We start from the raw sequence: 57671 nt of genomic DNA on the forward strand, positions 1-57671 counted from the left end.
CCGATCCCGATCGATTGGGGCAATCCGACGCTGGTCGGCTCGTGGCACATGTTCGAGCAATCAGGGAAATTGTTTGTCCCATATTCGCGCGCGAACAACTGAAAGAGGTAGGCGGCCTCGTTCGACGCCCTGCCCGACGTATAGAACTCGGCCTGGTTGGGAGAAGGCAACCCTCGAAGGACCTCACCGATGCGAGCGAATGCGTCTTCCCATTTGACAGCCCGGAACTTGTCCGTGTCGCGGTCGTAGACGAGAGGATGTGTCAGCCGGCCGAGATCCTCCAGTTCGAAATCAGAGCGTTGCAGCAGCGATGACACCGTGTTGTTCTCGAAAAACGCCGGCGTCACCCGCTTGGTCGTCGCTTCCCATGTGACCGCTTTGGCACCGTTTTCGCAGAACTGGAACGTCGACCTGTGCTCCTTGTCCGGCCAGGCGCAACCCGGACAATCGAAGCCGTCAGGCTGATTGGTCCGCATCAACGTAATCGGCGCCTCGATGCTTTCCATTTGTGTCCGGACGGCTTGAGCTGTCGCCCGGAGCGCCCCCCAACCGCCAGCGGGTCCGTCATACGGCCGGATTCCCGGAACTTCGCGTCGCGTGGTCATATGAGACTCCATGAAGTGCCCCAGGAGAACTGGAGACTAATTTGCCTTGGGGGTTACGCCGCGTCACGGCGTAAGGCCTGGATACCGCTTCAGTCTAGTTGGGTTGATGCGCCGCGAAAGGTACAGATCGAACGGTGGCGGGAGTGCACAGTACAGTGACACCGTTCACGATCCGCTTGATGTGCTCGATGACCGGATAACCCTGATCGCATGCCTCGCCGAGCACTGTGCTTTGAGAGCGCCAATATTCAGCGCGTGCATAACCTGCGCCCCTGCAATCAGAACTTGAGCGTGGTTGGCATAACGAAACTCCAAATACGTCCTTGAATTCTATGGACGGATCATAAATAAGGGAACGTTGGTTTTTCCGATGATAGGCATTGGTGAAATGCCTCCAAAGGCGTGCCGCGAAGGCCGGCGAACGGGTTGGCTATGCGATGGGCGAGCGTATGACGAAACATCTGCTGACGAAGGCATTGTTCCGGGCGGTCATGTCGCAGTGTCACACAGTGAGCGAATACATCGAGATATGCTACGCCCCACAGAAAGTCCCCCGCCCCGAAGGAAGTCCCCTTGGGGGATTGGGGGGCAACCGGCAACGCACCCAGATCTGTCTCGACCAGGTGGAATTGACGCGGCGCTTATTATTGGCGGAAGCAGTTATCGAAGGAGCCCATCATGCGAATCCAGACATCATTTCTATTCGATCTCGACGGAACGCTCGTTGATAGCGTTTATCAGCACGTGCTGGCCTGGAAAGAAGCGCTCGACAGCGAAGGCATTTCCCTGTCGGTCTGGCGAATTCATCGCAAGATTGGCATGAGCGGCGGCCTCTTTACTGCCCAGCTTCTGCGGGAAACGCACCACGAGATCAGCACCGAGCTGGGCGAGCGGCTTCGCCATGCTCATGCCGCCGCCTATCAACGATTGCGCGCCCAAGTGTGCCCACTGCCCGGCGCTCGAGAACTGCTCGACGCGCTGACGCAGGCCGGAACCCCGTGGGCGGTGGCGACCAGCGGCCGCATGGAGACCGCGGCGCTCAATCTCGAGGCGCTGGGTGTCGATCCGGCGAAAGCCGTTGTCGTGACGCGCGATGACGTCAAATACGCGAAGCCGGACCCGGACCTGTTCATTGCTGCAGCGGAACGCCTCGGCGTACCGATCGAGCAAGCGGTCGTAGTTGGCGACAGTATCTGGGACATGCTCGCCGCCCAGCGATGTCGCGCGCTGGGCGTAGGACTGCTGTCAGGCGGATACGGCACGGATGAACTGGAGCGCGCAGGTGCACTACGCGTCTATGACGATCCCGCTGACCTGCTGGACCATCTGGACGAGGTTGCCGCGCGGCCTTAGCCGGACTCGCGGCTACGCTGCTCCTCAACGGTGAGGACGGCCTCGGGAGTTGCTTCGAGCCGGGCTTTCGGTATCGGCTGACCACTAGCATCGGAGAGACCATAGGTACCATCCGCGATTTTCTGCAGCGCCCGCTGGATGTCCCTGATGCGCCGGTCGTTCACGGCACGTAGCGCCCGGCTGACCTCACGCTGCGCTATTCCCTGCGCCTCGTCCTCGATCTCCTCGGCTTCGTCGCGATGCTGCTCCTGAGCCGTCCGCTCGTTGGCGAGCGAATCCTCCTTTCCGCCCAGTAGTTCCCGGCGCAGTGCCTCAAGGCGCTTGCGCTGCTGCGCGATAAACTCCTCACTCAAAGTGACCTGGTGCCCAGACATAGTTCTCTCCCGTGCCATGGTTGGCGTGCGATTCGACAAGTCAGCGAAACGCTGGTATCACGGACCAGACTCGCGGACTGTCTGTTCACGGTTTCGACGATCAAGCGGTATAGGTCATCATGCACCCAATTCCTGAAATGTTCTTGGGGTGCTATTTTCCATACCGTCAGTTTCACTATGAGTTCATTGCCATGAGCTCTGTCTTGACCTGTTCGAGCACCGGCAGCCAGTCGCCGTACTGTCGCTGCCGATAAATCCGCATCGACGGATACCATGGACTGTCGTCGCGCCCGAGCATCCATACCCAATGCGGGTTGACGTCGAGCAGTAGCCATGTAGGCACACCCAGTGCGCCCGACAGATGAGCAATGGATGCGCACACGTTGTAAGCGCGCCGGCATCGTGGGGCTGCAGACTCAGCCAGTGCTCGATGTCCTGCGACGCTGTAATCAGATCGCCGCAGGCGAGGCGCTGCCGAATACGCAAGAACGGAGTGTCGTGGACGACCATGGCGGTGGACATGTGAAGGAGGGCTTGGGACGTCACGCAGGCTGCGGCGCGACGTACACGCAAGCTTAGCGCATGGAGCACCTCAGCAGGGCCGCGCATGGATGCTCGGCGCCGACGTTCGCTCGTTCATCGCGAGTGTGGTCGGCACTGAGCCATTTCACTGTGCTCGAACTTCGATGGAGACCCGCCTGTCCGGTTGAAGGCAAGCGATAACTGCCTTGCTTTCGCCGACCGGACATTGGGTTGTCGAGTCGCGGGAGCCCACTCCCGTCGCGTGAATCGCCTCACCGTTCAGTCCGTGATTGACCATGTATTCCCGTACCGTCTCTGCACGGGCCAGTGACAACGGCTGGTTAACCGTTTCCGGCCCGATGCGGTCGGTATGACCTACGACCGAAATGGACCGAACACCGCTTCGCTGCTTGATACGCGTGATGACCTGCTCCAGGTTTGCCGCCCCGCCCGGCAAGATCGAAGCCAGGCTGGACTGCCCAAAGGCAAACAGGGTGTCGGTTTGCAACTCGAACTGGGCAACCGTTTGCGGCTCGGATGCGACCGGCTGCGAGGCCGCTGCAGCCGAGGCATCCGGCGCGCCACCACAAGCGAAGGTGAGTCGCCGCGTGACATCGGACTGGTCATCATCCGATTGGAGGCGTCCGATCTTCTGCACCGCTCGAACGGGTTCTCCGCGGCATATCTGCTGGGCCACCTTCATACATGTGGCGGGTCCCTCGAAGAGCCCATGACATTCGACCTGATGAAGCCTGGAGCCATCCGTGGTCGTGACCGTATAAGCGTTAAACGTCGGCCCGGAGGCACTCGAACATCCGGCAAGAAAAACAAGGCTCAGCGATAAGCCCCATCCAGAAAGCTGCTTCATTGTGTTCTCCATACTGTTTTTCGTACTTCCGGTTCGGAACAGGACGATATTGTCCGCAGTTGAGCGAAGGCGTCCGCGCGCTACCATTGCATGGCCGCGCCCATACCGAAGGTCGTGCCGCCAGGGCTCATGCCAACACCCGCTTTCATCTTGATGTTTTCGGTGATGCGAGCGGTCCCCCCCAGCGCGACGGCCTGATAGCCGCGGAAGCCTGCCGTGCCGATGCCGAATGACAACGTCTTGTCCTTATCAACCTCCGGAATCATCGTCAATGCAGTCGTTGCAGCGATGCCGGAATAGGCGTTGCGCGCGACGGAGTTGATTCCCGATTGCAGCTGATTCACCCGTTGATCGGTATAGGCGTTCGCTTGCGCGAGCCCGGCATTGAGCTGGTTCAGGTTGACTGCGTCCGTCCCCTGCGTTCCCGCAGCCACATTCGCCACTTGCCGCGTATCGGCCGTCGAGCCGACGGCGACCACGTTGGTGCGTCCGCCGTCGTTACTGCCTGCACCGATCGCAACGGAGTTGCCGCCGCTTGCCGTCGCTCCCTGACCCACCGCGGTTGATCCGTTACCGGACGCTGTGGAAGTGTTACCCACCGCCGTGCTATTCGAGCCGGAAGCGACCGAGCCCTGTCCGCCCGCCGAAGAATTCGATCCGGTGGACGCGGGTGAAGAACCAGGAGTGGACGCGAAGGGGGCACCGCCGCCCCCGTTTTGATTATTGATCAGCGTGCTCAACTGCGTGGTCAACTGCGTGGTGACTGCGGCAAGCTGGCTTACGTTGACCGCATCGGTGCCGGCCTTCCCGGCAGCAACGCCTGTAATCTGCCGATTACCCACGTTGATTTCTCCCGCTGAAGACTGGGGAGTGCTCAGCCCATACGCGATGTAATTGCTCAACGCCCCGACAGTCGTGACAGAACCCGCACCGAGGGCCACGCTGTTTGCAAGAGATGCATTCGCCCCTGCGCCAATGGCGACCGCATCGATAGCGCTACTTTGCGCGCCTGATCCCAAGGCAACGCCGCCTGCATTAGCCGCGCTTGCGTTCGCGCCTTGCGCGAGTGACTGCGCGCCGCTTGCGACCGCGCCGCTGCCGATCGCGATTGCGTCTGCTTGCGCCGAATGAGCCAACTCCCCCATGGCGACGCCGCCGGGCGCCGTCGCATCGACCACGGCTCCATTGCCGATACCTACGCCGTTGTCACCGTTGACAACGGTCGTCGGCCCGACCGCGATCGATTGCGCGCCCACCGCCAACGAGTCCGCCGCTGTCGAGTTCGCGTGAAAGTACAGCTGCGGCGTTACGGCGAACGACGAGAGAGCGCCGGCAAGCTGCCTGACGGTGACCGCATCCTGCGCCTTCGTTCCGTCGGCGACATTGATCAACTGGCGATACGTATTTCCGCTAGCGCTGCCGAAGGACACCGCCCCCAGGAGAGTTTGATCGGAGGTATTGAAGGGAATCGCGTGAGTACCATTCGCAATCGAACCGATGCCGGACAGGACCGCGCGATCGGACACCGATCCTGAGCCGATAGCGACCCCTCCGGCCACCGAGGCGCTCGCCTGTGACCCAAGCGCGAGTGCGTTGTTCGCGTGTGCCTGCGCGCCGTTACCGCCTGCAAAGCTGCCTGCTCCGCTCGCCGCGGCGTTCACGCCGAGCGCCAATGCGTTGGTGCCCGTGGCGCCGTCGTTGTTGTAGTTGCCGCCCTGCGTACCACCATCGTTGACGCTGTAGTAGTGCGTCTTGCTGGCTGCTACCGTCGTCGCAAGACTGTTGATCGCCTGGTCACTCGCATATAACTGCGAGCCGTTCACCGCGTCGGTACTGGTCGCGCTCACCCGGCCCGCCGCCACGTTGGTCACCGTGCGCTCGCTGCCTGCGCTGCCCACGCTCACCGTGCTGGTCGGGCTGGTGCCCGCGTACGTGTATGCCGTGCCGTTGATGGTGTCGCCGGTAGTCGCCACCGCCGCAGCCGTGGTCGAACCGCTGCCCAGCGCAACGGCATTGACGTTGTTTGCCACCGCGCCCTGACCCAGGGCCGTACTGCCGGCGCCGGTCGCGGTGGCGGCCACGCCTGCCGCAAGCGCGTTGGTGCCGGTCGCGCCGTCGTCGGCGTAGTTGGCACGCTGAGTACCACCGTCGTTGACGCTGTAGTAGTGCGTCTTGTTGGCGGTGACCGTCGTGGACAGACTGTTGACTGCCTGATCGGTCGCATACAGCTGCGAGCCGTTCACTGCGTCGGTGCCGGTCGCGCTCACCCGGCCCGCCGCCACGTTGGTCACCGTGCGCTCGTTGCCTGCGCTGCCCACGCTCACCGTGCTCGTCGGCGCAGTCCCGGCGTACGTGTATGCCGTGCCGTTGATCGTGGCACCTGGAGTCGCCACCGCCGCGGCAGTTGTCGATGCGCTGCCCAGCGCCACGCTATTGGCGAACGTCGAGCTCGCCCCCGCGCCAAGCGCGACGGCGTCCGTGGCGCTACTTTGCGCGCCTGAGCCCACAGCCACGCCGCCCTGGTTAGCGGCGTTCGCGTTTGCGCCTTGCGCGACTGACTGTGCACCGCTCGCGACCGCGCCGCTGCCGAGAGCAATGGCGTCTGCCGCGGCCGAATGCGTTTGCTGGCCGATTGCGACCCCGCCGGGCGCCGTCGCATCGACCACCGCCCCGTTGCCGACACCGACGCCGTTGTCGCCGTTGACGACGGTCGTCGGTCCGACGGCGATCGACTGCGCTCCCACGGCCAGCGAATCGGCCGCAGTCGAATTCGCGTGGAAATAGTTCGTGCCCGTCACCGCGAACGATGACAACGCCCCCGCGAGCTGCCTGACGGTGACTGCATCCTGCGCCTGCGTACCGTCGGCGACGTTGGTCAACTGGCGGTAGGCCGTGCCACTGCCGACGGACACCGCACCCAGCAAGGTCTGGTCGGAAGTATTGAACGGAATCGCGTGCGAGCCGTTTGCGATGGATCCAACCCCGGGCAGAACCGCGCGGCTTGAAACCGATCCCGCGCCGATCGCCACGCCGCCGGCTACCGAGGCGGTCGCTTGCAGTCCGAATGCAAGTGCGTTGTTCGCCAGCGCCTGGGCACCGTTGCCCACCGCCGTACTGCTCACCCCCGAAGCCAGGGCACCAACGCCCGCAGCCAGCGCGTTGGTGCCGGTAGCGCCGTCGTCGGCGTAGTTAGTACCCTGAGTACCGCCGTCGTTGACGCTGTAGTAGTGCGTCTTGTTGGCGGTGACCGTCGCGGACAGAGTGTTGACGGCCTGATCGGTCGCATACAGCTGCGAGCCGTTCACTGCGTCGGTGCTGGTGGCGCTCAGCCGGCCCGCGGCAACGTTCGTCACGGTGCGTTCCGCGCCCACCGTGCCGACACTCACCGTACTCGCCGGCGTGGTGCCGGCAAACGTGTAGGCGGTGCCGTTGATGGTCGCGCCCGTAGTCGCTACCGCTGCAGCAGTCGTACTTCCTTCGCCCAGCGCCACCGCGCCGGCATTGGTGACCGTGGCTCCGGAGCCGATCGCGACGCCTTGCGTCGCCGCGGCCGACACCGCTGCCGTCTGACCTATCGCTATGGCACCGGCCGTATTCGCGGTTGCCCCAGTACCTTGGGCGATCGAATTGCCGCCGGTGGCCTGAGCCCCATTACCCAGGGCAATGTCGTTGGCCGTCGCCGGCGTGCCGCTCACGCCGGCTACCGCATTCAGGCCCTGTGCTATTGAATCGTTGCCGAAAGCATTGGCGGCCGGCCCCACCGCAATCGCGTCGGTGCCGCCTGGAACGCTGTCCGCCAGAACCGAATTGGTGTGGAAATACTTGATCCCGGCGCCATTGTTGATGTTGGTGATCGCCATGGTGTTGGCCGTGACCTGCTGGTTGGTTGCAAACAGCTGCGAACCGTTCACCGCGTTCGTGCTCGTGGCGCTCAGCTGCCCTGCCGCCACATTCGTGATCTGCCGTTCGGCGCCTGTCTTGCCCACGCTCACGACACCTGCCGGCGCACCGCCGGCAAAGGTATAGGCCGTGCCGCCAATGGTCGCACCTGTGGTGGCGACAGCGCCCGTTGTCACGACGCTGCCCTGGCCCAGCGCAACATTGCTGCCGGTCGTGCCCGCCGAAATACTCGCGCCCTGGCCCAATACCGTCGCATTGGCATTGCCATTGTCAGTCGACTGGTTGCCCAGCACCGTGGAGGATGCACCCGTCGCGCTCGCTCCGAAACCGCCGGCACTGGCATTGGCTCCGCTCGATACCGGTTGTACCGCCGTCACGCTGTTGTTCGATACAAACGGACCAGACTGGCCATTGACGATAGACGTCACATTCTGGTTCGTGGCAAACAGCTGCGACCCATTCACCGCATCCGTGCTCGTTGCGTTCAACGCAGCCGGCGCCATGTTGGTGATCGTCACCGAAGACCCGGCTCCCGCTCCGCCGGTCGCACCGAGAGTGATCTTCGTACCACCAGCCGCATCGTACTTGACCGCGATATTCGCCGTGTTATCGATATTCGTATTCAGTGCAGTCAAAGCACCCGCAACGGTCGTCTGCGCCGTGGGTCCGGTTACGGCTCCAGTGTTGCTGACGCTGTTGATCGGCTGGCTAAATCCGGTGAGATTGCCGGTTGCTGCGCTGTAGCTGGCGCCGCCGCCCAATGTGCTCGCCGTCGACGTGCCCAGGTTATTGACGCCAGTGACGACAGTGTTCAGCTGCGAACCGTTGATGGCATCGGTGCTGGTCGCCGAAATCACGCCCGCCGCCACATTCTGGATCTGGCGTTCAGTACCCGCCGCACCCACCGACACCACACCGTTAGTCGAAGCAGCCGCCTCTACACCGGCTGCCGTGCCGCCGAACTGGGCGGTCGTCCCCGTATGCGGCGCTGCCGTAGCCGAATGCGAACCCAGCGCTACGTCGTTGGTGTTATTGGCCACCGCAGTATCGCCCAAGGCCACTGCACCGGCTGCCGCCGCATTGCTCGTGTTGCCCAGTGCGACAGAACCCTGACCGGTCGATGTGTTGGCATTGCCAAGCGCAACCGCTCCCTGGCCGTTGGACGTATCGTTGGCGCCCATCGCTATCGCACCGGTACCGGTCGCCGAGTTCGGATCGCCGATGGCTACCGCGCCATTGCCGCTGGCAGTATTGCCAACCCCAATTGACACGGCCTTGCCGCCTGTCGCCGTTGCCGTCTGACCTATCGCTATGGCACCGGCCGTATTCGCGGTTGCCCCAGTACCTTGGGCGATCGAATTGCCGCCGGTGGCCTGAGCTCCATTACCCAGGGCAATGTCGTTGGCCGTCGCCGGCGTGCCGCTCACGCCAGCTACCGCATTCAGGCCCTGTGCTATTGAATCGTAGCCGAAAGCATTGGCGGCCGGCCCCACCGCAATCGCGTTGGTGCCGCCTGGAACGCTGTCCGCCAGAACCGAATTGGTGTGGAAATACTTGATCCCGGCGCCATTGTTGATGTTGGTGATCGCCGTGGTGTTGGCCGTGACCTGCTGGTTGGTTGCAAACAACTGCGACCCATTCACCGCATCCGTGCTCGTTGCGTTCAACGCAGCCGGCGCCATGTTGGTGATCGTCACCGGAGACCCGGCTCCCGCTCCGCCGGTCGCACCGAGGGTGATCTTCGTACCACCAGCCGCGTCGTACTTGACCGCGATATTCGCCGTGTTATCGATATTCGTATTCAGTGCGGTCAAAGCACCCGCAACCGTCGTCTGCGCCGTGGGTCCGGTCACGGCCCCAGTGTTGCTGACGCTGTTGATCGGCTGGCTGAAGCCGGCGAGATTGCCGGTAGCTGCGCTGTAGCTGGCGCCGCCGCCCAATGTGCTCGCCGTCGACGCGCCCAGGTTATTGACGCCGGTGACAACAGTGTTCAGCTGCGAACCGTTGATGGCATCGGTGCTGGTCGCCGAAATCACGCCTGCCGCCACATTCTGGATCTGGCGTTCAGTACCCGCCGCACCCACCGACACCACGCCGTTGGCCGCGCTCGCGATGCCGGCCGCCGTGCCGCCGTAAAGCGCAGTGGTGCCCGTATGTGGCGCCGCGGTTGTACTTCCCGCACCCAGCGCAACCGAGTTCGCATTGCTGGCCGACGCGCCGGCACCCAGCGCTATCGCATGGGACTGATTGGCCACCGCTGTATCGCCGAATGCGAGCGCGCTCGCGCCACTCGCGTTGCTCGCGTTGCCCAGTGCGACCGCGCCCTGGCCGTTGGCGGTATTGCCGTTGCCCTGCGCCACCGCGCCATCGCCCGTGGCCGTATTGTTCGCGCCCACTGCAACCGCACCGTTGCCGGTCGCGGTATTGGGATCGCCAAGCGCGACCGCGCCGTTGCCGCTGGCGGTCTGCGCCTGACCGAGCGCCACCGCACCCGTCCCGCTGAGCACCTGAGAGTTCTGGCCGCCCGCTATCGAACCGGCGCCGGCCGTCGCCACCACCTTGTTGCTGTCACCGATGGCCACGGTCGACGCCGCGAGGGCTTGCGACGTAAAGCCAACCGCTGTCGCGTTGCCATTGCTCGCAACCGTCTGGTTACCCAACGCGACGGCGCTACTTGCTGACGCCGTTGCATTCGTACCCATGGCGATGGCATTGGTATTGGCTCCCGTCCGAGCCGAATCGCCTATCGCAATGGACGAGGAGCCAGCCGAGTTAGCGCCAGAGCCAATCGCTACAGCGCGAATGCCTGACGCAGCGGCGCCCGCCACTGCCGCGGGTACAGACGCACCGCCTTCCGCGACGGAATCCGCTCCGCCCAACGCTATCGCGTTTGCACCGCTGGCGTTGGAGCCATTCATCATGCCGAGCGCGTTGAGCCCCGAGGCGGCGGCTCCCGCCCCCAATGCCACTGCATTCTGTGCCGATGCGGTGGCCACAGTGCCGGCGGCCAGCGAAGAGAGACCGGACGCAGTCACGTCCGTGCCAATGCCAATCGCACCCGCCGCCGTTGCGCCCGTGCCTGCGACAGAACGTGGCCCAAGATAAACGGCGTTGAGGCCGCTGGCGATGGACTGAAAGCCGACAGCGACAGCATGCGTCCCGGAGGCTGTGGCGATATAACCCACCCCGACGGCGGCAGCCCCGCTCCCCACCGACTGGAAGCCAATCGCGGTGGCATAGTCGGCGTTAGAGACGACGTCAGTGCCAATGGCAATGGAAGACGTCCCTGTCGAACCGGTGCCCGCGGCAGTGCGCGCTCCCAGATAAACGGCGTTGGCACCGGTGGCATTGGCTCCCGAGCCAACGGCTACACCGTTGGTTTGCGAACCGGTGGCTCCGCTGCCCACTGCGACCGCGCCCGACGCGGCAGCGTTGGCACTCGCACCCAGTGCAACGCCGTTGTCTCCGGTTGCTTTCGCCGAGGGGCCGACGGCAGTCGACAGGTTGCCGCTCGAGACAGCGTCAACGCCAACACCGATGGCCGCCGAGCCGCTAGCGGCGACATCCGTACCGATGCCAATCGCCGACTGCGCGGTCGCGCCGGTACCCGGAGCAGTGCGCGCGCCCACGTAAATGGCGTTGGTAGCAGCCGCAATGGCTTGAAAGCCGAAGGACAAGGCATTAAGTCCCGTACTGTTGGCGCCATAACCTACCGCAGTGGCTCCGCCTCCAGACGCCGAGGACGTAAAGCCCACGCACGTGGTGCTGCCACTATAGAAGTTGTAGGGTGCCGCCGAGCAGCTCACCTGCGCCTGCGCCTGCGCGCCCCATCCGCCCACGCCAATCAACAACAGTATTGTCAGGACGCGCGAATCAGGACCGTGCAGCGTAGAAGCGCGGTGCCTGTCACGCTGATCGCTTCGCCCGTCACATACGGCGGCCCCGTCCCCCGCCCTGCCCTTGCCGCACGACTTGTCCAGCTCCGATGCGGCTACAAAGGCGCCTAGCGCCTTGTTCCAGATGGTGCGATATGCCTTGTTCATGATCGTTTCCTCAATAGGTAATGTGACAATGCGAATTTCGTAAGCACGAGCGTATGCACGCATCCTTATTTATTAAGGATGCCTATTTATTGTGGTCAAAAGGTCTGGCTGCGGCGTGCGTTGCTTTAGCGTTGGAACTGCGGCACCTTGCGGCCGCCCTCTCTGGACGATGAATCTTTAGCGCGCGCGAACCCCGTCCTCCTGACGAAGGAATTCGCACAGCTAAGTGATCGAAGAGAGTCGGCTAGATAGCCTGTTTTCCAGCAACCTGACCGCTCAGACGGTCTGCTGGCCGCTGGGTTATGAAGGTCCGAAGGGTTGCGGCATAGGGATGGCGATCGCGCAGCGGAGCGCCAATTGCTTACCTGACTGATGTTCTTCTTTCGCCGAGCCTTTGCCCTGCTCTGTTCCGCCTGGAATACTCATTGTTACTCGCCCCTCAGTAGCCCGTTGCAATCGTTTCCTCGGCACACGGCATGGCAAACAGTCTTATGCCATGCGGCAAGCGCCGTTTTTCTTTCTGGCAACATTTTTTGAGCACTATGTGAGACGACGGTCGTCGAACTATCCGCATTGCATGCGCTATCTCTCACCATCGCACCGCGTAATGGAAAGAAAGTTAAGTGCTCGCTGGAACTTTCTCATAGGCCTTTTCATTTGTCTACAAAAAGCCTAAGCGATATCGGTGTATTTCGAAATTTAACGATTGGGGACCAGGAAGTTGTTGCCGATTTTCCTTCGGACTGCGTCGTACTCGCCGCGGCATGGCGTTTGTGTTGCGCCATGGGTCCCTGCCAATGGGCCGCCGAGGCTTGCTGCGGAAGTCGTCGACGCGCGGAACGCAAGGATTGCAAAGCCTTACACATTCCAAACAGATTAAACGCCAATTAGAATTTCCTTACAGAACACAAAATAATTTTCGCGGTCTTTTTTACGGTATTCCCCCATTAAATCAGTCTCGCGAACCAATACTTTTTTGCCTGGAATTCATATAAGGTAGATAGTGAAGACTTTTTATTTACGCTATCGTCCGCGCCCCTTGCGTAGCACGCAGGAATACGTGACAGGAAGATCCATCCGGTAGTGCTGTGTTCGCGGACACTTGTAGTGTGTAAGCATCCCGGCGGCCCTACCTTTTTACGAGCGGAAAAATTCTTTTCCAGACCGGACAACTTCCACATTCTTACCGGGCGGAAGACCCGTTGATTTCAATCTCGATTCCGGCACGGCTGTCACCGCCCGCTCACGGAAATTCATCTGCAACGGAAAAACGGTATTCTGCGGCATCGCCACGTTCGGCCGACCATGCAAAATCCGCCATGCGTCCCTTTTGTCCGCTTATAATTTTTTGTAACATCGGCGCCCCCGCGGATCGCGGCGCTCCCTTCCTTATATTCACCCCCTCACATCTCCTTCATTCGTAGTCATGCCATCGCGCTCGCCATATTCGACGCCGCTTCGTGCTGCCCCGGATCTCTCTGGCGCACATATTCTTGTGGTGGATGACCGCCCGAACGAACTTCAGCTACTGATCGAGATTTTGCGTGTCGCGCGCTGCCGGATCAGCGTCGCGTTCGATGGTTTGCAGGCCTATCACCGTGCTCAGGCGGTGGCGCCAGACCTGATCCTGATGGACGTCCGCATGCCTCGCATGGACGGCTTTGCCGCCTGCCGACTGCTTGCCGCAACGCCCTCCACACAGGCCATCCCGGTTATCATCCTGACCGCTGCCGGCGATCTCGATGACCGCATCGAAGGGCTCGAGATCGGTGCAATGGACTACATCGTCAAGCCGTTCGAACCGGCAGAAGTGATCGCGCGTATCCGGAATCACTTGAAGAAGGCGCTCCGCAGACATTCCGTGGAACACTTGCCTGCGCTTCCCGACAGTCCGGATGTATCCCTGGTACGCGCCGCCAGCGAGATTCTGCTGCGCGACTTGCGCAATCCGCCAGCGCTCGAAGATCTCGCCAAACTTGTCGGCACCCACGAAAAGCGTCTGTCCCGGGTGTTCCGCGACAATCTCGGGCAGACGGTCTTCGAATATCTGCGCGACACGCGGTTGCGGACTGCTCAGCGCTTTCTCGCCGAAACCTCAATGGGCATTGGGGATATCGCCGAAGAGATCGGTTTTTCCACCGCGGGCAATTTCGCAACCGCGTTCCGCGAACGCTTCGGCATCACGCCATCCGATTGGAGAAGGCAGCACGGCCAGGTCGACGCCACTAATCCTGTCGAAGGGCTGCAACCCGATGCGTAAGCTATGCAAAGCATGGGGCTTGGGGCGTCACACCGCGCTGCTTTTCCTGCTAGTTGCGTGCATAACCTGCTCGACCGCCCGAGCCGCGACGGCCGAAAGTCCGGCACGGCTGGAAGACGTATCGATATTTGAGGATTCCACGGCCGCGCTGTCTGTCGACCAGATACTCGCGCGGCTCGCGAACGCACAAGGCGGCTTTTTGCCGGCAACAAAAGAGCGGCTTAGTCCGGGATCTTCGCGGTCTGCGTGGTGGATTCATCTCACCCTGGTCAATCACGACAGCGTCGAACGCCCGCTCGTGCTGGCGCTCCGTGACGCACGTGTCGATCGAGTGGATTTCTACACCATCCGGAACGGCCGTTGGACACCTGACACCCGATTCCCCCCAACCAGCGCCGACGCGAACCGGGAGCCGCCTCGGTACCCGGTGCTCGACATTACCCTGCGGCCAGGCGAGAAGGTCCCAGTACTCGTGCGGGTCACTTCCCGCAAAGTATTGCGACTGGAGCCCACGGCCTTTGCTCAGGAAGCATGGCATGCAAAGGAGATGCGCGCCGCCATGTGGAACTACGGGTTCCTTGGCGGACTGCTGGCATTAGCGTGGTCCGCCTTGCTGATCGGATTTTTTTCCCGCAGTGGCGCGTTCTATGTGCTGGCAGCACTGTGCCTGAGCACGACCTTATTTGAAGCGGCCGTCCGCGGCTATACCCGGGCATATCTGTGGCCGCATGCACCTGAATGGTCGGCGCGTAGCGAAACGCTGTTTGCATATCTTGCCCTTGCGCTCTTCATCGTGTTCGTTCTGAAGATCGCTCGAGGTGAAAAGGTCAGGATGCCGGTGCAGATCATTTACGTGGTGATACTGTGTCTTGAGTGCATTGGCATGATAGGTGCCGCGTTCGGTGATCTCTTTGTCTTTGTACGATTCGCCCAGCAGCTGAACATCGTATTCTCTATCCTGAATGTCTGCATTGCGCTGCTGCTTGCCAGACGCGGAACGCCAACTGGCCGTCTGTTGCTGGCAACGGTCAGCTTCGCTCTCTTCAATTTCCTGATACGGACTATCGAAGGACTTGATGCATTGCCTTCGGCGCTGTCCTGGTTGCGGTCCGATATCTACCCCAATCCCGTTATGGCGATCATCGGCCTTGCCACGCATCTCATGGTTCTGGCCGCCTGGATCAACCATGTGGGCCGTCAACGCCTGGAGGCGAGAAAGCGGCTGGAACACTGGCAGCTAACGGAACAGGATCGCTTGCGGGAAGAAGTCGCGAAACGGACGGTCGCGCTCAACGAAGCACTGCATCAGTCACAAACCAACATGCAGCAGAAGATCGAAACCCTCGGCTATGTGAGCCACGATTTGCGCGCACCGCTGTCTACGATCAACGGGTACTCGAAGCTCCTGCTGCAGAGCGCAACACTGAATCAGGCCAAGCTGATCCAGTCCATCGATCGAAGCATCCGCTATCAGCTCACCCTGATTGACGAATTGCTGGAATATACGAAGGCCGAACTGCAGCCGCTCAGCATTTCTCCCGAAGCCACGGACCTGCCCGAGCTCCTGGACGACATCGGCAACTATGCCATTGCACTGTGCGCGCAGCAGGACAACCAGTTCATCTATCGACCGCTTACGTCGCTACCGAAAACGCTGAAAATCGACGGAACCCGTCTCCAGCAGGTATTGCTCAACCTTCTTTCCAACGCATCGAAATTCACGCGCAACGGCGTCGTAACGCTGTCTGTCCACGCGCACCGGGAAGCCAATGGCTACCGCGTCGACCTCGAGGTTGCCGACACGGGCATTGGTCTCGACGTCACGGGAAAAACCGACATATTCCGAGCGTATCAGCAGGTTCAGGCCGTCAACGGCGGCACCGGACTCGGCCTGTTTATCGCGCAGCGCATCGTCAGAGCCATGAACGGTGAACTGGTCGTATCCAGCAAGCAGGGTGTCGGAACGTCGTTTTCATTCCAGATCGCCGCGTCCGCCGTCGGGCACACCCTTGTGCCTCTGCAGGATCTCCCGCGGCCGTCTCCGCCGAAGACCGATGCGGAGCACACCCCTGTTTCGCGTATCACCCGCCATCCGTCCGTCAAAGCCCTCGATGAACTGGCCCAACTCGCCAGGAACGGCCGTCTGACCGATATAGAGGAGTGGATCAGCCGATGTGCGAACGACCCCGGCTATGCCGGCTTTCTCCAGGAAGTGCAAAAGCACGTCGACGCTCTGGATTTTCAGGGAATCGAGGTGCTTGTCGATTCACTGAAAAGCCAGGGGGAGCCTGACTTGCCTTTTCGTACCGCAACGCATGCGGCACAGCATGCTCCATCGGTGTGGACCAGCATGCGAGATACGGCCGAAGACGATTGTTCCCAATGAATACACTTGCATCTCCAATGCGACGGCGCATCCTCAAGGCTTCGGTGGCTGCAGCCTGCCTGCCGCTGGTCAGCTGCACCGAGCCGCCCATGATGGGCGGCAGCTTCATACAGTTCTGGCGCAGCCACCTGGATTGGCCCCGCGAAAAGTGGCACAACCGATTGGCCGCTACGCAAGCGCTCGGATGCAAGGAGATATTCCTGCAGTGGGCGGGCATCGAAGGCGAACCGGCAGCAACGTGGAGCGCCCCCGATTCCCTGCTTCAACTGATCCTCGACGAATGTGGCGACCTCGGCATCGGCGTCCATATCGGACTGCCCTACGACGAGCGCTGGTGGAATGCGATCAGCGCCAGCGACGATGCGGTCCTCTCCGCCTTTCTGCGCAGGACGGGCGATCGCGGATGCAGCTTTATGCAAAATGCGCGATGGACGTCACACGCGGCATTTCGTGGTTGGTATATCCCGTACGAACTCGAGCAACATAGCTGGGATACCCCCGCGCGCCTGGATAAGCTTTCGGGCTGGTTGAACCGGTTTTCAATGGCGGCCATAGCGTCCAGCGGCCACGAGCCAACCGTTTCGACCTATCACAGCGCGCTGCCGTCTTCCAGTACGCTGAGCGGGATGTGGCGAACCTTGCTCGACCGGGTCAAGCTCCATCCGATGATCCAGGATGGCGTCGGCGTAGCCGGCATGGAAAACTATCGTGCGCTGCAACCGCTTCACGATATGCTCGTCGAGCGCCAGGCAGCGTTCGATTTGATTCTGGAATTATTCGAACAGTTGCCGACCGCCGAAACGAACGGGTCGGACTTCAAGGCGCGATCCGCTTCGTTCCGGCGCATCGAGGCACAGTGGAACATTGCGCGCAGCTATAGCGCGCAACGCGTCGTTGCATTTGCGGTCGATCCGTGGGTGCTCGACGACACGCTCGAAGCCCGGGCCCTGCGCCAGCAATGGCAATCCGCGCTGGGCGACGCGCGATCCGCCTGACGTGAGCGATCACAGGCTTTTTCCGATAATTTCGCGCAGAATCTCGCTGGTCCCGCCGAAGATACGCAACGCTCGGGCGTCGGCCCACGCGCGGCCGATACCATATTCGGCCATGTAGCCGTAACCGCCGTAGAGTTGCAAAAGATCGTCAAGCACCGTCCCCTGCAGCTCCGTCGCATTCAGCTTGGCCATCGCCGCGGTCACCGCATCGAGTTCACCCGCCAGGTGGCGAGCAAGACAATCATCCAGAAACACGCGCAACATCGTGCTTTTCGCGAGCGCATCGGCAAGTTTGAAGCGCGTGTTCTGATAATCGAGCACACGGCGCCCGAACGCTTTACGTTGAGCGACATAGCCGGTTCCCACATGAATCACACCCTCGAGCGACGCGGCAGCACGCAATGCGATGGCAAGGCGTTCCTGGGCCAATTCCCGCCTCACGTATTCGAACGCGGCATTTTCTTCCCCTAGCAGATGATCGGCGGGTACGCGCACGTCGTCGAAAAACAGTTCGCAGGTGTCCTGACAATGCTGCCCGATCTTCGCGAGCGGCGGCCCCTTGGCCAGGCCGGCCATGCCGTCCTCGAGCACGAACAGCGACAGACCGCGCGCACCCAGATCGGGCGCCGTGCTGGCGAGCACCACGATCACGTCCGCATTGACGCCGTTCGTAATGAACGTCTTCTGGCCGTTCAGCACATAGTCGTCACCGTCGCGCCGCGCGTGCGTCCGGATCGCCTTGAGATCGCTGCCCGCTCCCGGCTCGGTCATCGCAATCGCACCGATCAGCTCGCCGGTGGCCATCCTCGGCAACCATCGATCCTTCTGCGCGCCCGAGCCGAAATGCCAGACGTAAGGCGCGACCATATCGGAGTGAATCGAGAAGCCGATGCCGAGACAATTCGTTCGAGCCAGCGCTTCGATGACCACCGCGGCGTGACCGAAGTCGCCACCTTGTCCGTATGGCGCCGGCAGCGCGCAATTGAGCAGGCCGCTCTCGCCCGCCTTGCGCCACAACAATTTCGGGGTAATGCCCTCACGTTCCCACGTCGCGTAATTGGGCAGGATCTCGTTGTCGATGAACCGCTCCACCTGGTCGCGAAACGATACGTGATCGTCCCGAAATATCGTGCGCATGCATCCCTCTTGTTAATGTCGACGATGTGGCAGCCGGACCGGCCGGCCGTTCATTGCCGATACGGATCGGTCTCGCTCACCTGGCCGCGCAGCACGGGCTTCGCCGCCGAGCCGGTCAGGAACAGGCTGACGTGATCGCCCGGCTGAAGCGCCGGCAGCGTGTACGGCGCCGACCGCGACGCGCCGCACGCAGCAGCCAGCGCGGCACTGACGGGATTGATGCTGCGCGCCGCCGCGCCATGTGCGGCAACGTTCGAAAACAGGGCCGGGCCTGCCGGCGAAACATCGAGCCGGCCCTGCGCGCAGCCGCCGGCGAGATTGTAGAAGCGCAGGTCGGCCTTGAGCGCATCCTGCGCGCCGCCGGAATCGTCGATCGCGACGAGCGACGTGCGATCGCCTTCGTGCTTCGGCACCAGCGTGCTGAAGGTATCCGGCGCCACTTGCAGCGTTGACGACTTGCCATCGAGCATCACGTTGAACGACGTATTCCCTCTGACAATCGCATAGGTGCTGGCGATCCGGTTGCCCGTCAACGTCTGCTGCGGGCCATCGGCGATCTTCACGCGAAGCGGCGTGGTACCGGGATTGACGATGCGGACGAACGACGAGCCCGCAGGCGGACGCGCGGCATAGAGTTGCGCAAATGCGCCTTCGGCGTGCGCTGCGGCGGCGCTCATCGCCAGTGCGCCGCTCGCGGCAAGTGCAAAGAGGGTTCGAGATACCCGATTCATTGGTGTGACTCCGTGGTGGAACGCGTGCGTGCCGCGCTGTACATACGCGCCAACTGCTGACGATCCGCCTTGTCGGTTTGCGTGAGCGGAAAGCCGTGACAAACGATCAGTTCGGAAGGGACCATATAAGGTGGCAGCCGGCGCCCGAGTTGCGCGCGCCAGTCCGCCAGAGACGGCGGCGGCGGATACAGGCCCGCCGGCCCGGCCTCGTCCGGGTCCACGAAGCCGACCACGCGCACGACCTGTCCGTCGGGCCGCTTGAGCGCAACCGCCGCACCGGCTCGAATGCCCGGCAACGTGGCGAGCGCGGCATCCACTTCGGCCAGCTCGATGCGGTAGCCGTTCAGTTTGATCTGATCGTCGCGCCGGCCCCGGAACGTGATGAGCCCATTCGCGCCTGCTTCACCGTAATCGCCGGTGCGATAGCCTCGCTTGCCGCCACGCACGAACATGCGGGTCGCATTCAGATCCGGCCGGTTGAGATAGCCCCGCATCACGTGATCGCCGGCGATGCAGATCTCCCCGCCGTCGATGAACACGTCGGCATACGGTTTGGCCTTGCCGATCGGGAACGGCAGCGGCGCCGCCGCACGAAGGACCGGATCGATTTCCACCCACGTGGTCGAACACGTGGCCTCGGTCGGGCCGTACGAATTGATGATGCGCGCCTCCGGAAACCGGCTCCAGAGCGCTTCGGCCACCGTCGGCGTCAGCGACTCCGCGCCGAACACGAAAACCCGGAGATCCGGCAGATGCCGATGATCGAATGCGGGATCGAGCAGTTGCTGACGCACGAACGACGGCGTCGAGGCCCAGACGCCAACCCGCGCGCGCGCGAGATAGGCGGCAAAGGCTGCGCGGTCCTCGATCACTTCGCGCGCGCACAGCGCGCACGCTCCGCCCGTCACCAGCGCACCGACCCAGTTGAACAGCGAGAAATCGAAGCTGAACAACATCTGATCCATGAAAACCGGCGCATTGCCCAGCGCCAGGCAATCACGAATCCATGCACCGAACAGCTCGAGACTCTCCCGGCCGATCTGCACGCCTTTCGGATCGCCCGTGCTGCCCGATGTGAACATGACGTAAGCCACGCCCTTTTCGGCAAGCGGTGCAGACTCGACGCCGGTATCGGCAAACACGCGGGTCTGAGCGTCGTAACACGATCCGCCGCGAACCAGCGCGGCAATGCGGACGATGCGTTCAGGTGGATTGACTACATCGATAGGCACGAACGGCACGCCCATGCGCAAGCAACCCAATATCGCCACGAGGAATGCCGCTTCCTTGTGGCCGGTAATGACGACAGGGACGTCCTGCTGAACACCCGCCTCCGCCGCCGCGTCCATCCATCGCTGCACGGCTTCGCGCAGCGACGACCAGCTCAAGGTCCCGCTGGCGTCGATGACCGCCGGTCTGTCTGGCGACTGGCCGGCGTCGATGAAATCGAAACGCTCGAAATCAAAACGCATGATTCACTCCGGACAAGGGTCCGCCACGGCACGCAAGGGTGCTGTCGCGAACCGCGTTCATTGTTGCCGCTGCGACGCAATGTATTGCGCGAGCGTGTGCACGGACTCCAGGTGCACGTCGATTTCGGACGGCGGAATCTTGACGCCGAATTCGCGCTCGACGGAGAGCGCGACGTCGACGGCCGACAAGGAGTCGATCAGCCCTGAGTCGATGAGCATCGTGTCCGGATCGACGGACGTCAGGATGATGTTTTCGATCAGGTGGGCGACCCGGGTTTCGATGTCGGTCAATAGCATGGGAGTCCTCCGATGAAGGTGGGGGTAATCAGAACTGGAAGTAGAGAAAGCGCGTTTCCTTGTGCAGGTTCACCATGCACAGGAACAGCACTACGAGCGTTGCCGCGAACCAGGGTACGTTCGGTCGCCAGGGCATGAACGGACGCGGCGCCGCCTGCACTTTGAACAGCGCGGGCGAATGCTGGCCGAGAATCTGATGAGCGTTCGGCGCGAACCATGCGATACCGAGCAACACCGTGAGCTGAACCGCCTGAAGGTGATGGCCGATCAACAGACGCCATGCGTCGCCGATGCTCATGGCGGTCGCCGCGGGTAATGCCGCGATGTGCTCGACGCCGCGCAACCCGGCCATGCCTTCGATGAGCCGCCATGCGTCGCCAACGCCGTTCGCCCGGAAGAACGCCTGTGCGACCAGCACCGCCACGAACGTCGCCGCGACGCCCAGGGCATGGGCGGCGCCGTTGCGTCCGCGCTCCGCGACGGGGCGGCGGCTCACGACGAAGATGCGCCAGCCGTGGTTGATCGACAGATAGACCGCGTGCAGCACGCCGAATACCAGGTATTGAATACCTGCGCCGTGCCAGATACCCGCAAGGCTCATCGTGAACATCGTCGGCGCGACGATCGTGGCAACGAATCCGCGGGGCGTGCGCGCGGCGCTCGACCCCGCCGGCAGGCCGCGCCGCTCGCGTGCACGGGAAATCGCCATCGCAACCGGGTAGTAAAGATACGAAGTCAGGTAGCGGGTCAGCGTGATGTGCCAGCGCGCCCAGAAGTCGATGATGCTGCTCGCCTTGTACGGCGAATTGAAGTTGAGCGGAAAGCGGATGCCGAACATCTTCGCCAGGCCGAGCGCCATGTCCGAGTAGCCGGAGAAGTCGAAATACAGTTGCAGCGCGTAGGCAACGCTCGTCCCCCAGGCTGCCCATAGCTGAAGATCGCCAGGCGCCGCGAAACCCGCATCGGCATAGGGCGCGACGGTGTCGGCGAACAGCACCTTCTTCGCGAGGCCGACCACGAACAGGATGCCGCCCACCGACAGGTTTTCCGCGTGGAAGCGGAAGTTCTCGCGCTGCGCGAACTGCGGCATCATTTCCTTGTGGTGCAGGATGGGACCGGCGACCAGGTGCGGGAAGAACGTCACGAACAGCACATAGCTCAGCAAGCTGCGTTCCTTCACGATGCCGGAGCGGCAATCGAGCAGATAGCCGATCTGGGTGAACGTGAAGAACGAGATGCCGAGCGGCAGGATCGGCGTCGTCAGCGTCCCGTGCGTGATGCACAGATCGCTCAGGAAGTTGAAGAGCGTCGCGAAGTACTTGTAGTGCGCCAGCACGGCAAGATCCGCGGCGATGCTGGCGCCGACGAGCAGGTTCTGCAGTCGCGGCTGTCCCGCGCAGCGCATGACGATGCGGCTCATCGCGTAGTTGAACGCGATGGAGGCGGCAAGCAGCGCGACGAACTGCGGATTCCACCAGCCGTAGAACGCGAACGACATCACGCACAGCCAGACTGCCGCAAGCCACGGGCTGACCTTGCCGGCCGCATAGTGTCCTGCCAGGGCGACCGGCAGGAACAGGAACAGAAAGAGATAGGAGTTGAACAACATGTCGGAAGATCGGTTCAGGTCGAATGGCTGTCGTCGGGCAACTGCTTCAGCGCTGCTTTTTCGTCATCGGTGAGAGGCAGCGACAGCGCGTTCTCCGAGAATTCCCAGATCACGAGCCGGAGCGTCTGCGGCCATGTCGCGCGCGCGTTGAGCGCAGCCACCAACGCGCCGCTGAACTGCCCCCCATCCATGCTTAGATTCCAGACCTCCCGCCCCAGACCAATACCCAGCCATTCCGCGAAATGACTGCGGCGACCGTTCGAGCTACCAGCGAGCAGGACTTCGACGGGCGGTGCGTCGTCCAGCAATCCGCCGCTGCGCACCGGCTCGATGCGCTGTGGCGCTGCCCTCTCCACCTCGGGGCGCCAGCCTCGCGGCGCGTCTGCCAGCCCCGCCAGCACGAGCAGATCCCCCATGCGCGCTTCAGGCTGGCCGGGCATGCCGACCGTGAAGGACTGCGTGCCCTTGACGTCGCTCAACAGCGGCAGCGCGGCACGCGCGACGGTATCGGCCGCCAGCTTCGCGCCGTACGCATTCATGTGCACGTCCGTCCGGAAGAAGACGGGTTGCCCGCGTCCCATGAGCGCCGGACGCAGATCGACGAACGGCACCCCGTCGCGCCGAAGGGTTGCCTGCCACACATCGAGGCGCTCGCGCATGATCGGCAACGCCGGTTGCCCGCACAGATGCGCGGCTTCGACACGCGACTTGTCCGGCACCGCGACGACCAGCACCTGGATGTGCTGCGCGCGCAACTGCCGCGTCCAGTGACGCATCAGCCGCAGGCGATCGTCCAGCACGCCGGCGCCCACGCCCGGCTGCGGACGCAAGCCATCCCGATAGAACATCCACTGCGGACAGCCCAGCGCCGCCTGCTCGCCGAGATCGCCGAGCAGGCGATAGCGGACCGCCGCGCCGACCGTCTCCACCGAAGACTGCGCCGGCAGCTTCAGCAATTTGCCGAGCGCGCGCCCGGCCGAGCCGTCGAGCCATGCGGCGGGACGCACGTCCTGCCGCGCGAGGCTTGCGTGGCGAAGCAGCCAGCCTCCCCAGCCGGCGCCTGCAATCAGGAGCGCGCACCAGAGCGCAGCGCCGATTCGATGCCCTCGCGCCGTCGCGTGATCGATCCGGGACGTCATGTCAGTGGCTCAACGCGGTCTTGAGGCGATCGAGCCATGCGTTCGCGGACATGATCGATGCGTTGTCCCACAAGCCGGACGCATCGGGCCCCTGCGCGAAGGTCGGCTCGAACATCTGCCACACCAGCACCTGCGGGCGTTGCTGCCGGAAGGCCGGCGACTCGACATATTCGAGCAGTACGATCCACGGACCGACGTTGCCCGGATTCCAGTTCACCGATACCGGCCGGCCGATCAGGCTGGAGAGCTTCTGCGGAAACCCGAAATACGGCTGGACCATGCTGTGTCCGGTCACGTGCACGGGTGCCGGCGCGTCGTCGACGAGGTTTGAACTTTCCGCCTGGCGCCGCACCGAATAGACCTCCCGCCCGACCTGCTTCTTCTCGTCTGCCGTGAGAAACAGCTCGGCCAGGTCGCCGTAACGCCGCTCGTTGAAGAGAGGGCCGAGCGTCATGCCGGTGCCGGGCCGGCCATCGAGCTTCGCGACGTCGCGTCCGATCATGCGCGCCATGGCCTCGGCCGTCGCGTCGGCCGAGGCCTGGGTCCAATGCTGGTCCGTGCGGTAGAAGACCTCCTGCCCCGACGCCTTGAGCTGGCGCAGGACGGCCGCGTCGTCGAACGTCGAGATACCGGCTTGCCCGAGCTTGCAGAGGATCAGGCCATAGCGCGCCTTGACCTCGGGACTCAGTGTCTGGCCGTCCGGCAGCCTGTCCTCATAAAACAGCGTCTTGTCGGGCAACAGCAGCACTTCCAGCTTGATGCCGCGCGCGGCGAGCAGATCGCGCGCCTGCCCGATCAGCCGCGTCGTATTGTCGATGCCTCGCACATCGACCTGCGTGAGGCTGCCCCAGCCGGGAAACAACCATCCGTCCTTGCCCTTGATGACGATCGAGGACGTCTCCTGTGCATGCGCCCCCGCGATGCCGAACGCGAGCGCGCACACCGCCGCCCGGCGCGCCAGCCGACCAAGCATACCGGCGGCCACCGTGCGATGCGGCGCAAGAAATCGTTGAATCATGCAGCTACTCCCTCGTTGAATGCAGCCGGCCCGTCCAGCGTCGCAAGACGCCGGTCCGCCTGCGCGATCGATCAATATGAAAGCGTCACGGTCATGAACAGACCCTTCGACCGGTCGGCCTGGCCGCCGCCGACGTTGAAGCGGTACTGTGTCGACCAGTCCAGATAGGAACGGGGCGCGTCGTAATGGTCTTCCCGAAACCAGTAGCGGAAATTGACGCCGAGCCCCGCGCCCATCGACCACGATTTGCCGTTGCCCTGAAGCGCAATGGCGCCATTGGTCACGCCCGGCACCTCCACGCGATCGTTCTCGTCGATGATGTCGCCCCCGACCACGACATACGGAAAGAGCACCAGCCTGTCGCTGACGGCATCGATGCGATAACTGCGGCCGACCCGAACCTCATAGGCGGCGAACAGCTGGTCGCGCTTGTAGCGCCCTGACGTGCGCGCCGTGGTCTCGCCCGTCGTCTGGTCCGTCAGCCAGAACTGCGACGGCATGTCTTGCCACGAATAGCCGCCCTGCATATAGGCTTCCATCGTGAACCAGCTGGGCTGATCCACACGCAACATCGTTCCCTTGTAGTAGCCGTAGGTCACGTAGGTCAGCCAGCCGCCGTTGCCTGCCCGCGAGCTGAAATGCGCATTCATCGGAGCCGACAGCGCCGCCGCCGACGGATTGGCGGGATTGCGCCCGCTCAGCCGGCATCGGAGCTCGGGCGACTCGGGCGTGAGCGTGCCGGAACGCGTTGCCGACCCGACCATGAACTGACGCTCGATGCCGAACGTCAGCCCGAGCTCGGTCGACGGCGTGAAGCGCAGCCCGAGGGCGCCCGTAGCGGTCGGAATCCCTGCGAGCCCGTTATTGACGCTCTCGTCGATATTCACCGGCGCGCCCGTGCACGGATCGGACACGCTCTGGCCGGGCGTCGAACCGTTGCCGTTGGCGAGCGTATCCGACAGGCGGCCATAGACTTCGAACACGCGCGTCGTCGTGTTGAGGAAATTCGACGGACGCCAGAACACTTCCGCCGTGCCGAAGACCGCATCTCCCGGCACGGTAATGGGCGCGCCGCCCAGTCCCGCACCGGCCGGCCGCGAGCCGCGATACGCGACCGACGCGGTCGCCCCCCACTCGCGCGACAACCCGGCCACGGTGCTGCGTGTGTCGAAGCGCTGCTGCTGCGTCAGCGGTAGCGCGTCTGTGTCGTTCAGGTCGATCGCCTGTCTGAAGGTGCCCACGGCAGCGCGCTTGTCGCCGGCGCCGGCCTGCGCGTATCCCTCGTCGAGAATGACCGTCGATGGCGCCTTCCCAGTGGCCCGGGCCGCCCTGAAATCCGCTACGGCCTCGTCCGGCTGACCGCGGCGTTGATTCAGATAACCGCGTTGCATCAGCAGCGCGGCATCGTCGGGATGCGCAGCAAGCTCGGCGTTCAACCGCTCGGCAGCTTCCGCCTGCTGCGCCGGCGTCCCCGCCGACAGCACCGTCGTCAGCAGCCGCTGCATCGCCGGATTCTTCGGGTCCTGCCCGACGGCCTTTCGCGCGCGCGCAATGGCTTCCTGATAGTCCTGACGGGCATAGGCCGCATAGGCACTCGCCCCCGGCCCGCCAGCCTGCGCGGCATCGGACGGCAACAGTTCGCACGACGTGCCGTACGGCGTATCGCGGCAGTCCTGGATCGGCGCCGGATAATTGGCAAGCGTCAGCGACTCCGGGGCACGACGGGCGTCCATCGCCTCGCGCCTGCGAGCGGTCACAGCCTGATCCCTGGCGTTGAGCGGCCGGATCAGCGTCAGTGCGCGCGCCGGATCGCCGGCCGCCAACGCCGCGTCGGCGGCAATCAGACGGAGATTCCGGCGTTGGGCGTCGTCAAGCCAGTCCTGCCCGAGCGCGGCGTCGAAATCCGCGTTCGCCAGCGCCGTCTTGAGCTGACGCTGACGCAGGTAGCCGCGCATGGCCAGGGCGACGGTGTTGCCATCGTCCTGAAGCAAGGCATCGCTGGCGGCAGCCTCGGCCTCGGCAAGCCTACCGTCGAGCATCAGCGACGTGACGAGCAGCAGCCGATGGCTATCGACGTCGGGGGCGAGCCCGACAGCTTCGCGGGCGAACGGCACTGCGGCGGCAGGGTCGTTCACAATCAGCGCCTGATAGCCCTTCTGCGCCGGAATCACCGCCATACGGCGTCGCAGCGTCTGTCGACGGGCAACGAGGTCGGTCCGGTTCGGCGCGCCCAGCGCGAGCGCCGCATCGGCCGCGAGGACCGCGTCGTCGAGCTTGCCTTGCGCTTCGAGCGAATCGAGCCAGAGCAACGCCCACGCACCTTGAGACGGATCGATGCGAATCGCCGACTCGGCGTCGCGCGCGCTCGACGCGTAATCCTTGCCGTTGTACTCGCCGTACGCCCGCGTCGCGATCGGAAATGCCTTGCGATAAGCCGCGCTCGCCGTGTTGCGCGCACCGGCCGGCACCGCGTTCAGATTGGCCTTCGCCGCTTTCAGCTCAGGCGCATCCAGGCCCGCCTCGAGCGCAGCATCGACGGCGCGATTGGCATCGGCAACGCGCCCCGCCTTCTGCAACGCGTAGATCAGCAGCAGACGCAAGCGCACGGAATCGGGACGCAGGCGGATCGCCGCATCGGCCTGCACGGCCGCCTGCTCATAGCGCCCGGCCTGGTAACTGGCGTATGCACGATTGGCGTCACGCCACGCCGGCCCCTTGAGTTGTACTTCGACAGGCGCATCCGCCTGTAGCGTCTGCGCGGGCAGCGCGTCCCAGCAGCATGCCAGCACGGCCGCCAGTAAGAGACTACGGGTCCGGAGCTTCATGAACGGGTCGCCTCGCCGCTCAGGACAGAGGCCATGCCACCCGTTGCGGTCTGTTGAAACGAGATCGCCTCATGCAGCGTCGCTTCGTCGAGCCAACCCAGTTGCACGAGAATCTCTCCCAACGGGCGACGATCGCGCGCCTGCATCTCGAGGGCGTAAGCGAGTTTGGTGTCGTCGATTGCCTGCCAGGAAAGCAGCAGATCGCCAAGGCGCTGACGCTGTTGCGTCAGTTGATCCATCGACGGAAAGTCGTGCATCGTCTTGTCCCACGCCAGCCGCTTGCCGGTGATCAGATGGCCGAGGTACAGGCGCCACGCACGCGCGGCGGCCATCGCGTTGATGAAATTGCCGATCACCATCCGCGGGACTGCCAGCAGCGCATGTTCCCATCCATAGATCTGATAGACGAACCAGCTACGCTGCAGCACCCGCAGCGCGAGCGCACATGCGTTGAAAGTCGTGAGCACCGCAATCCAGCTTTGAGGAGAAAAGGCCGATGGATAGTGGAGCGTCCACCAGCCCATGCGGTCGGCGAGCAGCAGAAGCATGAAATTCAGCACAAGGGCGTAAGCGAGGATTGCCACGAACGACGTGACGAGCCCCTTGCGGTCACGGAACAGCAGATACCGGGTCGCGAGAGAACCGCCCCAACCGACCTGCGCCCATCCCTGCAAGCCGATGCCGAGCGTCCATCGGGCTTTCTGGCGATAGGCCGTCCTGAACGTGTCGGGAAAATACTCGCGAATGCCGAGGGGCATCGAGATCGTCGAGACTTTCTCTTTTCCGAAGCCGAACAGCCGCTTGCGCCTGGTCACGTATTCCACCGGAAACTTGCCGAAGATCTGCTTCATGCCGCGTCGCGCGAGACGTGCGCCGATGTCGTAGTCTTCGGTCAACGTATCGGTGTTGAATGGCTGATTGTTCGTTTCGGCTGCGAGCTCTTCGAGCGCCCTGCGTGAAAAGCACGTCCCCACGCCCGCCGACGGCACCATTTTCGACAGACTCTCGCGCACCACGAGATCCTTTGTGTGCCATTCGGCGAACTCGTCCATGTACGTGCCGGCGATAAGCTCGTGCCACTCGCGCTCGAGCGACGTCACGGGAAGCTGGATGAAGTCGATGCGCGGCAGCAGGTAGTTGTAGTACTTGAGCTCGAGCGGGTGAAGCACGTCCTCGCTATCGTGCAGGACGACGCCCGCGAACGGTACCGGCTGCATGGTGTTCTGCCTGAAGATCGCCTGGACGATCCAGTTCAGGCAATCCGCCTTGCACGTCGGACCATCGTGCGGCACCTCCACGCGCACGAGCTGGCGATAGCGTCGGCGCATGCGCTCGACTTCCGTGCGCGTTCGATCGTCATTCCGGTAGGTGCCGACGAAGATCATGTAGTTCTTGTATTCCAGCGTGCTCACCATGTTTTCGAGCATCGGCGCGATCACGTCGTACTCGAGCCACGCCGGCACCATGATCGCGAGCGGCTGTTCTTCGACCGCCCGCAACTGCGACGCCTGGAGCGGCGCGTAGCGCCGCCGTACCGTGAGAGACCGGGCGATTTCGCGGACCCAATACCAGCCGTCGACGAACAGATCGTCGATGCTCGACACGAAGATCACGACGCTCACCACTGCGCTCAGCACTTCCAGCGCACGGTAATAGTCGGCCGCCAAATACGGCAGATAGAGCGGGGAGAACATCGCAGTCATGTCCGGTGTCAGTTACCCGAGCGCTTCTTGCGACGCGCGAGCGCAGCAAGCACGACGATCACGACGAACAGCAGCACTGCGATGCCGATGAGCGGCGCGCCCCACGACACAATGCGCCGCCATTCGTGAGAGACACCGCCGTCGGCGTCCGGCGCAACGACGTCTTCCTCGCGGCCGTTGTCGAACCATGCAACCGGGCCAGCCGATCCGATGACCGCGAGATTTCCGCGGTTGAGCAGGAACGGTGCCCCGGTGTCCCGCGCCGGCTCGCCGATCGCATGCCACAGCACACCGTCCTGGCCGCCGCCGCGCACGACTTCGGCCGTCGACACATGCTGCAACCCCGTTACATCGAGAAGCAGCGCATCCTTCCCACCGATCTGCAAGCGATTACGATCGGTCACGACGGCAGATGGCTTCACGCCGTCGACAGCCACCTCCATCGCCACGAACGGTTTAGACGGCGTGATTGCCTTGTCGCGAGCCGCCCATGTCAATTCGGCGCGCGACGGCGACAAGCCGCTCGCGGCAGCGATGCCGATGACGCGCTTGATGTTTTCGGGCGCTGCCGACAGGTACCGATCCGGCACGATCAACTGCGGATTGCCCGCCAATAGCGGCAGCAGACCGACGAACGTGCCGTCGGGTTCCGCGTCGCCCGGCTTGATGTAGCTTGCGGCCGGCAAGATGTCGACGGGATAGGCCTGGGGAATCTCGTTACAGTCGGCGGAGTACGGTTGACGCTGTACCGAGACACGCAGCGTGTTGCTGACACCCAGCACATAGCCCGGCACGCGCGCCCTGAGCTGCTCCGGACGCCCGTTTGCGTCCAGTTGCTTCGCCGTCAGCAGCACGCCGTTCCAGAACACCGCCGCGACGGGGCGCGACGCGGCAGGGCCTGGTGCCGCGGCGACGTACAGCGTCAATTCGCTCGGCATACGGCCGTTCGACGACACGGCATCGAGCGGAAAGCCAACGGTCCAATCACCTTTCGCCATCACGTCGAAGCTATCCGCAGCGCCACCCAGACTGGACAGGCGCACGACCTGCTTGTCGCCGATGTCGGGCGCGCTTGCGGCAGGCACCGTAACCGCGCTGCTCGTCAGCAAGCGATGCATCGATGCGTCGAACAGGGCTGCGGCCTGGGCGCCCGCATCCGCGGACACCGCGATGACGGACTGCCGCCCCATCAGGAACAGACGAATCTGCTTGCTGCCGAGCACGGCATCGGCCAGCGGCGCATGCTGCGCGCGCCATGCGCCGAACGCCGCGCTCGCATCGGTATCGCCCGCGAACTGGGCTTGCAATGCATCGAACGCGGCCGCAAGACGCGCACGCATCGCGTTGTCGACCACCATCACGTCGCCGCTCGCGCCCGGCGCGCCCAGCGCCAGCAGCGCCCCGAGTTCCGCGGCGTTGGCGATCCTGTGCGTCTCGACGTTGTCTCGTATTGCGCCGAAGGCCGGCACGCCGGACAGTACTGCCGGCACATCGAGGCCACGCGTGTCGACAACATCGCCGACCGAGGGCAATGCGCGCACCGAAACGCGTTTGCCACTACGCTCGAGCGCCACGCCGATCCGCCACGCGCTATCGAACGCATCCTGGCCCAGCGTATTGCCCGCGACGAGCAGCGTCGGCGCTCCCGGAAGGGTGCTCCATGCGTCGTCGAGACTCGCGATCGATTTCTGATCGAGCCGATAGGTCAGACGCGTTTGCGGGGAAACCGTCACGGAATTCGCCTTCGAACGGTCGTCTTCGCAGCGGCGACCCGCATTGCGCGCTTGCGAATGCCAGTTCACGCCGAGGCGCACAAAGCCCGTTTCGCGCGGATGAGCCGATACGGCAATGGCGCGCTGCACCGGCCCGTCGCCGTCCGGCACCATTTGAGATGCCATCGGCTGGCCGTCGACGGAAAGCACGACCGAGGCCGAGCCCGGTTCGCTCTTGACGTAACGACCGTCGAAAGCAATCGACGCGCCGTCAAGGGGCAACCCCTTGGGAACCGGCAAATAGAAATCCTGGCTCGAGTCGCCGGTCAGCACAACGGGAGCGGCCAACCCGAGATCGGCGAGCGCAATGTTGCGCGTGAGGTTCACGCCGGCGCCGAGCTGCCGGATTCCGTCGCCGAGCGGGCTTGCATAGCCGATATGGGGTTGAAGAACACAAGCGCTTGCAAGCGCGCTCAGACTCGCGGCAAACCGCGGGGCGAATTTCCTGAAGAGCAACAGCATAGGGATGCCTGCAGATGAATTTTGACGATGGTGGAGAGTTAATTGAGCTGATCGAACATTGCCGAGGACGCGTCGAATTCCTCGATGGGACGACCGCACAGCGCATCGACGATGCGGGCTGCGGCGCGGCCATCGCCATACGGATTGACCCGTCGCGCGAACGACGCGTGGTATCCGGCATCATCGAGAAGACGCGTGACGCCCTCCACGATGCGATCGCGGCTCGTTCCCACAAGGGAAACCGTGCCGGCCGCCACCGCTTCCGGACGTTCCGTGACGTCGCGCATCACCAGGACCGGCTTGCCGAGAAAAGGCGCCTCCTCCTGCACACCGCCGGAATCGGTCAGAATCAGATGCGCTTGCTGCATGAACCACACGAAATCGGCATAGCCGAGCGGCTCGATGAGATGAACATTGGATACATCCTCAAGCTGCGTCATCACCACGTCACGCACTGCAGGATTGAGGTGGACCGGATAGACGATTTGCACATCGTCCCGACGCGCCAGATCAAGGAGCGCCGCACAGATATTGAGAAAACCCTCGCCGAAACTCTCGCGCCGGTGACCCGTGACGAGAATCAGGCGTCGCTGCGGGTCGACCCACCGATAGCGCGACGCAATCGACCGCTCGAACACCGATCCCGCACGCAGCTTCTTGCATAGGGTCGCGAGTGCGTCGATGACGGTATTGCCCGTCACTGCAATACGGCCCGACAGGTTTTCGCGTAAGAGATTGCCCTTTGAAACCTCTGTCGGCGCAAACATCCAGTCCGAGACGGCGTCGACGACGCGGCGATTCATCTCCTCGGGAAACGGCATCGCAAGATTGCCGGTGCGCAAGCCGGCCTCGACATGCCCGACCGGTATGCGTCGATGAAATGCCGCGAGCGCACAAGCGGACGCGGTACTCGTATCCCCGTGCACCAGCACGTAGTCCGGCGCTTCCATATCGAGAACGGCATCGACGCGCGTGATCGCCCGAGAGTAGAAACGGTTGAGCGTCTGATTCGCGACCATCACGTCAAGGTCGTGCTTTGCCGTCAAACCGAATAGCTCCGTGACCTGGTCGAGCATCTGACGATGCTGACCTGTCACGCATACGATGTTCTCGATCGATGGTTCGGCGTTGAGCGCCGCCACGAGCGGGGCCATCTTGATGGCCTCCGGACGGGTGCCGAATATGGTCATAACTTTGAGCGACATTCCCCTAACCCCTGAAATTTCATAGATTCTTGTTTTCAGCTATCGATAAGCATGCCGAATCAATTGATCAGCGCTTTTTCCGCAAGACCGCTCAGCCTGCCTACACGCGCTTAAAGTGTCGCAATCATGGCCCGGTCACGACCGCTTCGCTTGGCCTGATACAGCATGCGGTCGGCTTCGAGATACAGCCTTTGTGGCGTTGGCGTGGTCAGGCCAAGTCCGTCATGCCAGATCATGCCAACACTGATCGCCAGGAATCCGCTGTGCACGTGCGGGCCGGGTAACGCCAGACTCCGCACCTTATCCTGTACTCGCTCGACGATATCAAGCGCCACTGTCGCCGACTCTACGCACAGCACCATGCAGAATTCATCGCCCCCCAATCTGTACAGAAGATCCTGATTGTGGCGAAGCTGATTCATCGTTACATGCGCAATCAAACGCAACGCATCGTCGCCAGCAGCGTGCCCGTAGGTATCGTTGTATGCCTTGAAGTTGTCCACATCAAACAGACAGAAAGCGAACGACCGCTTGCACATTCGACGCTCTGGGATCCGCCGGGCCGCATCATCGAAATAACGACGGTTATATGCGCCCGTCAGGTCATCGGTGATCACCAACCGCTCAAGCCTCGCGTTTTCCGCTTCCAGTTGCCGGATGCGACTCACCAGGCGCACCCGTTCCCGACACGTGAAATTGCGGAACCCCAGACGGTTCTTACGGCAAACGCGCACCGCCCTCGCGACTTCGTGCGCTCCGAGCGCACCAAAATGGTTAATTTTCATACTCAGATAATTCCCATTTCACGCCCGGTCTGGACGCGTTGCATCATCCCCGACTTCGATGCCGTTTTAAGCGAAACGACTTCAACTCAACTTGGGAGCCAATTATGGGATATGCAGCCGTTAAATTAAAAAAATTTTCTTTAAAGATTGTCAATTTTTATCAAGGCCTTTTATTACAAATTTATAGCGACAGCGAACTTCGTTTAGTCACGCCAATGTAAACAACGTCGTCGCCATCGAATAGCGCCATTCCGGTCATTTCGTACCGGAACAATAAAAAAGCAAACGTTTTACAAGAAGGGATGAGCTGAATTGGTACGTTAAAGTACCTCAGTGTCGCGTAAGCGGCGAACATGGCACCCGGCCTTTGGTGGACGGGAATTGCATTGCCTTTGAACGCTTCTTGCTGCCTCCACGCCCGGCGGATAGGCATCCAGAAGGGCACGACGCTCAGACTACGGTCATCACCCGTCGCCGCATCATGCGGTAGCGTACCTTCGCCGTAGTCAACCTGGACGCATTCGATAGCACGCTGGCGGTCTTCGGACAAGGAAATTTTTAATAACGATATCCAGAGGAGTTTGATCTCCCTCCAAGGAATCCGGCATCGTGCATGCATCGACTTTTTATCGTCGAACAATGACGCATCGCGTGCACGACGCAGACAACCTCGGGTGATGCGCCAGTTTTCACTACCACCAAAATGCGATCAGACCATAGAAACACTGCCTGGAAGAGAAACTCGCCAAAAAATAACCAGCCCATAAAAGCAATTAAGATTTTGGCAGAATCAACCGAATCACATGTTTGCTCAAGCGCCCAATTTGTTTGCCAAATGGGATTTTTGATCAGCTTGAAACTTCATCTCGTCAAACTGCACTCCGCCGACGTCGGCATCCCTGCCCGCCGATTCAGTGTTTAGACCGCATGTTGGCACGCCAGCTTCGCCGAACGCGTCGGAGGCACCGGGCCTCCGACGGTTGCCCCCGGCGACAAGACGTATTGCAGCTTTGCTGCCAAACTTTGAGCACGGCCATCTCGTGCGTGAGCTGATCACCAGTTGTATTTCGCGCTGGCTAGCACGGTTCGCTCGTTGCCGAATACGCAGACTGAGTACGATTGGCAACCGCTGATGTAGTGGCGGTCGAACAGGTTTGCGACGTTCAGCGCGAAACGCCAGTCGCGGGTGCCATAGTGCAGCGCCGCGTCGTACAGCGTATAGCTCGCGACCGTCAGCGAGTTGTCCGGCGCACCCGCCAACGCGCTCTGGTAGCGGATCCCGCCACCGATCCCGAAGCCTGCGAGCGCTCCTGCGTGCCATGTCCAGTCGGTCCACAGCGACGCCATCTGGCGCGGGCGCGGAATGTCGACCGGCCAGTTGTTCAGCGACGCGTCGTTCGCCTTCACGTTCTTCACGTCCTGATAGATGTACGACGCGACGATCGACAATTCGCGCGTCACGTTTCCGACCGCGCTCAGTTCGATGCCGCGCGAACGCACCTCGCCCGTCTGCACGGAGGATGTGCCGGTCGGATCGAGATTCGTCGGCGTCGGTGTCACGACGTTTGTCTGGTTGATCTGGTAGACGGCCGCGTTCAGCATCAGGTTCTTGCCGGGCGGCTGCCAGCGCAGGCCCGCCTCGATCTGCCTGCCGCGCGTCGGCTTTGGCAGGCCGCCGCCGTACATCCTGACGCCGATGACCGGATTGAACGATGTCGAATAGCCGATGTACGGCGACAGCCCATAGTCGCCCTGGTACGTGAGGCCGACGCGGCCCGAGAACGCGCTGACATCCTGTTTCGCCTGCGTGCCGGCCTCGCGGTCGTCCTGGCGCAGGTTCACCCAATCCTCGCGGCCGCCGAGCGTCAGCGTCCAGCGATTCCATTTGACGTGGTCCTGCGCGTACACGCCGAATGTGTTTATCGCCGTGTACAGGTCGCGGTGGCCGAACGACGTCGGGCCCGAGAAGATCGCGGTCGTGACCGGCGTGTAGACTGGGTTGTAGAGGTTCAGATACGGCGCCTGCGCGAGCCACACACTCTCGGTCGTCGTCTGCCGGTTGTACTGGACGCCCAGCAGCAGCGTGTGCTCGAGCGGCCCTGTGCCGAAACGCGCCTCCGCGTTGTTGTCGATGTCGAAGCGGCTGTAGTTCAGTTGGAACAGCCCTGCGTCACGCGCGATGTCGGTCGTGCTGGCGTTGGCAAGGCCAACGCCGAAGACCGACGCATCGTCAAGCGACAGGTGCATCCAGCGCAGGTTCTGGTGCAGCGTCCAGATCGAATTCAGGTCGTGCGAAAACTGATAGCCGAGCGCCCCCTGCTTCTTGCGGTAGTGATTGAATGTCGGTTCGCCCATGTAGACGTCCGGTGACAGCGGCCCGTTCGGGTTCGGCAGAACCGTGCCCCGCGCGGGCAGGAAGTTGTATGAAATATCACTCCAGTCTTGCAGGTAGGTCGCCGTGAGCGTTAGTGACGTGTCAGCGTTCGGCCGCCAGCGGAACGACGGCGCGAGTGCCACGCGCTGGTCCGCGTTCGGACCGGTCAGCGCATTGCCGTCGCGCGCGACGCCGACGAAGCGATACGCGTACTTGCCGTCGGCGTCGAGCTTGTCGCCGATGTCGAACATTGTCTGCTTGCGCGCGTAGTTGCCGACCTGCACGCCAACCTCGCGCACGCGCTCGCCGTCGGCCTGCTTCGTCTGCACGTCGACGATCGCGCCCGGATCGCCGGCCCCATACAGCACCGACGTTGGCCCACGCAGCACAGTGACGCTGTCGATCATATACGGATCGACGCGCCAATTCGCGAGGGTTGTCGTATTCGGCGCTTGCAATCCGTCGACGAACAAAGTGGGAGTAAAGCCGCGCAGCGCCGCGTACCAGTCGGTGCGGCTGTCGGATCCAAACGATGAGAAGCCCGGTACGTAGCGCAGCGCCTGGTTGAGGTCGGTCGCGCCGGTCATCTCGATCTGCTGCGCAGTGACGACGTTGATCGTTTGAGGAACCTCGGTGATCGGCGTGTCGGTCTTCATGCCGGTCGCCGTGCGTTTACCGACGAGCTCGACTGATGGCACGTTCGCCACGCCTTTCACCGTGATCTCCGGCAGCGTGACGCCAGGCGCCACATCGGCCTGTACCGCGGCGCCCTTCGCTTGCGTATCATTCGCCGGTTGCGTCGCCTGCGCGTACGCATAGCCGACAGCCGCTTCGAAAAATATCCCACCCACAGCAACCGCGATCGCACGTCGCCCCGTGCCCATTGCCCACCCCATCTTCTGTTGCTCCATCATGCTGGGCGCCTGCTCGGCCAGCCCGTTTGTCAAAGAGCGAGAGTCATCCGGTCGCCGCCCCCCCTTTTTTTCCCGTGAACGTCGCACGCTCCAGCGGCGCGTCTCGCTCCGCTGCGTTGTGCACGAGTGTCTCGATGATATCGGCCGAAAGTTGCACGACCTTGAAAACAACATGCCGAACAGGCTGTGACTGTCAGCCCCAGGTCGCGAACATGATCGTCGACGACGGCGGCAGAGCGACGCTGTTGCTGCCCCTCGGTTCGAAGGCCGGGTATTGTCAAGTTGTCGACCGGCAGGCGCTCGAACGCGCGGTACGTAAGGATAGGGTTTTTATGCGGCAAGGCGTTCCAACATGGCAGTGCCCGTCACGCTTTCGCACGCCTCGAAGGCCTGAGTGCGCAGCGCCCGCTTCTGTTTTGCGTCGGTGTGATAGCGGCCATGCATGAAGAGATTGGCTACCTGGTCGTGGACCGAAGAGAAACGTTGCGGCTGACGCGCTGATTTGAAGCGACGCATCACCTTCTCGCGGACTCGTGTTGGCTCGTGCGAGTTCTCCGCCCGGTTGTTCAGCTCCTTTGCACAAATCCGGTCCCTGGCGTGAGCGGACTAGCAGCCCGCGAAAAGCTCAAGAAAATTGTGTTAACACAAAAACTTTTCTATCGCCGGATAGGCTTGCGCCGGTTTTTTGGCCCATTGGCCCCAAGAATGACGAGTCTGAAATTAGTCTCAATCTGGCCGTTCAGGCTCATGAGCCGGTGGATAGCGCCAAATTTCATACATTGTCAAATTTAGGACTATTCCTATCGATTGGCGATGGGTGCTGATGTCAGAGTGACCAGTTTCGGCAACTTGGCTATCTCCGATGTTCACGCACCCTTCGATACCGTCCGACAAAATACTCACCCGTTACATTGCCCCGTTTGGTCTGACGGCTCTGCTAAGACCGAGCAAGGCCGGTCAACCAGTCGAGTCGCTTTGGGTCGGCGGTGAAGGCGAGTGCGGCATCGTGCTGTTTGTGTCAGCACTCGACGCGGAGATTTATCGCCTGCACGCGCGGACCGTCGGCGAAGAGTGGGTTCGGCATCCGCTTGAGACGATCGGCTTTCAATCCACGGTTGAACACCTCGGACAGGCGTGGACCCACCTGGTATTCGCGTTCAATGCAAATGCCAGCCGGCAACTTACGCTGGATCAGTGCGGCTGCTTCCTGCACCCTTGCTTCCCCGAACGTTTCGCCCCGCTGGACACACCGTCCGAGCCGGTGACTTTTCGATTCCGGTCTCGCCTATTCGAGACGATGGAACACCACTGGACACGCATCGGTGAACCGAACTACGCGCAAACAATCAACAAACTTAACCGTTTGGGTACAACAAAGTCCGGCGCGGTCGAGCTGCGCGAGCTGGCCGAAAGAGCATTGAGTGCTGCGAGCCTTGGCCCGGTCGGTGAACCACGTCACGAACAGACTGATTGGACCGTGTTTTCTCCCGGTGCTGGTGCATGGTGTTTCGGACCGAACCAAGCGCGTCAAGGCGCGTTGCATTGACATTGATCCGTGGACAGCAAACAAATGACGAGGGACTGAAAGCAATGCGTAGATCCATGGTCCGATACGGCGACCCGACAACAACGGGCGGTCGCGTGTTTGCGCTTGCCTCCACCATGTTTGACGACGGCAAGCGGATTGCCTTGCACGGTGAGGAAGCGACGTGCGGAAACTGCAAAGGCACGTTCAAGATATTCGGCAGCGGGACAGAATGCACCGACAATGGCCGTGCAACGGTGCTTCACGGCGATCCAGTGATGTGTCCGTGCGGCAAGAACAAGGTTATCGCAGGCAGCGATGCTGGCTGCCATGTCGAAAGCGGCGGCTTGTCGTCTGCCAGGCGTACCAGCGATGCATCCACGGCAAGTGTCTCTTCTTTTGTTGCCGCGGCTTATGACGACCACTTCATCCTGCGGGATCGCGATGGGCGTGCACTTGCCTACAGCGCGTACGCAGTACAACGGGAAGCGGGCAACTTCGAGTATGGAGATACCGACGCATCAGGACACACACATCTGCTGTCATCCGTTGTGAACGCTGAATCTATCGAGATTTTTCTCGCTGGATGACCCCATAAGGAGACAAGACGGTGGGCATTTTTTACGCGGCAGTCGAAGACGATCCGCTTGATAGAACGACATCAATGGCCGGCGCTTACGACGACAGGTTCGTTTTGCGAGGTTGCAATGGGCGCACGCTTGCATACACGGCCTACGCGTTGTGCCCGGAAACCGGCACGTTCGAATACGGCGAAACAGATGGCAATGGGCATACGCATCTGCGGTCATCGGTTGCCACCGCTGAAAACATTAAGGTGTTTCTTGCAGAGTGAGGAATAGCACATGATGCGTCGAATCGCGGTTGTCGGCGACAAGCTGGAAACAGGTGGGCAAATCCTGCCCTATAGCGGTCCTGTCTTTACGATGGGCGACGCTGGACACCAGGTCGCGCTGATTGGCGGGACTGCCTGGTGCGAAGCGTGCAAGAGCACTGGCGTGATAGCGATGGCAGGCGGCCCCCGTCGCATCGATTTTATGGGGCAGACCGCAGCCGATCGCGATATCGTTCACTGTAAATGTGCAACACCCCCGCAAATCGTAGCCCTGCTATCCGGTGAATCTTGGTGCGACGACATGGCTGAAGCGATGGGCGTTGTGACACCGGAAGCAACAGGACATGGTTTGACGACAGCACGAGCGCCCGGCATCGAGCCTCGCCTAATAGGCCGGTACGATGATCGTTTCATTGTGCGCAATTCGAACGGACAAGCGCTGGCTCGCATTCCCTATGCGGTGCAGCGGAAGAACGGCATTTTCGAGTATGGCGAAACGGATGTTGATGGGCATACGCATTTACTGGCTTCCATCGCTTCCGCCGAGAACATCAACGTTTACCTTGCAGGATAGTCATGCCAGAACAGATTCACATTTCCCCGGATGGAGTAAAGTATCGATTGATCGCGACTCGAACGACCACGCCAACGACAGATTCGGAAGCGAAGGAAATTCGAGTGGAGACCGATAGCGTCGAGGTGATCGTCAGCGATTCAATGATGCGCTATTGGGGATCTCAGTTCGGTCACGTGGCGATTGTCGTTGATGGAGTAGCGTACTCGCGAGCTCATGGCGGCTATGACGCTAAAAAAACTCATGCTGAGTATGTGGCAGCACAAGAAGGCCTTCGCGATTCGGTTGGGTACGTGCTCCGAATTTCCCCGGAAGAAAAAAAGAAGATTGAAGCCGAACTGAAACGCCGTGTGGCAGCGACCAACGGCGACCCAGCACGCCACGGATACAGCCTTCTGGATAATAGTTGTTCGTCAAACGTCGCAGACGTATTGAACCTCGTCGGAATCGTTGCCTATGATCCGCGGTGGCCCGCGTTCGGCATGGTGAGCCCCGAAGACATTGCCGTCGGACTATCACATTCCAAGCGGGTGAAGGAGAAGCGGTTCTATCCGAAAGGTGGCTCATGAAAACGCTGCTGTTGGCAATTGCTATTGGAACGGAGGTCCTGATGTCAGCTTGCTCGCATAAGAATGAAGTATGGGTAGCCACGAAAAGCACTCCTGTATATGCATCCGATAGCGATGCGGAAGACCGGGTTCTGTTCACGTTGGCTGCGGGAGATTCTTGTATCCCATTGCGAGAAGGTGTTGTCGTAAAAGCCTATCTGCACACAGAGATCCAGTGTAAGAACGGGCGTGGCTGGGTTATCGACAAACAAAACTTCGACATCAAATCAGCCGACTGACTGGTCCCGCCTTCATTTCCTGCATGAAAGAGGTTGTGCAGGCGCGCTTAGGCAAATGACCGCGCTGGGATCGCGCACCATGTTCAGTTGGCGAAATCCTCAATGCCAGCATATCTTTCCGCACTTGCAGACAGCGATCTTTTTGGATCGCTGTCGTTCCTTTGCCTAGCTGTTGCGGTGGCGGGACTGTTTCGAAGAATTCGAAATTCAAAGCTGTATTTTCCTGCTGTGTTCGTGTGCCTTCTATTCATGCCCGTCATGCATGCAATAGGCTCTTATTTCCTGTCCCAACCAAGTCCGTGAGCGAGCTATGGCATGCGCATAAAAAACCCAACTATATTAAGCGGGCGGGCGCACATTCTATTAGCGGCACAGTCGCTCTGAAATTTTTCGATTTCTACCGCTGGAACTTCATGGAGTTCAATCGTTGAGCGAAAACATACAAGCACTTTTTTTCCGTACTGACGGATGACCCAAGCGGCGCGATTTGGATCATCGTCGCACTCAATTTACTAACTATAACGTGTGGAACACGCCCCAGCATCTGGCGGACAAAGGTCTTCAAGCCTTTGGTATTTGTGCAGCTATTAGTTATTCCGGCGGTTGCCGCTATCGGATTTCACTACGCCATTCGACCGCCAGCGTGACCGTTGATGATCCCTACGCGAGTGCACTCGGCAAACCGAATATCTAATGGCCTCTCACCCGAAGCAGGATGACCAGTGAAGAAGCGTTATCTCGCCCTTGGCTTTGTTCAATTGCTTCTGATTTTCCTATCAGGCTGGCCAAGGCGGGCTTCGTGGAAAGAGATTGATTTTGGTTCTGGAGCATGGTCCTCAGGCGCGCAGCTTTCGCTTTACTGCTTGGCCGGATGGCTCGCAACCATTGCCGTAGCAGCATGGTTTTCCGTAATTGATAAGAGGAACAGATCAATGATCGTTCTGTTCCTCGCTATCCTTCTGCCGTCGATTGAATTCTTCTTGTGGTTTGGGCTGACCTTTTGATAGCGGCATCACGCAGCGGGTGCGGCACGCTGTGGCAGCAGCCGGAACAGCGTGGATCGATGAATACCGAAGAGCACGGCGATTTCCTGCATGCTCGTGTTGCCTTCGTCCGCGAGGCGATAGATATGGTTGAACTGCGCCGGCGTGAGCGTCGGCTTGGGGCCGAATTTCGTGCCACGCGCCTTGACCGCAGCTCGGCCGCTGCTCGTGCATTCAACGATCAGGCTGCGTTCGAACTCGGCCATGCCGCCAAAATCGCAAGGCCAAGTGTAACGGCTTGCAATCCACGGAGCGCATGCTTGGTCGGGCATCGCCCGCTTAGTCGGGTAGCAGCAACGCATCGCTGCGTCGCCGCCCCCAAGAACGGAGCGTGCAACTTTCGCCGCACTCCGCTCAAGCCCTTCAAAGCCCCTGATGAGGAGCCGGTTTCGTTACGGATAGTCCGAGACTGTGAATTTGCGCGTGGCAGGTCGGGTGAACCATGATCAGGTCTCGCGACGCGTTACCTCCGCCGTCAACACGACGGACGATGTGGTGAACGTGCCAGCCTGTGTCCTTGGTTATGGGTTGGAACCGGATCAGCAATCGATTTCCTTCATCGCTGTCCGTCCTCCTGGAACAGCCGTTCAAGGACACCCGGAACACACCCGTACCGGAAACTGGCTGGTCACCTCAGCGCGCCGCAGCATTCGGTGCGTCGTTCGTGGCCGCACTGCACGCGGCTCAGAGAGCGGACGGAGTTTGGGCGAGCTCGGTGAAACGCCGCTACGCGGCAAAGCATTCGTCGAATTGTTTGCGGTAGAGCGAGGCGCGTAGTAGATGTCGCTTGAACGCGAAGTGCTGGCGCACGCGTATGCGCTGCGCCAGCGTGATCCTATTTTTTTAAACCTGTAATTTCAGCGAAGGTCTTCTGTCCCGACATGGAGATGAAATTCAGGAAATGACCGTTCGCCAGACCATGGTCTGTCGAACGGAAACAGGACAAAGCCAGACGTGCCGATTAGAAGCGGACGCGCATGCCCACCGTAACGGCCGTCTGCTGATTCGTATCCGAGGCGCTCAGCCCGTTGATCACTGCGTGAATGCCGCTGCCGCCCGTGTTGCTCACGTGCTGATAAACGCCTTCAAGATAAACGTCGGTTTTCTTCGACAGTGCGTACGAAGCCTGCAGGCTGAACTGATTCCACTTCGGGCTCACGCCGTCGATCCTGCTGTCCGTGTACGTGTACGCGCCGGAAAGGGTTACGGCCGGCGTCAGGTTGTAGCGCGCGTTCAACTCGTAGTTGTTGAAGCGCGCACCGGCACTGCCCAACGAAAGCCCACTCGACGTGCCGGATGCCGAAGCGCCGATGCCCGTCAGGCTATCCAGGTGTGTCTGCGTGAAGACCAGCCCCACCGCCGCCGGCCCGAACGCGTAGTTCGCACCGACACCCCAGGTTCGCTGGGACTGGGCGGTAAACGTCGAATCGTCGCTCACCGCGCCGCTGGTGTTAGTCGAAGACCCGCTGTTGTTGAGTTGCAGATAACCGGCGGCGACATTCAACGGTCCATAGTTATACGATGCACCGAGACTGTATGCACGATTATTCGCAAAGCCGCCCGACTGATTCGAGAAGCCATACAACCCGCTGAACTTCAGTCCTCCGTAGTTAACGCTCTGGTACTTGACCGAATTGCTGATACGGAACGAGTTATCCAGATTGTCGTTGTCGTACGGATGCGCCGCGTGCGTGCCGCCCGACGACGTGCCGGTCAGCGACAGCGGTCCGAGATAATCGACGACGGAATCATACTGACGGCCCAGCGTCACTGCCCCGTACTGATCGCTCGACAAACCGACGAATGCCTGGCGGCCAAACTCGCGGCCTCCCTGACCGGAACTGCCATTCGTAATGCTGAAGCCGCTTTCCAGTGTGAAGATCGCCTTCAGCCCGCTGCCCAGATCCTCCGACCCGCGCAGCCCCCAGCGGCTGCCGTTGACTCCGCCACTCGTTTCCTGAAAGTTGCTGTGACCGCCTTGATTACTGGTGTAGGTAATCCCCGCGTCGATCAGGCCGTAAAGCGTCACGCTGTTTTGTGCATGGGCTGCACCGGCGAACGAGCCGAGTGCTGCGAGTGTGAAGAGCGATTTCTTCATGGGCAATTCTCCGAAAACTGATACTGCTGAACAAGTTGTACAGAATGAGAGGCGCGACGATAGTCGAACCCTTTGCGGGTTCTGCCATTCACTGCTAATCGGACCGGCAACGCATGCGCCGGTCGCAAATCGATTTAAGCGCACTATTCATCGTTCGCCGTCGTCTTTTGACAACGTGCGTGATTACCGGTGGTTTCACGTTTCGCGAGTGAAGTCCCACGCACAGCCTGCCGAAGCATCCGCGCGATCTACGTTCCGGCGCTGTGAGCCGTGTCGTACAAGAGATAGGGCGCCTCGGGCGGGTCAGCGAGTTCGACATGCGGACTTGCCCGCTCCGTTACAGGTTCGTGATCTTCGAAAGATTTTCAAAGATTGCATTGGTTTTGTCAGGCGACGGGTCGCTTGCCGCCGGCATCGACAGGCGCGATTTCTTCAATGACTCACGCCGGAAGACAATTGCCATAAGCGGGTCCGAGGATCGCTCACCCCGGATCCCCCAAAGCACCTTCATGCCGTGCTAATGCAGCACGACGTATGCGCCTGTCCGCACGTCGATCCACATCATTCGCCCATTTGTTTTGTGGCTATACACGAGGGCGCGGGATTCGCGCTGACTATTGAGAAAACCCAATACGGCGCACAAAGTATGCTTGCCGCGGTAGCGCAAGGATCTCGTCGCATCACCGCTTCCACTGACGATCACGATGGGGTTGATTCGCACCTTACGAGCGATCTGATCTGGCGTTGCAGCTGGCATTTCATCCTCCGCGTTGAGTGGTTACGTGAGGAATAACGTCGCTATTGCCGGGGGCTTGAGAAAAGGAAAGGTGACGTAAGGTCGTCGTGCTGCGCGAGATGCCAACAATTGGTAAGGACTGCGCGATGTACCTCGTTTTTTCCAGACATTCGCCCGGTGCAGAATGCGCACAATTCAACACGTACCGCTGCTCATCCCGGACGAGTTTGCGGATCGAAATCCTGACGACCGCTGCACGGCAAAGCTTACCCCGACTGATGGAGAAACCAGACGCGGAAAGGCAGCGGTCTGCCTCCCCTACAACAACGGGCGCTTCAATACTCCGTACAGCGCCACACGTCTGACAAAGGAATCGATAGATGCGGCGACTCATCATCCCGGCAGTACTGGTTGTGCTGCTTCAGCTTCAAGGTTGCGCAACGTCGTTGGAAACGTTCCTCGCAGGGACGCTGGCTGGTACTGCGGTCGGCATCGGCGCTATAGCCTGCATGGTCACGTGTCATTGAGTTACGTACCCGTCTCCGCCCATCCGCCACCGAGCGCCTTGTAAAGCGTCACGAGGTTCGACAGCTTCGACAGCGTATCGTTCGCCAGTTGCTGCTGCGCCGTGTACAGCGTGCGCTGGGCATCCAGTAAGGTGAGGAAACTGTCGGTTCCACTCCGGTATCGCGACTGCGCCAGGTCGTAGTAGTGTTGAGCCGATACAACGTACTCCCGGTCGGCGTTGACCTGGTCGACGTACGTCGCCCGTCCGGCCAAGCCATTCGAAACTTCCTTGAACGCAGTCTGAATCGCCTTTTCGTAGTCCGCGACTTCGATGTCCTTTTCGACCTTGGCAACATCCAGCGATGCCTTGTTACTCCCATAGTCGAAGATCGGCACCGAGATCGTGGGCGCGAAACTCCACGCCCCGCTACCGGCCTTGAACAATCCGGAAAGACCGCTACTGGAAGTGCCCGCTGCCGCCGTCAGCTCGATATTCGGGAAGAACGCGGCCCGAGCCGCGCCGATATTCGCGTTCGCCGCCTTCAGCGTATGCTCGGCCTCGACGATATCGGGACGCCGCGTCAATAGATCAGAGGGCACGCCCTCCCCGATATCGGCGAGCAGATTCTCGTTGTCCACCAAGGTACCGCCCCGCGGCAGATCGTCCGGGATCGGACAGCCGATTTCAGCGACGAGATTATTGCGGTCCTGCGCAACGGCTCGCGTATAAGAGGCAAGGCTCGACCGTGCACTCGCCAGAGAATTCCGTGCTTGCTGGACATCCTGCATTGAGGCGCTGCCGATTTTCATCATGCTTACCGTCAGATCGTAAGTCTGCTGATCCGCCTCGACCGTATCGGTCGTGATTTTCAGCAGCGCTTCGTCGGACAATAGCTGAAGGTAATCGGTTGCAACCGCCGCCACCAGGCTTAGCTGCGTACTCGTGCGCGCCGCATCCGTCGACAGATATTGCTCAAGCGCCTGGCGCTTGAGACTGCGCAGGCGACCGAAGAAATCGATCTCCCATGACGACATGCCCACGCTTGCGCTGCTCGAACTGCTCACCGTTCCCTGAGAACGCTCACGCGTGAACGAACCTGAAGCGTCGATCGTGGGCGCGAGATTGGCGCGCGCGATACGGTATTTCGCCTCGTACTCGGCGACGTTGAGCGTCGCCACCCGCATATCGCGATTGTTCTCGAACGCAAGCTCGATCAGCCGCTGCAGACGCGGGTCCTTGAAGAAATCCCGCCAGCCGATATCGGCGGCAAGCGGTGCGTTATCCGCCGTGCCCTTGACCGGCTTCGCACCGGTTCCGTATGCCGATCCGGTCGGCCACGCCGAATCGATCGGTGCAGCGGGCCGCTGATATGCCGGATCAAGCGAACAGGCGCTCAACGCTACCGCACACACCACACCCAGTAATTTTAGATTCATGCTTCACCCTTACCCGCTTGAGCCTCGTCCGCTCCGTGTCCGTGCTCCCTGAAAAGCTTCCGTACCACCACAAAGAAAACCGGCACAAAGAAAATTGCCAGCACGGTCGCGGCGATCATCCCACCCGCGACGCCGGTGCCAATCGCACGCCGCGCTGCGGCCCCTGCGCCCGTGCTGATAACGAGCGGCAGCACCCCGCACACGAATGCGAGCGACGTCATCAGGATCGGCCGCAAACGCAGGTGGGCAGCTTCAAGTATCGCGTCGATCATGCCGCGCCCCTGGGCCTGCAGATCCTTTGCGAACTCGACGATCAGGATCGCGTTCTTGGTCGAAAGCCCGATCGTGGTGAGCAGGCCCACCTTGAAGTAAACGTCATTGGACAAGCCGCGTACATGTGCGCCGAGCAGCGCACCCAGCACGCCGAGCGGCACCACGAGAATCACGGCAATCGGCACCGACCAGCTTTCATAAAGACCTGCAAGACACAGGAACACCACAATCAGCGAAATGGCGTACAGATAGGTCGCTTGCGATCCCGATTGATTCTCCTGCAAGGATTGCCCCGTCCATTCGATGCCAAATCCTGTCGGCAATTGCTTCGCAAGCTTTTCGACTGCGGCCATCGCCTGCCCGGTACTCGCGCCCGGCATGGTCTGTGCCGACATCTCCATCGCGAGTGTCCGGTTATAGCGCTCGATCTGCGGCGGCCCGAAGGTCCATCGGCTTGTCGCGAATGCCGAGAACGGCACCATCGTCGAGTCATAGCTCGTTGTCGTGCTGCTCGATGACGAGGTCGAGGATGAACTTGCCGACGAAGATGAAGATGAAGATGAAGACGAGCTCGAGCTTGCCTTGACGTACCACTGGCCGATATCGGCCGGCATCATCCGATATGGCGCGTCGGCCTGGACATACACCTTTTGAACTCGACCGCTGTCGATATAGTTGTTGACGTACGACGAACCAAACGCGGTCTGCAGCGTGTCGTCCACATCGGAAATCGACAGACCGAGCGCACTCGCCTTCTCCCGATCGATATCGACCTTGAATTGCGGCGTGTCCTCCAACCCTGCGGAACGCATCATGGCCAGCGACGGATTCTTCGCCGCCAATGCCATAAGCTGGTTACGCGCCTGCAGCAATTTATCGTGACCCTGGCCGGCGCGATCCTCGATTTCGAAGTCGAGGCCGCTTTGATTGCCAAGTCCCTGAATGGGGCTTGGGTTTAACACGAAGATTTGCGCATCGCGATTCTTTGCGAAACGTGCGTTCGCACGCTGAATGATCGCTGCGGCCTGTTGATCGGCGCTTCGCCGTTCGCTCCAGTCTTTCAGCGAAACGAACGCAAATGCATTGTTTTGCCCCTGGCCATTGAAGCTGAAACCATTGACCGTGATCATTTTCTCGACGGCCGGTTCATCGTGCAGAAAATAGTTTTCCACCTCCTCGACCGTCTTGAGGGTTCGCGATGCAGGTGTTCCCGCCGGCGTGGAAACCATGACCAGAACGACGCCCTGGTCCTCATCAGGCAGATAGGATGACGACAGGGTCATATATAGAAGACCCACTACCCCGCCAATCAGTGCATAGATGATCATATAGCGCGCCGGCTTGCCGACTATGCGGCCCAGCGCTGACGTATAGCGCCGATTGTTGGCGCCGAACCACCGGTTGAACCAGCCGAAGAAGCCGCGCCGCTCGTGCTGCCCGGCATCGGCGCGCTTGAGCAACGTCGCACAGAGCGCCGGCGTGAGCGTCAACGCAAGCACGACGGACAGCACCATCGCGGAGACGATCGTGATCGAAAACTGCCGGTAGATCGCGCCCGTCGAGCCGGAGAAGAACGCCATCGGAATGAACACCGCGGTCAGCACCGTCGTCACGCCGACGAGCGCTCCGGTAATCTGGCTCATCGCCTTGCGAGTCGCCTCTTTCGGTTCGAGATTCTCCTCGCTCATAATCCGCTCGACGTTTTCGACCACGACGATGGCGTCGTCGACGAGCAGGCCGATTGCAAGCACCATCGCGAACATCGATAGCACGTTGATCGAGAAACCGACCGCCGACATCACGGCAAACGTACCGAGCAAAGCCACCGGCACGACGATCGTCGGGATCAGTGTCGCCCGGATGTTCTGCAGGAACAGGTACATCACGAGAAACACGAGGATCACTGCTTCGAACAGTGTCTTGATCACCTCTTCGATCGAAATCTTGACGAACGGCGTGGTGTCGTATGGATAGTCGATCGCGACGTCCTTGGGCAACTGCGCTTGCAGTTCCGTAAGCTTGGCCCGGACCGCCTTCTGCACGTTCATTGCGTTCGCACCGGTCGCGAGCTTGACCGCGAGCGCGGCAGCGGGCTTACCGTTCAGGCGCGATGACGTGTCATACGAATCTCCGCCCAGTTCGACACGGGCGACATCTTTCAACAGAATCTTCGACCCGTTGCTATTGACCCGCAGCAAGATGTTTTCGAACTGATCCGCGGTAGTCAGGAGGCTCGCCGCGGAAATGGTCGCGTTGATCGCCTGCGTATCCGTCGACGGCGCGCCACCCAGCTGGCCGACCGATACCTGAACGTTTTGATTCGTAATAGCGGTTGTGACATCGGACGTCATGAGCCCAAAGCTATGCAGCTTCACCGGGTTCACCCAGATGCGCATCGCGTGTTGCGCACCGAACAACGTGACGTCGCCCACCCCGTTGATCTGCGTAAGCGGATCCTCGAGCCGGGTAGCAATCAGGTTGCCGAGATCGATCGAATTCAGGCTGCCGCCCGGCGACGACAGGGTCACGATCATCAGAAAGCTGCTCGATGACTTGGCGACCTGAACCCCCTGTTCCTGCACGGTTTGAGGCAACGTGGAGGTTGCCTGGCTTACCTTGTTCTGAACCTGAACCTGGGCAATGTCCGGATCGGTGCCGGGCTGGAAAGTCAGCGTAATCGACGCCTGGCCCGCCGAACTGCTGGTCGACGACATATACAGCAGATGGTCGATCCCGCTCAGCTTCTGCTCGATCACCTGCGTCACCGTCGCGGCGACCGTCTCGGCCGAAGCGCCCGGGTAGGTGGCCGTGATCTGTACCGACGGCGGTGCGATGGTCGGATACTGCTCGATCGGCAACGTCGTCGTGGCCGCGGCGCCGATCAGCATGATAACGATCGCGATCACCCACGCCAGAATCGGTCTATTGATGAAGAAACTTGCCATGCCGCCCCCCGCTTATTGCTTCGTCGCGTCGGCCGACACAGCCGAAGCACCGGTGCTCGCAGAATTCGCTGCGATCTTGACAGGCGCCCCGGCATGCACTTTTTGCAGGCCGCTGACGATCACGCGATCGCCAGCCTTGAGTCCTTGCGTGACGATCCACTGATCGCCATAGGCGGTATTCGCTTGCACAATCACCTGTTTGGCGTTGTTGGCGGCGTCGACCACATACACCGTTGCCTTGCCGTCCGATGCACGCGACACGGCGAGCTGAGGCACGAGAATCGTATTGTCATCCTGACCTTCGTTGAGTTGCGCACGCACGAACATGCCCGGCAGCAGTTCCTGGTTCGGGTTCGGGAAAATCATTCGCAATGTGACGGAGCCCGTGGTGGCATCGACCGTGATACCGGTAAACTGCAGCACGCCGGTCTGTCCGTATTCGGTGCCGTCCTCCATGACGAGTTTCACGGCTGCACCGTTTGCGCCCATCTTCTGCAATCGCCCGGCCGCGAACTCCTTGCGCAGTCGCAACCATTCCATGCTCGAACGCGAGACGTCGAGATACATCTGGTCGAACGCCTGAATCGTCGACAATGCCGTTGTCTGATCGGACGTGACGAGCGCCCCTTCCGTCACCGTCGACGCGCCGATGCGCCCGGAAATCGGCGCCTTGATGCGCGTGTATTCCAGATTGACCCGCGCGGACTCGAGCGACGCCCGGTCAGCGATGACGGTCGCCTGATCCTCGTTCACCGCAGCGAGGGCGTCGTCGTAATCCTGCTTGCTGACCGCGTTGATCTTGACGAGTTCGACGTAGCGATCGGCCTTTGTCTTCGCCGATGCAAGCGTGGCCTGCGCGTTTGCCAGGGTGCCCTTCGCCTGGTCATAGGACGCCTGGTACGTGGCTGGATCGATCTGGTAGAGCAATTGTCCGGCCTTGACATCCGAACCTTCGGTGAAGAGCCGCTTGAGCACGATCCCGCTGATCTGCGGCCGGACGTCGGCTACCTTGAGCGCGGAAAGGCGCCCCGAGAGTTCGGTGGTCTGCACGACTTTTTGCGGCGCGATGGTCACGACACCGACCTCAGCCATCTGCGCCGCGCCGCCCATCGGACCTGGCGAGGCGCCCGAGGATCCCTTGCCGCATCCGCCGAGCGCCAACACCACCGCTGCAACAAGGACAGGTAGCAATCGGTTATGGGCGCAACCGATCGGGCGATGGGCTGTACGCCGCTGTGATGAAATTTCTTCCATAGTTTTCTGTTCAACGCTTTAACGGAATCTGGACTGTCGCGTGGACGCGATCGAAGGACAGCGATCGGTGCGCTTAGGTATGCGGTCACCACAGTAACGAAATGCGTCTTACGGGGGCTTAGAGAAAAATTACAAACCGCAACACGGGTCTTCGATGTGCAACGGCTTGCCTTTTACGCGCAGCATCGAGCCGCACGAACGAGCGCAACGCAGGTACGAGCGGAACCTGGATGGTCGGATGGTTCAGAAATGTTCGGAACCTGTGAGCGCACGGCAAGCAGGCAGGGCCTGCCATGGCATGGTGGAGCGCGGTGCGGGTTTCGGGCCGCTGGGTGTGAGCTATATGGATTGCGGGCGGACGACGGTTGCCGGCAAGCTGATATTCCGCTGCCACTACGCTAGTTTTGACGAACTGACTCTTTTTCCTGTCGTAGGTCGGCGAGCATTTTGCCGGTTATCGAGCGCAGATCCTGCAGACTTTTCAGTGGGATTCCGAAAGACAGCCACCCCAAGCCAGGGTGACGCAGATGCAGGCCGCATCCATTGATCAGGGGTTCATGAACCATATAGCAGAGTGGATCGAGAACGGCAGCTCGCGGTCCGGATGGAGCCTCCGTCGTTACCGGCGGCTGCATGATTTCCCGGTACTCCGCGAGCGTCTGCATCAGGACTTCCACATCCGAGGCACGCATCGTATAGGGTCCGTCGGGCAGCGATAACAGCAGATGATGCTCACCGTCAGTTGTGATTCGATGTTCCAGATTCAGCCTGTGCATTTCTCACCTCACTAACAAGATCGGTATTGTGCGGATTCTGCCATTACGGCACCGCTCATACATCACGCTGCATTTCAGGTGATTTCCACATCTTTCGGTATATGAGGGAGGCCTTGCGATGCCAATTGTCACCGGTCCGGTGATAGTCATAGGCTACGTTCAGCACGCGGCGCCGGGCCTTAATCACGCACGCTCGGCCACCTGAGCATCGTCGTCCATGCGCAGCAGCCGCCCCGCGTTGGCAATCACAATGAACGTGCCGAGGTTATGCAACAGCGCGACCCAAACCGCGCTCAGCACCCCCGCCGCGGCAAGCGCGATCACACCGACAGTCCAGCTCAGCCCGATCGCCGCGTTGATCGTCGCGGTATGCAGGCACCGCCGCCCGAGCCGGACACAGGTCGGGATACGCCGCAGATCGTCACCGAGCAACACGACATCTGCGGACGCTACCGCAATGTCGATGCCCCGCTCGCCCATGGCGATACTGGTGGGGCCGGCCTTGATGGCGAGCACATCGTTCAAGCCATCGCCAACCACCAACGGATGGTAGCCGGCTGCCATTTCGTGCACTACGTAGTCCAGCTTGTCGTGCGGCAGAGCTTGCGCCACCACCAGTCCGATGCCGGTTTCCACCGCGAGCTTGCGCGCAACCGGCTCGCGATCACCAGTCAGAAGCGTCTGGCGCGTCAGTCCCAGGTCGCGCAATGCCGACAGCGCGCCGCGCGCCTCGGCGCGCAGCGCATCCGCAAAACCAAACCATGCGAGAAACCTGCCGTTCAGCGCAAGACCGACACAGGGCCCTTCGATCGCGCGAGGCGGCTCCGGCAACGCCGGCACGTGTTCCGTGAGCAAGCCGTAGCGGCCCAGCACCGCAACACCTTCCGGCGTCTCACCCACAATGCCGAGACCTCGTAGTTCGCGCGTATGTTCGAACGGCGCGCGCTCGCATCCAGCCGGTTCGGCGTCGGTCACGTAACGCACCAGCGCGCGGCTCACCGGATGCGCGCTACTACCGCCGAGCCGGGCCGCAAGTTCGAGCACCTGCGCCTGATCGACGCCCGGCTCCAGGAACACGTTTTCGACACGCAATTCGCCGTAGGTCAGCGTGCCGGTCTTGTCGATCACCAGCGAATCGATTTGGGCAAACTTGTCCAGAAACGCGGCACTCCTGAACAGGATGCCGTGCCGTGCGCCCACGGCAATGCCGGCGATGGCCGTCGAAGGCGCCGCGAGCACCAGCGCGCACGGGCATGCCGCGACAATGACGGCCAGCATCGCCGACGCATTCGACGATGCGAACCACACGATCGCCGCAATCAGCAGCACGAGGCAAAGATAACCGCCCATGTAGCGTTCGAGTATCTGCGTAATCGGTGGCTTCGCCTGCTCGGCGCGCTGCATGAGTTCGATGATCTTGCCGAGCGTCGACTGTTTGCCGGCATGCGTGACCTCGATGCGCAGCGGCCCGTCGAGATTCATCGCGCCGCCGAATACCGCGGTTCCCGCCTCCACGTCGAGCGGCACGGACTCGCCGGTGATGGGTCCATTATCGACACTGGACTGGCCATGCTGCACGACACCGTCGGCAGGAATCCGCGCGCCGGCCACGACTTCGATCAGATCTCCCGCGCGCACCGCTTCATACAGCACCTCTTCGATTGCACCGTCCGCGCCGACGCGCCGCACCTTGCCCGACGTCAGCCTGCCGAGCGCCCGGATCGCCTCTTGCGATCCAAGCACGCTGCGCTCTTCGAGCGCGTGCCCAAACGTCATCACGATCGGCAACAAGGCGGCCGTCGCCATGTCCCCCACCGCCCACGCCGCCAGCATCGCGAGCGCAATCAGCCGATCGGTCACGCCGTGCAGGCTGGGCGTCTTCAGGCTTCGCCACGCGCTGGCGAACACCGGTCCCGCGACGACGAGCGACGCGAGTCCCGCCAGTACCTGCGCAAGCGCCTCTCCACCCGCGGCGAAGTGCCCCCACGTTAGCGATAACACCAGAAGGCCGCCGGCCAGCAACGCAAGCGCGATTTGCCGCGTCACGGTCCGCTGCTCGGATGCCGACAACGCAATGGCCGGACCCGGAGGCAACTGGCCTGCCGCGCCGGCCTGCCACTCGTCATCCCCGGGGATTGTTTGCTCGAAATTCGCGCTCATCTCGCGTTCCCCGGCAGGATCAGATTCGATGTATTGCGAGGATCGACGGTCGTCACGCCTGCCGCTTTCGACAGGATGCCCTGAACGCGGTCCCGATAGACACGCGCCAGCAAACCTGGATCGCTATTCGTTCGCAATGGCACTTCCAGTTGCTGGATCGTCAAGGTTTTGGACTGTGCGCTCGACACGCGTTCGACCGCGCTCGCTTGCGCGTTCTGTACGATCCGGTCGGCGTCCTGCTGGGCATCCTGGCGCGTTCTTTCAGCGGCCGTGCGCGCTTCGGCGATGCTCCGCTCGGCCACCTGCAGCGACGTCAGCACCGAGTTGAACGCGTTGACGGCAGGCGCGGGAAACGCCGCCTCGACGTCGACGCGCGCGACTTCGACGCCGAGTCCCGCGTGCAGCGCATCGAGCTGCCGCAGATGCCGTTCGATTTCCTGTGCGAGATCGCCGCGCAATTGCTCGCGCTTGATGGCCACCTGCTGATCCGCCGACAACTGCTCGGGCCGCGCCACGAGAATCGCATCCAGATTGCGTTTGGCCGCCACCTCGACCGCCGATGCGGACACGATCCGCTCGAGCGCTGAAACGAGCCTGTCCTTCTGCAGCACGTAAGCGTAGGGATCGACTACGCGGTAATACAGTGTGGCGCGCAACTGCAAGACGCCGTTGTCGCCTGTCAACACATAACCGGACCCGGCCAGCGCGTCGGACAACATGGCGTTGCCGCCCGCAACCGGAGGTTCGGCTCCGCCGCCCGGCGCACCTGCCTCGCCGGGTGACGCGAGAGGCGCCGCTTCCGACACGCTGGAATCGGCAGCACGCGCGCGCGGATCGCGTTCGAGCGACTGAATTCGCTGCTCGAGCACGCGCGCGCTGCCCGGCACGAGCAGCGCCGACTCGAAGGGATGCGGCCAGGCAATCAGCAGTCCCGCGTCCTGGGTTCGAACGAATGCGCCGAAGCGCAATACGACCGCGCGGCTATCAGGCGGTATGCGCCGAATGTTCGACCCCGCCCATGCGCACGCGGCAAGCACAGCCACTGCGACGACAAACCAGAACGAGAGGCGCACGGCCTGTGCGCCTGGGCCGAGCGGCGGCATGCCGGAGCCGGTGCTCATCGCGCGGACCTGCCTTTCTTCGACGTGGACGAGGTGGAGGATGCGGCCTGCGGCGGCTGCGCCGGCCTCAGGTCGGCGGGACCCTGTACGAGTGCCTGGAACGGCGCTGCATCTGTGCGCAAGATCAGGTTCGTGTTGGCGCTGACGACCGTATCCAGCGTGTCGAGCGAGCGCAGCATCGTGTACAGCCGGGGATTGCCTGCATAGCTGTTGCCGTAGATCGCCGCCGCATCCTTGCGAGACTGGGCTTCGATCTCCGCCGCCTTCACGTTCGCGTCGGCCAGCGCAATGCGCGCGTCACGGTCCGCATCCGAGCGGATCTGCGCCGCCTCGCGATTGCCGTCGGCCGTGCGCTGTGCGGCCACTGTCTCGCGTTCGGCGCTCATCCGGCCGACAGTCGCCGCCAGCGTCACGGCGGGAAGCGTCAGCCGCTCCAGACCAACCTGGATAACGTGCACGCCATAGGCCGAATACAGTTGTGCGTCGATCTGACTGCGCAAGGTGTCTTCGAATGCCGAGATCCGCACCTGGGACGGGTCCGTGTTGACCAATGACGAGAGGTCGAAACCGGCCGACGTCGTCTGCAACGCCGAGCCGAGCAGCGAGCGGATTTGCCGGGCTGCTTCGTCGGGCTCGTTGCCCACGGCTCGCACGAAATGGCTCACGTCGTTCGGATTCGCCGCCACGTGCCACGCGACGTAGGCCTGCACAATGATGCGCAGGCCATCGCGCGTGCCGACATCCTGCAGGCCGCTCGAGGTGGTGTGCAAGCGCAGGTCGACCGGCACCGCCGCTTCGATCGGCGCAGGCAGGCGCCATGCGAGACCAGGTTCGAGCAGCACGCGCACCGATTGCCCAAAGCGCGTGATGACCGATGCTTCGCCCGCGCGCACCGAAATGAAACTCGCCACCGTGATCGCGACGATCACACACAGCGCGGCAAGCAGCACGCGCAGGTAAAAGGGGCCGCGCTCCGGCGGCTCGCCCTGATCCGCATGCGCATGGCCGCCGTGATGGTGATGCCCGTGGCCATCATGGTGCGAATGGAACAAACTCATAGTGTCACCCTGAAAACAGCTTTATCTAACGTGCGACGCAAGGTCATTCGGCGACGCCCTACGCATCAATTGCCGGGCCGGATGCCGAGCAGGTCGCCGGCAGTGAATGAGCGCAGATCGATCGTGGCGTGCCTGTCGTCGACGAGCCGATCGTCGATCACTGTGATGCGCGCGTTTTGCAATCCCTTTTGCAGCTTGCCCAGGTAGTACTCGAATGCAAAAGCCGGACCGCCCAGACGGTATGCCACCATGTCGGCGTCGAAATTGATCTGCTGCACCCGCGCTGACGACAGCGTGTCGCCTGCCCGCGCACTCGCCTGCGCGACGCTCGCCAGTGACTGCTGCTGCGCATTGCCGAGCACGCCTGCCGCAAAGCCGCGCGCTTGCGCGACGCTACCCTGCGCGCGAATCTGCGCCGCTTGTACATCGTGATAAGCCGCTGCCGCCCCCGCCGGCGGATGCACGCTTTCGATCACGACCGCCACCACTTCGATGCCGCTCGCCAGCCGGTCGAGCTGCCGTTGCACAGCTTGCCGCACGCTGTCGGCCATCGCGGTTTGGCTCGTCTCGAGCAATGACTGCAGCGTATGTGACGCGAGGTAATGCACCACCTCGCGATTCGCGATCGAGCGCACCGTGCTTGCCGGATCGACGGACCGGTAGAGCGCCGCGCGCGCGGCGGCATCGCTCAGGCCCACGCGGTAATCGAGCCGCACGTCGGCGTTGACGATCTGAAAGTTCTGCTGGTCCCCACTCGCACCGGCTATCACCTGAGTCGTCTCCCACGGATGCAGGACGTCCCAGAGACGGTTCAAATCCGCCGGCGTCGGGCCGTCGGCGGATGCCGACGGCGCAGCGATGCTGCTGCTGTCCGCGCCGCCCGAGACGATCAACTGGTGCACGGCGCCATTGTCGACGACACGCACCTTGCCGAAAGGCCAGGGCATGCCGACATGAAGGCCGGGCGGCCAGACCGCGACCGGCGCGCCGAATCGTTCGTATACCGCGCGCTGGCCGGGATTCAGCACGACGATGGACGTCAGCAGCCACGCGCACACAGCCATTGCGGCGATCGTCGCGGGCAACAGGCGCACGAAACTCCGCAGCACCCAGTTTTGCCGCAGATCGATCCCATAGCGGGTGTGCAATTCAGCGCCAAGCGACGAAAGCGGCGAGCGACGATACCGCAACAGACCCGCCAGCATGCTTGAGGGGACGTGGGCAGCGCTTGTCCCGGCGCGCGGGGCGGAGAACCAGCGGAGTCCCGCGCGGATTGCCAGCTCGAGGGCGATTGCCGCACTGAATAGCGCCACGGCATGGACGGCCAGATCGAGCGCCGTGTGCATATAGACAAACCACCCCGCCGACACGGCAGCAGCGAGCGCGCACAGAAGCACCACGCGCAACATGCCCGCGAGCGACGCGGATTCCGACGCATGCGAGCGATCCGCATCGTGTGCGTAGAAGCGTTCCGCGACGAGGGTGAGAAAGGCAAGGATCAGCGCCGCAATACCGCTGGCAATGACAATCGACGGCGAGACCATCGCGTGAACCAGCGCGGCGGGGGCAAACGGCCTGAAAGCCGCCGCGGCAAGCGCCGCGGAAAGACATGCACAAACTGGCACGCCCCAAGGTTCCCAGCGAATGGAACGGGCAATGGCACTTAATCCCGCTGCATCCTGATCTTGCCGGATAACCTGCCACAGGACCCTCGC

41 protein-coding genes and 2 pseudogenes (2 of these 43 only partly in view) are annotated in these 57671 nt (G+C 61.8%); 11 read left to right on the top strand and 32 right to left on the bottom strand.

The window, feature by feature from the left end; translation table 11 throughout:
• On the bottom strand, window positions 1-605 hold the start of the coding sequence (locus WN982_RS35470; RefSeq protein ID WP_341316656.1) for an FdhF/YdeP family oxidoreductase. 1678 nt of this gene lie to the left of the window's left edge; 605 of the gene's 2283 nt are visible here — the first part of the coding sequence; its start codon is at window positions 603-605; its stop codon lies off the left edge, out of view.
• Window positions 606-1283: 678 nt separating this feature from the next.
• Between WN982_RS35470 and WN982_RS35475 the strand changes: the two genes are divergently transcribed.
• Complete coding sequence (locus WN982_RS35475; RefSeq protein WP_341316657.1) at window positions 1284-1958, top strand: HAD family hydrolase; 675 nt, start codon at window positions 1284-1286, stop codon at window positions 1956-1958.
• On the opposite strand, the gene WN982_RS35480 is transcribed toward WN982_RS35475, so the two are convergent.
• The 4 genes and pseudogenes from WN982_RS35480 to WN982_RS35495 all read right to left on the bottom strand — a co-directional run bounded on the left by WN982_RS35480 (window position 1955) and on the right by WN982_RS35495 (window position 11665).
• Window positions 1955-2332 carry a TraR/DksA family transcriptional regulator gene (locus WN982_RS35480; RefSeq protein ID WP_341316658.1) on the bottom strand — a complete coding sequence of 126 codons (378 nt, stop codon included), beginning with the start codon at window positions 2330-2332 and terminating at the stop codon, window positions 1955-1957. The genes WN982_RS35475 and WN982_RS35480 overlap by 4 nt on opposite strands.
• Window positions 2333-2507: 175 nt before the next feature.
• Window positions 2508-2714 (bottom strand): annotated as a pseudogene (locus tag WN982_RS35485) (hypothetical protein); the annotation flags it as partial.
• A gap of 285 nt (window positions 2715-2999) precedes the next feature.
• Window positions 3000-3722 carry an OmpA family protein gene (locus WN982_RS35490; RefSeq protein WP_341316659.1) on the bottom strand — a complete coding sequence of 241 codons (723 nt, stop codon included), beginning with the start codon at window positions 3720-3722 and terminating at the stop codon, window positions 3000-3002.
• A gap of 80 nt (window positions 3723-3802) precedes the next feature.
• Window positions 3803-11665 carry an ESPR-type extended signal peptide-containing protein gene (locus WN982_RS35495; protein ID WP_341316660.1) on the bottom strand — a complete coding sequence of 2621 codons (7863 nt, stop codon included), beginning with the start codon at window positions 11663-11665 and terminating at the stop codon, window positions 3803-3805.
• 1426 nt (window positions 11666-13091) lie between these two features.
• On the opposite strand from WN982_RS35495, the gene WN982_RS35500 reads away from it, so the two are divergent.
• Genes WN982_RS35500 through WN982_RS35510 form a run of 3 tightly spaced genes read left to right on the top strand, consistent with a single transcriptional unit; the run spans window position 13092 to window position 17306 of the window.
• On the top strand, window positions 13092-13925 hold the full coding sequence (locus WN982_RS35500; RefSeq protein WP_341316661.1) for a response regulator: 834 nt from the start codon (window positions 13092-13094) through the stop codon (window positions 13923-13925).
• Between the two features lie 19 nt (window positions 13926-13944).
• On the top strand, window positions 13945-16311 hold the full coding sequence (locus tag WN982_RS35505; protein WP_341316662.1) for a sensor histidine kinase: 2367 nt from the start codon (window positions 13945-13947) through the stop codon (window positions 16309-16311).
• Window positions 16266-17306 (top strand): DUF4434 domain-containing protein, encoded by a 1041-nt coding sequence (locus WN982_RS35510; RefSeq protein WP_341316663.1) that lies wholly within the window; start codon window positions 16266-16268, stop codon window positions 17304-17306. The genes WN982_RS35505 and WN982_RS35510 overlap by 46 nt, the downstream gene beginning before the upstream one ends.
• 9 nt (window positions 17307-17315) lie before the next feature.
• Here WN982_RS35510 and WN982_RS35515 read toward each other — a convergent pair whose 3' ends face one another.
• The 15 genes and pseudogenes from WN982_RS35515 to WN982_RS35585 form a co-directional block, all read right to left on the bottom strand.
• Window positions 17316-18443, bottom strand: a complete 1128-nt coding sequence (locus tag WN982_RS35515; RefSeq protein WP_341316664.1) for an acyl-CoA dehydrogenase family protein — start codon at window positions 18441-18443, stop codon at window positions 17316-17318.
• A gap of 50 nt (window positions 18444-18493) precedes the next feature.
• Complete coding sequence (locus tag WN982_RS35520) at window positions 18494-19174, bottom strand: alginate O-acetyltransferase AlgF (protein ID WP_341316665.1); 681 nt, start codon at window positions 19172-19174, stop codon at window positions 18494-18496.
• A complete protein-coding gene (locus WN982_RS35525) occupies window positions 19171-20646 on the bottom strand; it encodes an AMP-binding protein (protein WP_341316666.1) in 1476 nt (491 codons plus the stop codon). The genes WN982_RS35520 and WN982_RS35525 overlap by 4 nt, the downstream gene beginning before the upstream one ends.
• A 57-nt stretch (window positions 20647-20703) precedes the next feature.
• Window positions 20704-20943, bottom strand: a complete 240-nt coding sequence (locus tag WN982_RS35530) for an acyl carrier protein (RefSeq protein ID WP_341316667.1) — start codon at window positions 20941-20943, stop codon at window positions 20704-20706.
• Window positions 20944-20971: 28 nt separating this feature from the next.
• Window positions 20972-22552: an MBOAT family O-acyltransferase gene (locus WN982_RS35535; protein WP_341316668.1), complete on the bottom strand. Its 1581-nt coding sequence runs from the start codon at window positions 22550-22552 to the stop codon at window positions 20972-20974.
• Between the two features lie 14 nt (window positions 22553-22566).
• Window positions 22567-23691 (bottom strand): cell division protein FtsQ, encoded by a 1125-nt coding sequence (locus WN982_RS35540; RefSeq protein ID WP_341316669.1) that lies wholly within the window; start codon window positions 23689-23691, stop codon window positions 22567-22569.
• A 1-nt stretch (window position 23692) separates the two neighbouring features.
• Complete coding sequence (locus WN982_RS35545) at window positions 23693-24709, bottom strand: twin-arginine translocation pathway signal (RefSeq protein ID WP_341316670.1); 1017 nt, start codon at window positions 24707-24709, stop codon at window positions 23693-23695.
• A 71-nt stretch (window positions 24710-24780) separates the two neighbouring features.
• Window positions 24781-27534, bottom strand: coding sequence for a tetratricopeptide repeat protein (locus WN982_RS35550; protein ID WP_341316671.1), 2754 nt, complete (start codon window positions 27532-27534; stop codon window positions 24781-24783).
• Window positions 27531-29228 carry a glycosyl transferase family protein gene (locus WN982_RS35555; protein WP_341319528.1) on the bottom strand — a complete coding sequence of 566 codons (1698 nt, stop codon included), beginning with the start codon at window positions 29226-29228 and terminating at the stop codon, window positions 27531-27533. Before WN982_RS35555 ends, WN982_RS35550 begins: the two co-directional genes overlap by 4 nt.
• 17 nt (window positions 29229-29245) lie before the next feature.
• Complete coding sequence (locus tag WN982_RS35560; RefSeq protein WP_341316672.1) at window positions 29246-31471, bottom strand: hypothetical protein; 2226 nt, start codon at window positions 31469-31471, stop codon at window positions 29246-29248.
• A gap of 38 nt (window positions 31472-31509) precedes the next feature.
• Entirely contained in the window at window positions 31510-32676 is a 1167-nt protein-coding gene (gene wecB / locus WN982_RS35565; protein WP_341316673.1) for a UDP-N-acetylglucosamine 2-epimerase (non-hydrolyzing), read from the bottom strand.
• Window positions 32677-32786: 110 nt separating this feature from the next.
• Window positions 32787-33461: a GGDEF domain-containing protein gene (locus WN982_RS35570; protein ID WP_341316674.1), complete on the bottom strand. Its 675-nt coding sequence runs from the start codon at window positions 33459-33461 to the stop codon at window positions 32787-32789.
• 181 nt (window positions 33462-33642) lie between these two features.
• Window positions 33643-34101, bottom strand: coding sequence for a hypothetical protein (locus WN982_RS35575; RefSeq protein ID WP_341316675.1), 459 nt, complete (start codon window positions 34099-34101; stop codon window positions 33643-33645).
• Window positions 34102-34514: 413 nt separating this feature from the next.
• Window positions 34515-36731, bottom strand: a complete 2217-nt coding sequence (locus tag WN982_RS35580; RefSeq protein WP_341319529.1) for a TonB-dependent siderophore receptor — start codon at window positions 36729-36731, stop codon at window positions 34515-34517.
• 348 nt (window positions 36732-37079) lie between these two features.
• Window positions 37080-37325, bottom strand: a pseudogene (locus WN982_RS35585) (IS6 family transposase); the annotation flags it as partial.
• A gap of 286 nt (window positions 37326-37611) precedes the next feature.
• On the opposite strand from WN982_RS35585, the gene WN982_RS35590 reads away from it, so the two are divergent.
• From WN982_RS35590 to WN982_RS35620, 7 genes are all read left to right on the top strand, one after another.
• Window positions 37612-38295 (top strand): hypothetical protein, encoded by a 684-nt coding sequence (locus WN982_RS35590; protein ID WP_341316676.1) that lies wholly within the window; start codon window positions 37612-37614, stop codon window positions 38293-38295.
• Entirely contained in the window at window positions 38292-38864 is a 573-nt protein-coding gene (locus WN982_RS35595) for a PAAR domain-containing protein (RefSeq protein WP_341316677.1), read from the top strand. The genes WN982_RS35590 and WN982_RS35595 overlap by 4 nt, the downstream gene beginning before the upstream one ends.
• Window positions 38865-38884: 20 nt before the next feature.
• Window positions 38885-39127 (top strand): hypothetical protein, encoded by a 243-nt coding sequence (locus WN982_RS35600; RefSeq protein ID WP_341316678.1) that lies wholly within the window; start codon window positions 38885-38887, stop codon window positions 39125-39127.
• 10 nt (window positions 39128-39137) lie between these two features.
• Window positions 39138-39701: a PAAR domain-containing protein gene (locus WN982_RS35605; protein ID WP_341316679.1), complete on the top strand. Its 564-nt coding sequence runs from the start codon at window positions 39138-39140 to the stop codon at window positions 39699-39701.
• A 2-nt stretch (window positions 39702-39703) separates the two neighbouring features.
• On the top strand, window positions 39704-40270 hold the full coding sequence (locus tag WN982_RS35610) for a hypothetical protein (protein WP_341316680.1): 567 nt from the start codon (window positions 39704-39706) through the stop codon (window positions 40268-40270).
• Window positions 40267-40548, top strand: a complete 282-nt coding sequence (locus WN982_RS35615; protein ID WP_341316681.1) for a hypothetical protein — start codon at window positions 40267-40269, stop codon at window positions 40546-40548. The genes WN982_RS35610 and WN982_RS35615 overlap by 4 nt, the downstream gene beginning before the upstream one ends.
• Window positions 40549-41270: 722 nt before the next feature.
• Window positions 41271-41552 (top strand): hypothetical protein, encoded by a 282-nt coding sequence (locus WN982_RS35620; RefSeq protein WP_341316682.1) that lies wholly within the window; start codon window positions 41271-41273, stop codon window positions 41550-41552.
• An 8-nt stretch (window positions 41553-41560) separates the two neighbouring features.
• Here WN982_RS35620 and WN982_RS35625 read toward each other — a convergent pair whose 3' ends face one another.
• From WN982_RS35625 to WN982_RS35675, 12 genes are all read right to left on the bottom strand, one after another.
• Window positions 41561-41797, bottom strand: a complete 237-nt coding sequence (locus WN982_RS35625; RefSeq protein ID WP_341316683.1) for a helix-turn-helix domain-containing protein — start codon at window positions 41795-41797, stop codon at window positions 41561-41563.
• 157 nt (window positions 41798-41954) lie between these two features.
• Window positions 41955-42197, bottom strand: coding sequence for an HNH endonuclease signature motif containing protein (locus WN982_RS41110; protein WP_348524568.1), 243 nt, complete (start codon window positions 42195-42197; stop codon window positions 41955-41957).
• Between the two features lie 355 nt (window positions 42198-42552).
• Window positions 42553-43689: a porin gene (locus WN982_RS35630; protein ID WP_341316684.1), complete on the bottom strand. Its 1137-nt coding sequence runs from the start codon at window positions 43687-43689 to the stop codon at window positions 42553-42555.
• A gap of 517 nt (window positions 43690-44206) precedes the next feature.
• Window positions 44207-44446: a hypothetical protein gene (locus WN982_RS35635; RefSeq protein ID WP_341316685.1), complete on the bottom strand. Its 240-nt coding sequence runs from the start codon at window positions 44444-44446 to the stop codon at window positions 44207-44209.
• Window positions 44447-44953: 507 nt separating this feature from the next.
• Window positions 44954-46369 (bottom strand): efflux transporter outer membrane subunit, encoded by a 1416-nt coding sequence (locus tag WN982_RS35640; RefSeq protein WP_341316686.1) that lies wholly within the window; start codon window positions 46367-46369, stop codon window positions 44954-44956.
• On the bottom strand, window positions 46366-49587 hold the full coding sequence (locus WN982_RS35645) for an efflux RND transporter permease subunit (RefSeq protein WP_341316687.1): 3222 nt from the start codon (window positions 49585-49587) through the stop codon (window positions 46366-46368). Before WN982_RS35645 ends, WN982_RS35640 begins: the two co-directional genes overlap by 4 nt.
• Window positions 49588-49599: 12 nt before the next feature.
• On the bottom strand, window positions 49600-50778 hold the full coding sequence (locus WN982_RS35650; RefSeq protein ID WP_341316688.1) for an efflux RND transporter periplasmic adaptor subunit: 1179 nt from the start codon (window positions 50776-50778) through the stop codon (window positions 49600-49602).
• Between the two features lie 461 nt (window positions 50779-51239).
• Window positions 51240-51617 carry a hypothetical protein gene (locus WN982_RS35655; protein WP_341316689.1) on the bottom strand — a complete coding sequence of 126 codons (378 nt, stop codon included), beginning with the start codon at window positions 51615-51617 and terminating at the stop codon, window positions 51240-51242.
• Between the two features lie 183 nt (window positions 51618-51800).
• Window positions 51801-53777, bottom strand: a complete 1977-nt coding sequence (locus WN982_RS35660; protein WP_341316690.1) for a cation-translocating P-type ATPase — start codon at window positions 53775-53777, stop codon at window positions 51801-51803.
• Entirely contained in the window at window positions 53774-54898 is a 1125-nt protein-coding gene (locus WN982_RS35665; RefSeq protein WP_341316691.1) for an SPFH domain-containing protein, read from the bottom strand. The genes WN982_RS35660 and WN982_RS35665 overlap by 4 nt, the downstream gene beginning before the upstream one ends.
• Window positions 54895-55956 (bottom strand): protease modulator HflC, encoded by a 1062-nt coding sequence (locus WN982_RS35670; RefSeq protein ID WP_341316692.1) that lies wholly within the window; start codon window positions 55954-55956, stop codon window positions 54895-54897. The genes WN982_RS35665 and WN982_RS35670 overlap by 4 nt, the downstream gene beginning before the upstream one ends.
• Before the next feature lie 65 nt (window positions 55957-56021).
• On the bottom strand, window positions 56022-57671 hold the 3' portion of the coding sequence (locus tag WN982_RS35675; protein ID WP_341316693.1) for a protease modulator HflK. The gene runs 264 nt beyond the window's last position; 1650 of the gene's 1914 nt are visible here — the last part of the coding sequence; the start codon falls outside the window, past its right edge — the gene reads right to left on this strand; its stop codon occupies window positions 56022-56024.

The sequence above is a fragment of the Paraburkholderia sp. IMGN_8 genome, from assembly GCF_038050405.1.
Lineage (GTDB): Bacteria > Pseudomonadota > Gammaproteobacteria > Burkholderiales > Burkholderiaceae > Paraburkholderia.

Excerpts from the sequence above, each read along its gene's own strand:
- WN982_RS35655 (WP_341316689.1), bottom strand. The coding sequence starts at position 51,617 with ATGCACAGGCTGAATCTGGAACATCGAATCACAACTGACGGTGAGCAT.
- WN982_RS35635 (WP_341316685.1), bottom strand. The coding sequence starts at position 44,446 with ATGCCAGCTGCAACGCCAGATCAGATCGCTCGTAAGGTGCGAATCAAC.
- WN982_RS35525 (WP_341316666.1), bottom strand. The coding sequence starts at position 20,646 with ATGCGTTTTGATTTCGAGCGTTTCGATTTCATCGACGCCGGCCAGTCG.
- WN982_RS35590 (WP_341316676.1), top strand. The coding sequence starts at position 37,612 with ATGTTCACGCACCCTTCGATACCGTCCGACAAAATACTCACCCGTTAC.
- WN982_RS35550 (WP_341316671.1), bottom strand. The coding sequence starts at position 27,534 with ATGAAGCTCCGGACCCGTAGTCTCTTACTGGCGGCCGTGCTGGCATGC.
- WN982_RS35495 (WP_341316660.1), bottom strand. The coding sequence starts at position 11,665 with ATGAACAAGGCATATCGCACCATCTGGAACAAGGCGCTAGGCGCCTTT.
- WN982_RS35630 (WP_341316684.1), bottom strand. The coding sequence starts at position 43,689 with ATGAAGAAATCGCTCTTCACACTCGCAGCACTCGGCTCGTTCGCCGGT.
- wecB (WP_341316673.1), bottom strand. The coding sequence starts at position 32,676 with ATGTCGCTCAAAGTTATGACCATATTCGGCACCCGTCCGGAGGCCATC.
- WN982_RS35545 (WP_341316670.1), bottom strand. The coding sequence starts at position 24,709 with ATGATTCAACGATTTCTTGCGCCGCATCGCACGGTGGCCGCCGGTATG.
- WN982_RS35670 (WP_341316692.1), bottom strand. The coding sequence starts at position 55,956 with ATGAGTTTGTTCCATTCGCACCATGATGGCCACGGGCATCACCATCAC.
- WN982_RS35580 (WP_341319529.1), bottom strand. The coding sequence starts at position 36,731 with ATGGGGTGGGCAATGGGCACGGGGCGACGTGCGATCGCGGTTGCTGTG.
- WN982_RS35610 (WP_341316680.1), top strand. The coding sequence starts at position 39,704 with ATGCCAGAACAGATTCACATTTCCCCGGATGGAGTAAAGTATCGATTG.
- WN982_RS35530 (WP_341316667.1), bottom strand. The coding sequence starts at position 20,943 with ATGCTATTGACCGACATCGAAACCCGGGTCGCCCACCTGATCGAAAAC.
- WN982_RS35490 (WP_341316659.1), bottom strand. The coding sequence starts at position 3,722 with ATGAAGCAGCTTTCTGGATGGGGCTTATCGCTGAGCCTTGTTTTTCTT.
- WN982_RS35535 (WP_341316668.1), bottom strand. The coding sequence starts at position 22,552 with ATGTTGTTCAACTCCTATCTCTTTCTGTTCCTGTTCCTGCCGGTCGCC.
- WN982_RS35640 (WP_341316686.1), bottom strand. The coding sequence starts at position 46,369 with ATGAATCTAAAATTACTGGGTGTGGTGTGTGCGGTAGCGTTGAGCGCC.
- WN982_RS35605 (WP_341316679.1), top strand. The coding sequence starts at position 39,138 with ATGATGCGTCGAATCGCGGTTGTCGGCGACAAGCTGGAAACAGGTGGG.
- WN982_RS35570 (WP_341316674.1), bottom strand. The coding sequence starts at position 33,461 with ATGAAAATTAACCATTTTGGTGCGCTCGGAGCGCACGAAGTCGCGAGG.
- WN982_RS35500 (WP_341316661.1), top strand. The coding sequence starts at position 13,092 with ATGCCATCGCGCTCGCCATATTCGACGCCGCTTCGTGCTGCCCCGGAT.
- WN982_RS35540 (WP_341316669.1), bottom strand. The coding sequence starts at position 23,691 with ATGACGTCCCGGATCGATCACGCGACGGCGCGAGGGCATCGAATCGGC.
- WN982_RS35515 (WP_341316664.1), bottom strand. The coding sequence starts at position 18,443 with ATGCGCACGATATTTCGGGACGATCACGTATCGTTTCGCGACCAGGTG.
- WN982_RS35560 (WP_341316672.1), bottom strand. The coding sequence starts at position 31,471 with ATGCTGTTGCTCTTCAGGAAATTCGCCCCGCGGTTTGCCGCGAGTCTG.
- WN982_RS35660 (WP_341316690.1), bottom strand. The coding sequence starts at position 53,777 with ATGAGCGCGAATTTCGAGCAAACAATCCCCGGGGATGACGAGTGGCAG.
- WN982_RS35665 (WP_341316691.1), bottom strand. The coding sequence starts at position 54,898 with ATGAGCACCGGCTCCGGCATGCCGCCGCTCGGCCCAGGCGCACAGGCC.
- WN982_RS35520 (WP_341316665.1), bottom strand. The coding sequence starts at position 19,174 with ATGAATCGGGTATCTCGAACCCTCTTTGCACTTGCCGCGAGCGGCGCA.
- WN982_RS35480 (WP_341316658.1), bottom strand. The coding sequence starts at position 2,332 with ATGTCTGGGCACCAGGTCACTTTGAGTGAGGAGTTTATCGCGCAGCAG.
- WN982_RS35615 (WP_341316681.1), top strand. The coding sequence starts at position 40,267 with ATGAAAACGCTGCTGTTGGCAATTGCTATTGGAACGGAGGTCCTGATG.
- WN982_RS35645 (WP_341316687.1), bottom strand. The coding sequence starts at position 49,587 with ATGGCAAGTTTCTTCATCAATAGACCGATTCTGGCGTGGGTGATCGCG.
- WN982_RS35555 (WP_341319528.1), bottom strand. The coding sequence starts at position 29,228 with ATGTTCTCCCCGCTCTATCTGCCGTATTTGGCGGCCGACTATTACCGT.
- WN982_RS35475 (WP_341316657.1), top strand. The coding sequence starts at position 1,284 with ATGCGAATCCAGACATCATTTCTATTCGATCTCGACGGAACGCTCGTT.
- WN982_RS35625 (WP_341316683.1), bottom strand. The coding sequence starts at position 41,797 with ATGGCCGAGTTCGAACGCAGCCTGATCGTTGAATGCACGAGCAGCGGC.